The 55284-nt window shown below is 71.8% G+C and carries 50 protein-coding genes and 1 pseudogene (2 of these 51 running past the window's edge); 25 read left to right on the forward strand and 26 right to left on the reverse strand.

Annotated elements, in window-relative coordinates:
- A protein-coding gene (locus K8638_RS19795) for a hypothetical protein (RefSeq protein ID WP_223756120.1) crosses the window boundary here: on the forward strand, nt 1-409 show its 3' portion. Its footprint begins 545 nt before the window's first position; only the last 409 of its 954 coding nucleotides appear in the window; the start codon falls outside the window, past its left edge; the stop codon is at nt 407-409.
- On the forward strand, nt 406-1242 hold the full coding sequence (locus K8638_RS19800; RefSeq protein ID WP_223756121.1) for a hypothetical protein: 837 nt from the start codon (nt 406-408) through the stop codon (nt 1240-1242). The genes K8638_RS19795 and K8638_RS19800 overlap by 4 nt, the downstream gene beginning before the upstream one ends.
- Before the next feature lie 12 nt (nt 1243-1254).
- Here the strand turns inward: K8638_RS19800 and K8638_RS19805 are convergent, their stop codons facing one another.
- The 3 genes from K8638_RS19805 to K8638_RS19815 are packed head-to-tail and all read right to left on the reverse strand — an operon-like array spanning nt 1255 to nt 2851.
- Nucleotides 1255-1815 (reverse strand): hypothetical protein, encoded by a 561-nt coding sequence (locus tag K8638_RS19805; protein ID WP_223756122.1) that lies wholly within the window; start codon nt 1813-1815, stop codon nt 1255-1257.
- A 3-nt stretch (nt 1816-1818) separates the two neighbouring features.
- Nucleotides 1819-2580: a hypothetical protein gene (locus K8638_RS19810; RefSeq protein WP_223756123.1), complete on the reverse strand. Its 762-nt coding sequence runs from the start codon at nt 2578-2580 to the stop codon at nt 1819-1821.
- 46 nt (nt 2581-2626) lie between these two features.
- Nucleotides 2627-2851, reverse strand: a complete 225-nt coding sequence (locus tag K8638_RS19815; protein WP_223756124.1) for a hypothetical protein — start codon at nt 2849-2851, stop codon at nt 2627-2629.
- Between the two features lie 174 nt (nt 2852-3025).
- On the opposite strand from K8638_RS19815, the gene K8638_RS19820 reads away from it, so the two are divergent.
- A complete protein-coding gene (locus K8638_RS19820) occupies nt 3026-3670 on the forward strand; it encodes a hypothetical protein (RefSeq protein WP_223756125.1) in 645 nt (214 codons plus the stop codon).
- Nucleotides 3671-4604: 934 nt separating this feature from the next.
- On the opposite strand, the gene K8638_RS19825 is transcribed toward K8638_RS19820, so the two are convergent.
- The gene (locus tag K8638_RS19825; RefSeq protein ID WP_223756126.1) at nt 4605-4982 is read right to left on the reverse strand and encodes a hypothetical protein; all 378 of its coding nucleotides are present in this window, start codon (nt 4980-4982) and stop codon (nt 4605-4607) included.
- A 77-nt stretch (nt 4983-5059) separates the two neighbouring features.
- Complete coding sequence (locus tag K8638_RS44905) at nt 5060-6823, reverse strand: ABC transporter ATP-binding protein (RefSeq protein WP_370644044.1); 1764 nt, start codon at nt 6821-6823, stop codon at nt 5060-5062.
- Nucleotides 6824-6984: 161 nt separating this feature from the next.
- Here K8638_RS44905 and K8638_RS19840 point away from each other — a divergent pair, with 161 nt between their 5' ends.
- The 4 genes from K8638_RS19840 to K8638_RS19855 all read left to right on the forward strand — a co-directional run bounded on the left by K8638_RS19840 (nt 6985) and on the right by K8638_RS19855 (nt 12610).
- Nucleotides 6985-7425 (forward strand): hypothetical protein, encoded by a 441-nt coding sequence (locus tag K8638_RS19840; protein ID WP_223756127.1) that lies wholly within the window; start codon nt 6985-6987, stop codon nt 7423-7425.
- 98 nt (nt 7426-7523) lie between these two features.
- Complete coding sequence (gene dnaJ / locus K8638_RS19845; RefSeq protein WP_223756128.1) at nt 7524-8651, forward strand: molecular chaperone DnaJ; 1128 nt, start codon at nt 7524-7526, stop codon at nt 8649-8651.
- Between the two features lie 171 nt (nt 8652-8822).
- A complete protein-coding gene (locus K8638_RS19850) occupies nt 8823-11003 on the forward strand; it encodes a penicillin-binding protein activator (protein ID WP_223756129.1) in 2181 nt (726 codons plus the stop codon).
- On the forward strand, nt 11000-12610 hold the full coding sequence (locus K8638_RS19855; RefSeq protein WP_223756130.1) for a WD40 repeat domain-containing protein: 1611 nt from the start codon (nt 11000-11002) through the stop codon (nt 12608-12610). Before K8638_RS19850 ends, K8638_RS19855 begins: the two co-directional genes overlap by 4 nt.
- Here K8638_RS19855 and K8638_RS19860 read toward each other — a convergent pair.
- Entirely contained in the window at nt 12604-13296 is a 693-nt protein-coding gene (locus tag K8638_RS19860; protein ID WP_223756131.1) for an NAD-binding oxidoreductase, read from the reverse strand. The two genes, K8638_RS19855 and K8638_RS19860, sit on opposite strands and share 7 nt — an antisense overlap.
- Before the next feature lie 59 nt (nt 13297-13355).
- Between K8638_RS19860 and K8638_RS19865 the strand changes: the two genes are divergently transcribed.
- A complete protein-coding gene (locus tag K8638_RS19865) occupies nt 13356-14126 on the forward strand; it encodes a transglycosylase domain-containing protein (RefSeq protein ID WP_223756132.1) in 771 nt (256 codons plus the stop codon).
- Between the two features lie 15 nt (nt 14127-14141).
- On the opposite strand, the gene K8638_RS19870 is transcribed toward K8638_RS19865, so the two are convergent.
- The 4 genes from K8638_RS19870 to K8638_RS19885 all read right to left on the reverse strand — a co-directional run bounded on the left by K8638_RS19870 (nt 14142) and on the right by K8638_RS19885 (nt 20725).
- Nucleotides 14142-15965 (reverse strand): serine/threonine-protein kinase, encoded by a 1824-nt coding sequence (locus K8638_RS19870; protein WP_223756133.1) that lies wholly within the window; start codon nt 15963-15965, stop codon nt 14142-14144.
- 135 nt (nt 15966-16100) lie between these two features.
- Nucleotides 16101-17768 (reverse strand): hypothetical protein, encoded by a 1668-nt coding sequence (locus K8638_RS44585; RefSeq protein WP_255662810.1) that lies wholly within the window; start codon nt 17766-17768, stop codon nt 16101-16103.
- A 14-nt stretch (nt 17769-17782) separates the two neighbouring features.
- Nucleotides 17783-18724, reverse strand: a complete 942-nt coding sequence (locus K8638_RS19880; protein WP_223756134.1) for a hypothetical protein — start codon at nt 18722-18724, stop codon at nt 17783-17785.
- A gap of 210 nt (nt 18725-18934) precedes the next feature.
- Nucleotides 18935-20725 (reverse strand): CpaF family protein, encoded by a 1791-nt coding sequence (locus K8638_RS19885; protein ID WP_223756135.1) that lies wholly within the window; start codon nt 20723-20725, stop codon nt 18935-18937.
- A 285-nt stretch (nt 20726-21010) separates the two neighbouring features.
- Between K8638_RS19885 and ung the strand changes: the two genes are divergently transcribed.
- Nucleotides 21011-21688: a uracil-DNA glycosylase gene (gene ung / locus K8638_RS19890; RefSeq protein ID WP_223756136.1), complete on the forward strand. Its 678-nt coding sequence runs from the start codon at nt 21011-21013 to the stop codon at nt 21686-21688.
- A gap of 15 nt (nt 21689-21703) precedes the next feature.
- Here ung and K8638_RS19895 read toward each other — a convergent pair whose 3' ends face one another.
- Nucleotides 21704-22249: a hypothetical protein gene (locus K8638_RS19895; protein WP_223756137.1), complete on the reverse strand. Its 546-nt coding sequence runs from the start codon at nt 22247-22249 to the stop codon at nt 21704-21706.
- A 219-nt stretch (nt 22250-22468) separates the two neighbouring features.
- Here K8638_RS19895 and K8638_RS19900 point away from each other — a divergent pair, with 219 nt between their 5' ends.
- The 5 genes from K8638_RS19900 (at nt 22469) to K8638_RS19920 (ending at nt 26363) form a co-directional block, all read left to right on the forward strand.
- A complete protein-coding gene (locus K8638_RS19900; RefSeq protein ID WP_223756138.1) occupies nt 22469-22972 on the forward strand; it encodes an RNA polymerase sigma factor in 504 nt (167 codons plus the stop codon).
- Nucleotides 22959-23495 carry a hypothetical protein gene (locus K8638_RS19905; protein WP_223756139.1) on the forward strand — a complete coding sequence of 179 codons (537 nt, stop codon included), beginning with the start codon at nt 22959-22961 and terminating at the stop codon, nt 23493-23495. The genes K8638_RS19900 and K8638_RS19905 overlap by 14 nt, the downstream gene beginning before the upstream one ends.
- Nucleotides 23496-23677: 182 nt before the next feature.
- Entirely contained in the window at nt 23678-24625 is a 948-nt protein-coding gene (locus K8638_RS19910) for a hypothetical protein (RefSeq protein WP_223756140.1), read from the forward strand.
- A 274-nt stretch (nt 24626-24899) separates the two neighbouring features.
- Nucleotides 24900-25703, forward strand: a complete 804-nt coding sequence (locus K8638_RS19915) for an acyl-CoA thioesterase II (protein WP_223756141.1) — start codon at nt 24900-24902, stop codon at nt 25701-25703.
- A gap of 498 nt (nt 25704-26201) precedes the next feature.
- On the forward strand, nt 26202-26363 hold the full coding sequence (locus tag K8638_RS19920; RefSeq protein WP_223756277.1) for a hypothetical protein: 162 nt from the start codon (nt 26202-26204) through the stop codon (nt 26361-26363).
- Between the two features lie 20 nt (nt 26364-26383).
- On the opposite strand, the pseudogene K8638_RS45245 reads toward K8638_RS19920, so the two are convergent.
- Nucleotides 26384-26509: pseudogene (locus tag K8638_RS45245) on the reverse strand (TetR family transcriptional regulator); the annotation flags it as partial.
- Between the two features lie 907 nt (nt 26510-27416).
- Here K8638_RS45245 and K8638_RS19930 point away from each other — a divergent pair.
- Nucleotides 27417-28688: a hypothetical protein gene (locus tag K8638_RS19930; protein ID WP_223756142.1), complete on the forward strand. Its 1272-nt coding sequence runs from the start codon at nt 27417-27419 to the stop codon at nt 28686-28688.
- A gap of 54 nt (nt 28689-28742) precedes the next feature.
- Here the strand turns inward: K8638_RS19930 and K8638_RS19935 are convergent, their stop codons facing one another.
- The 3 genes from K8638_RS19935 to K8638_RS19945 form a co-directional block, all read right to left on the reverse strand.
- Entirely contained in the window at nt 28743-29522 is a 780-nt protein-coding gene (locus tag K8638_RS19935) for an endonuclease/exonuclease/phosphatase family protein (protein WP_370644045.1), read from the reverse strand.
- Between the two features lie 43 nt (nt 29523-29565).
- A complete protein-coding gene (locus K8638_RS19940) occupies nt 29566-29934 on the reverse strand; it encodes a response regulator (protein WP_223756144.1) in 369 nt (122 codons plus the stop codon).
- Between the two features lie 80 nt (nt 29935-30014).
- Nucleotides 30015-30209, reverse strand: coding sequence for a hypothetical protein (locus K8638_RS19945; RefSeq protein ID WP_370644046.1), 195 nt, complete (start codon nt 30207-30209; stop codon nt 30015-30017).
- Nucleotides 30210-30562: 353 nt separating this feature from the next.
- Here K8638_RS19945 and K8638_RS19950 point away from each other — a divergent pair, with 353 nt between their 5' ends.
- Complete coding sequence (locus K8638_RS19950; RefSeq protein ID WP_223756145.1) at nt 30563-31348, forward strand: tetratricopeptide repeat protein; 786 nt, start codon at nt 30563-30565, stop codon at nt 31346-31348.
- A gap of 244 nt (nt 31349-31592) precedes the next feature.
- Nucleotides 31593-34367: a DNA gyrase subunit A gene (gyrA, locus tag K8638_RS19955; RefSeq protein WP_223756146.1), complete on the forward strand. Its 2775-nt coding sequence runs from the start codon at nt 31593-31595 to the stop codon at nt 34365-34367.
- A gap of 256 nt (nt 34368-34623) precedes the next feature.
- Here the strand turns inward: gyrA and K8638_RS19960 are convergent, their stop codons facing one another.
- The 3 genes from K8638_RS19960 to K8638_RS19970 all read right to left on the reverse strand — a co-directional run bounded on the left by K8638_RS19960 (nt 34624) and on the right by K8638_RS19970 (nt 36792).
- On the reverse strand, nt 34624-35043 hold the full coding sequence (locus K8638_RS19960; protein WP_223756147.1) for a hypothetical protein: 420 nt from the start codon (nt 35041-35043) through the stop codon (nt 34624-34626).
- Nucleotides 35044-35300: 257 nt separating this feature from the next.
- A complete protein-coding gene (locus K8638_RS19965) occupies nt 35301-36137 on the reverse strand; it encodes a PfkB family carbohydrate kinase (RefSeq protein WP_223756148.1) in 837 nt (278 codons plus the stop codon).
- A 10-nt stretch (nt 36138-36147) separates the two neighbouring features.
- Nucleotides 36148-36792 (reverse strand): nuclear transport factor 2 family protein, encoded by a 645-nt coding sequence (locus tag K8638_RS19970; RefSeq protein WP_223756149.1) that lies wholly within the window; start codon nt 36790-36792, stop codon nt 36148-36150.
- A 150-nt stretch (nt 36793-36942) separates the two neighbouring features.
- Here K8638_RS19970 and K8638_RS19975 point away from each other — a divergent pair, with 150 nt between their 5' ends.
- The 7 genes from K8638_RS19975 to K8638_RS20005 all read left to right on the forward strand — a co-directional run bounded on the left by K8638_RS19975 (nt 36943) and on the right by K8638_RS20005 (nt 45249).
- On the forward strand, nt 36943-37926 hold the full coding sequence (locus tag K8638_RS19975; protein WP_223756150.1) for an iron ABC transporter substrate-binding protein: 984 nt from the start codon (nt 36943-36945) through the stop codon (nt 37924-37926).
- Between the two features lie 7 nt (nt 37927-37933).
- On the forward strand, nt 37934-39499 hold the full coding sequence (locus tag K8638_RS19980; RefSeq protein ID WP_223756151.1) for an iron ABC transporter permease: 1566 nt from the start codon (nt 37934-37936) through the stop codon (nt 39497-39499).
- Nucleotides 39500-39591: 92 nt separating this feature from the next.
- Nucleotides 39592-40647, forward strand: a complete 1056-nt coding sequence (locus tag K8638_RS19985) for an ABC transporter ATP-binding protein (protein WP_223756152.1) — start codon at nt 39592-39594, stop codon at nt 40645-40647.
- Nucleotides 40648-40736: 89 nt separating this feature from the next.
- On the forward strand, nt 40737-41042 hold the full coding sequence (locus tag K8638_RS19990; protein ID WP_223756153.1) for a YkvA family protein: 306 nt from the start codon (nt 40737-40739) through the stop codon (nt 41040-41042).
- A 79-nt stretch (nt 41043-41121) separates the two neighbouring features.
- Complete coding sequence (locus K8638_RS19995; RefSeq protein WP_223756154.1) at nt 41122-41949, forward strand: SDR family oxidoreductase; 828 nt, start codon at nt 41122-41124, stop codon at nt 41947-41949.
- A gap of 118 nt (nt 41950-42067) precedes the next feature.
- Nucleotides 42068-42709: a peptidoglycan-binding domain-containing protein gene (locus tag K8638_RS20000; RefSeq protein ID WP_223756155.1), complete on the forward strand. Its 642-nt coding sequence runs from the start codon at nt 42068-42070 to the stop codon at nt 42707-42709.
- Nucleotides 42710-42741: 32 nt separating this feature from the next.
- Nucleotides 42742-45249, forward strand: coding sequence for a hypothetical protein (locus tag K8638_RS20005; protein ID WP_223756156.1), 2508 nt, complete (start codon nt 42742-42744; stop codon nt 45247-45249).
- Nucleotides 45250-45280: 31 nt separating this feature from the next.
- Here K8638_RS20005 and K8638_RS20010 read toward each other — a convergent pair whose 3' ends face one another.
- The 5 genes from K8638_RS20010 to K8638_RS20030 all read right to left on the reverse strand — a co-directional run bounded on the left by K8638_RS20010 (nt 45281) and on the right by K8638_RS20030 (nt 52191).
- Entirely contained in the window at nt 45281-46426 is a 1146-nt protein-coding gene (locus K8638_RS20010; protein ID WP_223756157.1) for a discoidin domain-containing protein, read from the reverse strand.
- Nucleotides 46427-46624: 198 nt separating this feature from the next.
- Complete coding sequence (locus tag K8638_RS20015) at nt 46625-47767, reverse strand: discoidin domain-containing protein (protein ID WP_223756158.1); 1143 nt, start codon at nt 47765-47767, stop codon at nt 46625-46627.
- A gap of 71 nt (nt 47768-47838) precedes the next feature.
- A complete protein-coding gene (locus K8638_RS20020) occupies nt 47839-48957 on the reverse strand; it encodes a hypothetical protein (RefSeq protein WP_223756159.1) in 1119 nt (372 codons plus the stop codon).
- Nucleotides 48958-49066: 109 nt separating this feature from the next.
- Nucleotides 49067-51688 (reverse strand): VIT domain-containing protein, encoded by a 2622-nt coding sequence (locus K8638_RS20025; RefSeq protein ID WP_223756160.1) that lies wholly within the window; start codon nt 51686-51688, stop codon nt 49067-49069.
- Nucleotides 51685-52191 carry a MerR family transcriptional regulator gene (locus K8638_RS20030; RefSeq protein WP_223756161.1) on the reverse strand — a complete coding sequence of 169 codons (507 nt, stop codon included), beginning with the start codon at nt 52189-52191 and terminating at the stop codon, nt 51685-51687. The genes K8638_RS20025 and K8638_RS20030 overlap by 4 nt, the downstream gene beginning before the upstream one ends.
- Before the next feature lie 205 nt (nt 52192-52396).
- Here K8638_RS20030 and K8638_RS20035 point away from each other — a divergent pair, with 205 nt between their 5' ends.
- The gene (locus K8638_RS20035; RefSeq protein WP_225937431.1) at nt 52397-52870 is read left to right on the forward strand and encodes a DUF2721 domain-containing protein; all 474 of its coding nucleotides are present in this window, start codon (nt 52397-52399) and stop codon (nt 52868-52870) included.
- Between the two features lie 9 nt (nt 52871-52879).
- Here K8638_RS20035 and K8638_RS20040 read toward each other — a convergent pair whose 3' ends face one another.
- The 3 genes in view from K8638_RS20040 to K8638_RS20050 are tightly spaced (at most 1 nt apart) and all read right to left on the reverse strand, a layout consistent with a single transcriptional unit that may run on beyond the window.
- Entirely contained in the window at nt 52880-53719 is an 840-nt protein-coding gene (locus K8638_RS20040) for a slipin family protein (RefSeq protein ID WP_223756163.1), read from the reverse strand.
- Entirely contained in the window at nt 53716-55077 is a 1362-nt protein-coding gene (locus K8638_RS20045; RefSeq protein WP_223756164.1) for a nodulation protein NfeD, read from the reverse strand. The genes K8638_RS20040 and K8638_RS20045 overlap by 4 nt, the downstream gene beginning before the upstream one ends.
- Nucleotide 55078: 1 nt before the next feature.
- On the reverse strand, nt 55079-55284 hold the 3' portion of the coding sequence (locus K8638_RS20050) for a glycosyltransferase (protein ID WP_223756165.1). The gene runs 1108 nt beyond the window's last position; 206 of the gene's 1314 nt are visible here — the last part of the coding sequence; the start codon falls outside the window, past its right edge; the stop codon is at nt 55079-55081.

A 55284-nucleotide genomic window follows, 5' to 3' on the forward strand; every position in this document is an offset into this window, starting at 1 on the left:
CTGTGCCGCCGGGCGCGCGTCGGGGGACACGTGCCCCGGCCGCTTCGGGCTGCTGCTGGATGACTGGGGGCTGTCGGGCGTGGAGGAGGGGCGCGCGTGTCCGCTCAGCATCGACAGCGGGGCGCCGTGCGCCAACCGGGACTACTCCCTGTGGACGGAGCGCATCTTCCGCGCGAATGGAGGAGGCGGGGGCGCGGGCTCCGCGCTCGCGGCGGTGGTGGGCGCGGCCTCCGTGAATGAGGACCAGTTCTTCATGAGCTTCCGGGGCGAGGAGGACGACTACGAGGAGAACATCGGCCCCACGCACGCGGGAGGACAGTCACGCTGGGAGGTGACGCCCTTCAACGCGCCGAACAGTCCCTCCTATGCCGCCCCCCGGAGCAACCACTTCCTGGGAGTGCCCCGGTGAGGCACGCCGCGCTCGCGGTGTGCGCGGTGGGCCTGCTCGGCGCGGCGCCCGGGGCTCCGGGCACGGCGGAGTCCCGCGCCGCGTCTCCGGGCTCCGCTGCCCCGGCGGTGGCGGGCTCCCGGGCCGCGGCGACGGGCGGTCCGGCCGCTCCGGCCGCGAGCGCGGCCCCAGCGCCACGAGAGGAGGCCGAGCCGCCGCGCTTCGCCTGGCCCCGGCTGCGCGTCATCGAACACGTCGAGGCGAACGAAATCGTCGAGGCCGGTGGCGTCCCGGTGGCCCTGCGCGCGGTGCGCGTGAAGGAGCGGCTGCCCGAGCTGGTGCAGCGCTTCGCGGACGCGTTCCGGGACGGTGGGCTCTACGTCCCGCCAGGGAAGGAGCAGTCCCAGTTCGCGAGCGGCGCTGTCATGCTGACCGGCGTGGATGCTCGCCGGCGGGTGACGTACACGGCCATCATGCAGCCGCAGGACGACGGCACCACCACGCTCTACCTCGGTGAGGCCAACCACGCTCTGCGCCGCGAGCCCCTCGCCACGGGAGACTTCGCGCCCCTGCCGCCCGGCGCGAGCCAGGTGCTGCGCGTGGGCGGGGAGAGCGCACGGACGCTGGCCTTCCACGTGCCCCTGTCCGGAGCCGACGTGGACGCCTTCTACGCGCGTGCGCTCGCACAGCACGGCTGGCGCCGCGCGGAAGAAGAGCCGGGCTTCTTCACCCGCTCCGGAGAGGAGCTCCGAGTGGTGCACGAGCCGGGCGCGGGCGGGCTTCGCGCGGTGGTGCTCGTGTACCGCACGGGGCGGAGCGCCCCGGGAGTGCCTCCACCCGCCGGTAGACCCTGAGGTGTACCGGCCTCAGGCGCGCAGCTTCTCGCGCAGCGTCTTGGCGCGGCCCTGCATGTCGGGGTCCATGCTGGTCAGCTCCACGGACTTCAGGCGCTGGTCCAGGCTCTGCGGCACCTTCGTCTTCAGCTTGCCCTCGTCGGCCAGCACCTCCAGCTTCGCCAGCGCCTTGTCGACGATTCGCTCGCGCGGGTGGTCCAGCAGGCTGTCGAGGAAGTACGCGTCCTCGGGCAGCTCCGGATACTTCTCCAGGTAGTCCACCACGGCCTTCACCCAGTCGGCGCGAGTCTCGGACTCCGTCACCTTCTGCATGGCCTGCTTCTGGGCCTTGCGCTTGCCCTCCGGGTCGAACGTCTTCGCCAGCCCCTCGGGCAGCTCGCCGCCGGTGAAGAGCGCGTCCGCGGCGGCCTTGTACTTCTGGTAGCTCGCGCTGCGCTCAATCTTCTGCTGCGCCGGGTCGTCCTGGCGGGAGTGGTACTTGCTGCCCTTGCCGCGCTGCGCGTCGATTTCGCGCCACGTCTTGCTGCGCTTCCCGGAGAAGCCGCCGCCGTTGTCGTCCCTGTCCTTGGCCATCCTTCATCTCCCCTTGCGCGCGCTCCAGAGCGCCGCGAGTCCGCGACGGACGAGACGCCGCACCACCTCCAGCTCCTCGGAGGACAGGGGCTGCTCCTCGTCCTGCTCCGCCTCGTAGAGCGCCTCGTCCGCGTAGTCCCGCAGCGGTTGGGGCACCGGTGGAGCGTCCGTGTCCGCCTCCAGCGCCGCCGGACTCACGGGGGTGAGTCCCGGCGGCCACCCCAGCTCCAGCATCGCGAAGAGCTCGAAGAGCAGGTGGCGGGCGACGCCGTATCCTTCGTCCGTGAGCCCCGCCGCGTCAAGCGCGCCCAGCAGCGCGTCCTGGCGGTTCTCGAAGGAATGGGTGAGGCGCGTGCGCGCCTTCTCGTCGTCCTCCAGATAACGCCAGGCGGCCTCCACGAATTCGGCGGAGGGCTCATTCGGGTGGAAGGGCGCGGGCGGCGTGGGCTTCACCTTCTTCGGCCGGGGCGGGCGGGGCCCGTCATCCAGCCGCACCGGCTTGCCCTCCTCGACCAGGTCCCAGAGGCCCAGCAGGTTCTGGTACAGGCGCCGGGCGATGTCGGGCGAGGGGAAGCGGGGCTCGTCCTCGAAGAGGGTGGGGATGAGGGCGGAGTAGGGCGTGCCCTCGGCCTGGGCGGCCTGCATGCGGGCGAGCACCTGGGCGCTGTTCAGGGCACTGCCGGCCAGGTCCAGCAGTCCGTCGAGCGTCTGCGCGCCCTCGAACTGGCGTTGGAAGTCGGCACCTCTGTCACGGGAGCGGCTCATGTTGGACCGGACGCTAACCCCAGCGGGCGAGCGGGCGCACGCGGCTTCAGTGTTCGTGGGGCCACTCGCCCATCAGCTCGTCCTGGTGCTCCTTCGGGTTGGAGGGCCACGCGTAGTCCTCGGGCACGTGGCCACCGCCGTGCGCGGCGTACCCGTCCCAGCTCACCTGGCCTCGCAGGAAGGCCTCCGTGTCCTCCTCCGTCACCTCCCGGCGGTTGGCGGGGACGGTGAAGGGCGCTTCGATGGGAGTGTCGGGGATGATGATGGCCATGAGCGGACCTCCTGGGGGAGCCCCGGCGCGGACGGGGTGTCCGCTGCCGCACGTGCTACGTCCCGTCCCTCAAGCTAGGAAGGCGCGCCAGGGTCGAGGAGCGTGTGGAGCCGGGCAGCCGAGGGGCCGGCCGTCTTCCGTTTCCGGCCGGGCGCTCCTAGTCTCGGTTCTCACATGGCAGACAGCTCCGTGGAGACGTTGAAGTCGGCGGTACAGGCGCTCTACCGGGTCCACGCGGTGGAGGGGCCGCTGGGGGAGAACGGGCTGCGCACGGTGTGGCACCTGTGCCCGGACGGCGCGGAGCTGCTGTCGCTGGTGGACGCGGACGGGCGCGTGCAGCGGCAGGAACTGACGCTGCTGGAGGACCACTACATCTGGGCCAGCGGGCAGGGCGTGCGCACCGGGAGCCTGGAGCGCGGCCCCAGCGGCAAGGCCTCCCCCGCGGTGGTGGTGAAGGCGGACCCGCAGCTCGTGCCGCAGCGGCTGCTGCGCGCCGCGATGGCCATGGGCACGTACACGGGGCAGGATCGCTACATTCTCCACATGCAGCGCGTGCTCGCGCTGGCACGCGAGGGGCTCGAGATGGCAGAGGGAGTCACCCACACCCAGGGCGCGCAGCGCCCGTCGGAGCCGACACTTCCGGCGCTGGTGCCCGAGGAGGCCCCGGCTCCGGAGGTTCAGCTCGCGTTCGGCCAGCCGCTTCCGAACGAGGTGCCGCCGCCGGTGGTGCGCGAGTCGGAGGGCAAGGTGATGCTCGCCGTGCTCGGCGTGGGGCTGGTGGTGGGGCTGGTCATCCTGACGCTCATCCTGCTGGGCTGAGGCGGGAGGGCCCCCTGGCCCGCGGGGATGGCCACCGGTGGGCGCTCGATGACGGCCTGCATGGGGTACGCGTCCAGCACCAGCAGGACGGCCACGGCCACGGCGGGCACCAGCCGGGCGGACCACCCCAGCGCAGAGTGCCTGTCCCCGGTGGGACGCCGCGCCAGCGACAGGAAGCCGAGCACCGCCAGCACGCCGGTGCAGCCCCAGCGCAGCAGGCGGAGCCGCTCGCTCACCACGAGCCCCTCCGCCATCAGCGCCAGGCGGCCCGGCTCCGGGGCGCGCTCCAGCCCCGTCAGCAGCTCGAACAGGTGCCGGGCCTCCAGCACGCCCACGAGCGCGACGGAGGCGAGCGACGCGCAGACGCCGCTGGCCAGCAGCAGGCCGCGCGCGCGGCGGGGACCGGCCGCGGTCTCCGGGTGGCTCGGGTCGAAGCGGGCCAGCGCGAGCCCCAGGGCCAGCCCCAACAGCAGCGCCACGCTGGTCCACGCGCCGAGCAGCCGCGGCGCCATGGCCTGTCCGGTGTGGATGGCCCGCGCGAGGCCCTCCTCCACCGTGTCCCGCTGGGGGAGGGTGGCCAGGGCCCGGTCCGCGAGCACGTCCGTGCCCAGGAGGCCCAGCATCCACGGCAGCGTGGCCATGCCCAGCATGACGGCCAGCGGCACCCGCCGCTCCATGCCCGTGCTGGCCAGCGCCAGCGACAGCAGCGGCAGCTCCACGAGCAGGGCCAGGGCCACCACCGCCGCGAATGGCCCCGCGGCCTCCACGGTGCGCGCCAGCTCGACAGAGCCGTGCATCAGTGGCGCAAGTGTGAAGCACCACAGCAACACCGTGACAGGCACGGCCGACGCCACGGAGAGCCCGGGCGCGAGACGGAGCCGGAGGGGAACGAGCATTTCAGGAGAGAGTAGTCTCTCCGGGTAAGTCTGTGAATTCAGACCGGGGGACGACCGACCAGCCAGTAGACGACGCTGGAGAGGGCCCCCACGACAGGCGACACGAGCACACCCATCAGGTAGAGCCTCGGGCACCCGCCCTCGGCGCAGCCGATGCGGCCGTAGGCGAGGGCGCCGCCGAGCAGCAGGGGCACGTGCATTCCGATGAGGAAGACGCCGACGCCGCGCAGCACGAGGCCCCGGTACCAGGTGCGGGTCCAGAGGCGGAAGACGATGGGGAGGAGCACCAGCGTGACGGTGGCCGCCGCGGCCAGCGTCACCTGCCGGGCCGACACCGCCACACACGCCAGGGCGGCGAGCAGCAGCGCCGGCACGAGCAGCAGGGCGTTGAGGGACAGGGGCTCCCGGTGACGCATGGGACGGGGAGGACGGTGTCAGAGCGGGGACGGGGAGGCAAGGACGGAAAGGGGAGGCCCGCCACCCGCGGGGCGCCTCACGCGGCGACGGCGCCCTCGCCCAGGAGCTGGGTGTACCGCCCGCGCAGCGCGAGCAGCTCCGCGTGTGTTCCGGCCTCCACCACCCGGCCGCCCTCCACCACGGCAATCAGGTCCGCGTCGCGCACGGTGGACAGCCGGTGGGCAATCACCAGCACCGTGCGCCCCTTCATCAGCGCCGCCAGGCCCGCGCCCACCGCCGCCTCGCTCGCCGCGTCCAGCGCGCTCGTGGGCTCGTCCAGCAGCAGCAGCGACGGCCTGCACAGGAAGGCCCGCGCCAGCACCAGCCGCTGCCGCTGTCCGCCGGACAGCCGGCCGCCGCGCTCTCCCACCGGCTCATCCAGCCCGCCCGGCAGCGAGCGCACGAAGTCCTCCGCGTGCGCCAGCCGCAGCGCCTCCCACAGCTCCTCGTCCGTCGCCTCCGGCCTGCCCAGCCGCAGGTTGTGCCGCACCGTCCCGGAGAACAGCACCGGCTCCTGCGGCACCCACGCCACCTGTCCACGCACGCTCGAGGGCTTCAGCCCCGCCAGCGGCGCGCCGTCCCACAGCACCCGTCCCCCGGACGCGGGCAGGAAGCCCAGCAGCACGGAGAACAGCGTCGTCTTCCCCGCGCCCGACGGCCCCACCAGCGCCACGCGCGCGCCCGCGGGCACCACCAGGTCCACCCCGCGCAGCGCCTCGCGCCCGTCCGAGTACGTGGCGCGCACGCCCTCCAGCACCAGCGCCTTCGACAGCGGCCCCGCCGCGTCACCCACGTCCGGCGGCGCCGGCTCGTCCGCGAGCGCGAACAGCCGCTCCGCCGCCACCAGCCCCATCATCACCTGGGACAGCGTGCCGCTCAGCGACTTCACCGGCTGGTACAGGAGCAGCGCCGCGGCCATGAAGGACAACAGCCGCCCCGCCAGCGCCGGGTCCGCCGCCACCGCGCGCGCGCCCCACGCCACCGCCATGGCCACCCCGGCGATGCCCAGCCACTCCACCGTGGGGCTCACCGCGCCGCGCAGGAAGAGCGAGCGGCGCATCTCCCCCAGGTACCGCTCCGCCTCCGCGTCGAACGTCTCCAGCGCGCGCGCCTGTCCGCCATAGGCCTGCACCACCGGCAGGTTCTGGAGCTGCTCGGCGGTGAGCGCCGTCAGAGACCCCAGCCGCTGCTGCGAGCGCGCGGCCACCTTCTTCAGCGAGCGGGCGAAGCGGTTGATGGGCAGCACGGTCACCGGCACCACGATGAACGTGAAGAGGAAAAGCCTTCCATCGATGAGGAAGCAGGTGACCAGCAGCGCGACAATCTGCAGCCCATCCCGGATGTACGAGGTGAGTGCCTGCGTCACGGCGAACTCCACCATCGGCACTTCCGACGTGAAGCGCGTCAGCAGCTCTCCCGAGTGGCGCCGCTCGAAGAACGCGGGCGGCTGGCCGAGCAGCCGTCCGTAGAGGAAGCCCCGCAGGTCCGCCATCACCCGCTGGCCCAGCCGCTGCATCAGCCCGCCCTGGAGGAACTGGGCCGTGGCCTTCACCAGCGCAATCAGCACCACCAGCAGCGGCAGCCTCTCGAGCAACGCGTCACCCGGCAGCGCCACGCCCGCCACGGTGATGGGGTCGCCCGTGAGCACCGCGCGCAGGAGCGGGCCGACGACCCACGCATAGGCGGAGGTGGCCGCCGCGGCGACCAGGGACGCGCTCACTCCCGCCACGAGCAACGGGCGGTACGGGCGCAGGTAGCCGAGGAGCCGGCGGTAGACGTGGGGAGAAGGTCGGGGAGCCACTGTTCGGCGGCGGACTCTGTCACCGAGTCGCCGCGACGTCCAAGGCCAGAGGCACGCGCCCCGCCGCCGTGCCCTGCCGCCTGCCCAGCCACCGGCCGCCCGCGGCAGGCAGGCCAGTTCCGTTGCTCCATTCCGCCCCTGCGGACAGCTTCATGGGAGCCATGGAACCGAATAACGAAAAAGAGGCCCTGTTCAATCCGGGCTGCGAGCCGGTGATTGAGGACGAGGAGCGCCGGCGGCTCTTGTGGCTCATGGCCGAGTACTTCCGGACCATCGGGTACACGGACATCAAGGCCCGCCTCCCCGGCTTCATGCCACCGCCCATCCTCTCGGGCACCATCGAGGACCACCGGCCCGACTTCACGTGCCGCCAGTCCGACTCGGCCCGCACGCCCATCATCCTGGAAATCGTCACCCCGCACATGGTGGACGACCCCACGGCGGAGAACCGCTGGAGCCTGCTGGCCAGCGCCGCGAAGCTCTACAACGCGGAGCTGCACTTCGTCGTACCGAAGTGGGCCGCCAATGGACCGGTGGACCCGGGGCTCAAGCGCCGGCTGGCTCGCATGGAGCTGACGGCCAACCGCGTGTGGACTGTCTGAGCAACACCCCTGGATTGCTGGTGCGTTTCGCTGCGTTATAGTGGCTCAAGGTTCCACGCGTCAGCGAAAAGCACAGTAATTTCCAGGGGTTGTGACGAATGCCAGCGGCAGGCGGTCAGAAGCGCGACTACTACGAGGTCCTGGGCGTCCAGAAGAGCGTCTCCGCACAGGAGCTCAAGAGCGCGTTTCGCAAGGTGGCGCTCCAGTACCACCCGGACCGCAATCCGGGGAGCAAGGAGGCCGAGGACAAGTTCAAGGAGGCCTCGGAAGCCTATGAAGTGCTGAGCGACCCGGAGCGCCGCGCGAAGTACGACCGCTTCGGCCACGCGGGCAATCCGTTCGAGGGCTTCGGCGGCGCCGGCGGCGGGTTCCAGGGCGTCAACATCAACGACATCTTCGGCGAGATTTTCGGCGACATCTTCGGCGGAGCCCGGGGTGGACGGCGGACGAGCTCGCGTGGCGCGGACCTGCGCTACAACCTCGAAATCACCTTCGAGGAGGCGGCCTTCGGCTGCCGGCCCAAGGTGACGATTCCGCGGCCGAAGAAGTGCGAGACGTGCACCGGCACCGGCAGCAAGAGCGGCGCGGGCCCGCGGCCGTGCTCCACGTGCGGCGGCGCCGGCGAGGTGCGCTACACGCAGGGCTTCTTCGCCGTGTCCCGCCCGTGTGGTGACTGCGGCGGCACCGGCGCGGTGGTGCCGGACCCGTGCACCCGCTGCAAGGGCAGCGGCAAGGTGCCCTCCGAGGAGGTCATCGAGGTGGCCATCCCCGGCGGCGTGGACAACGGCACCCGCGTGCGCCTGGGCGGCATGGGCGAGCCGGGAGACCGCGGCGGCCCGCCGGGAGACCTCTACGTCACCGTCATCGTCAAGGAGCACCCGCTCTTCCAGCGCGAGGAGTACGAGGTCTTCTGCGAGGTGCCCATCTCCTTCACCCAGGCGGCGCTGGGCGCGAAAATCGACGTCCCCACGCTGGACGGGAAGGTGAAGATGACCATCCCCTCCGGCACCCAGTCCGGCAAGGTGTTCCGCCTGAAGGGCAAGGGCATCCCCCACCTGCACAGCCAGCAGCGCGGCGACCAGCACGTGCGCGTGGTGGTGGAGACGCCCACGGAGCTGACCGCGAAGCAGCGCGAGCTGCTGGAGAAGTTCGCGGAGGCCGCCGGCGAGGAGTCGCACCCGCAGTCCAAGAGCTTCTTCGCCAAGGTGAAGGAGCTGTTCGGCTGAGAACGCCCGCGGGCGCCGGGCCACGCCCATGCGGCCCCGGGGCCGCGCGAGCGTGAAGCAGCCGACGCCCGCACGGCGGGCGGGCACGGGCACGGGCACTGCAAAAGGGGAGGGGTTTCCCTGTGGAATCTTCCCCCCGCTCCGTTGTCGACGGAGACGCACCCCGCTGCTATGCACCGCCCTGCCATGGACGTCCTTCCCATCCTGCGCCGCTCGCTCGTCGTCGCGCTGGCCGTGTCGTTGACGGCCTGCCCCCGCCCCACCCGCACTCCGCCGGGAGGTGGCACCACCGGTGAAGACGTCCCCACGGGAGACCCGTTCCCCACGCGCCCCACCGTGGAGGCGAAGAAGGACGCGGCCGCGGACGCGGCCCTCGCCCAGACGGTGCGGACGGCCCGGGCCGAGCCGGACAAGAAGAAGGCGGCCGAGGCCTTCCTCGCGGTGCGCAAGGCGTACCCCGCCACCACCGCGGGCCAGGACGCGCTCTACCAGGCCGGCGTCCTCTTCTTCGAGTCGAAGGACTTCGTCAACGCGCGCAAGTCCTTCAACGAGCTGCTCTTCGAGAACCCCCTGCACCCCCAGGCCGAGGAGGCCAAGCACAAGCTGGCCCTCTCCGCCATGGAGGTGGGCGCCTACCGCGACGCGTACCAGACGCTGTCCAGCCTGGCGGAGCGCGCGGAGGGCGCCGAGCGCACGCGGCTCCAGGCCGAGGCCGCGCGTGCCGCCGAGGGCGCGGGCCTGTACGGCCAGGCGCTGACGCTGGCGGTGGAGGATGCCGGCCGGGCGCAGGGCGCCGAGGCCCAGGCCGCCGCGGTGGCCCGCGTGGAGGAGCTGGTGGAGGGCCGCGCGGACTTCGTGGACATCGCCCGCGTGGCGGAGGGGCTGTCCCCGGCCAACCCGGCGTGGCCCGTCATCACCTTCAAGCTGGCGCGCGTCTACTACCACCTGCGGGACTGGTCGCGGCTGGAGGAGACGCTGAACCGCTTCCTCGCCGAGGCGCCCGGCCACGCGTTCGCCCCGCAGGCCCGTGAGCTGCTGGCGCGGGCCACGCGCCGGGTGGAGGCGAAGCCGCGCACCGTCGGCGTGCTGCTGCCCATGACGGGCCGCTACCAGCCCATTGGCGAGGCCGTGCTGCGCGGCATCCAGCTGGGGCTGGAGGGCAGCAACATCGAGCTGGTGGTGAAGGACACGCAGGGTGACGTCAACAAGACGGGCCAGGCCATGGAGCAGCTCGCCTTCGACGACGGCGCCATCGCCGTGCTGGGGCCCCTGCTGGCGGACGACACGAAGCGCGCGGCGCTGGTGGCGGAGGAGCTCCAGGTCCCGCTGCTGACCATGGCCCGTCAGGAGGGCATCACGGACATGGGGCCGTACGTCTTCCGCAACATGCTCACCAACTCCGCGCAGGCGACCGCCATCGCCGACTACGCGATGAACGTGAAGGGCTACAAGCGCTTCGCGCTGCTCTACCCGAACATCCCCTACGGCGTGGAGCTGGCGGACACCTTCTGGGACGAGGTCGTGTCTCGCGGCGGCGTCGTCCGCGGCGCGGAGCGCTACGCGCACGACCAGACGACCTTCACCAACGAGGCCAAGAAGCTGGTGGGCCGCTACTACCTGGAGGACCGCGGCGACTACGTGGGTGGCGTGCGGGACATCCAGGGGGAGAACCTGGACGCGTACCGCCGCCGCAAGGCGCTGGAGAAGGTGAAGGCCGGCGTGGAGCCCATCGTCGACTTCGACGCCATCTTCATGCCGGACGACTGGCGCCGCGTCAGCCTCGTGGCCCCGGCGCTGGCGGTGGAGGACATCGTCACCAACGCGTGTGACCCGCGGGATTTGGAGCGCATCCGCAAGACGACGGGGAAGAAGGAGCTGAAGACGGTGACGCTCTTCGGCGCCAACCAGTGGAGCAGCCCGAAGGGGCGCTCGGGGCTGCCGGAGCTGGTGGAGCGCGGCGGCAAGTTCGTCACCTGCTCGGTGTACGTGGACGGCTTCTTCGTGGACTCGCAGCGGCCGGCCACGCGCCGCTTCGTGAAGGACTACCGCGAGGCATACAAGCAGGAGACGGGGAAGGACCCGGGCCTGCTGGAGGCCATCGGCTACGACTCGGGACGCATGCTGCGCCAGCTCATCGACCAGAAGCAGGGCGCGCCGCGCACCCGCGCGGAGATGCGTGAGGCGCTGGCCAACCTGAAGGACTTCGACGGCGCCACCGGCCGCACCTCGTTCAACGAGAAGCGCGAGGCGGTGAAGCCGCTGTTCCTCCTGTCCATCGACAACAAGGGCATCACCGAAATCAACGTGGAGAAGGAGAAGGCGGCGTCCGCGCGGGGAGGCTCGGGCACATGAGGCCGGGCCGGAACGCGGTGGCGCTGCTGGCCGGCGGGCTGCTGGCGCTGGGGGGCTGCGCGCACGCGCCTCCGAAGCTGGCGCCGGACGTGGAGGCCCGGCTGGCCCGGACGCAGGGCGGCTACCTCACCGGGACGGTGGCGGGCGTGGAGGTGGAGGCCGTGCTCAACCGGCGCGACTTCATCTGGGGGCTGGCCTTCGCGCCCCGCGGCGGGCGCGTGGCGTACTCGCGCCTGGGCTCCAAGCAGTACTTCCTGTCCATCTGGTCGCTGGGGCCTCCGCCGGTGCTGCTGGCGGACCCGGCCATCAACCCCTACGAGTTCGACGTGGAGGGCGTGGCCTTCTCGCCGGACGGGGGCCTGGTGGCCACCGCGGGCAAGGACGGCGTGGTGCGCCTGTTCGACGCGGCCACCGGTGCGCTCCGGGGCGAGCGCCGCACCGAGGAGCCGCTGGGCACGGTGGCCTTCCACCCGGACGGGAAGTGGCTGGTGGCGGGGAGCGACAAGGGCTTGATGACGGTGCTGGCGGTGCCGGGGCTGGAGTACGCCTCGGAGGAGCGCGGGCACGAGGGGCCGGTGAGCGCGCTGGCCTTCGCGCCGGACGGGACGCTGTACTCGGGCGGCTGGGACAAGCACGTGCGCGCGTGGCGCACGGGCGTGGAGGCGCTGCGGCCGGGCCAGGCGCGCGTGCGCTTCGAGCGGCGCGGTGACTCCGTGGTGCTGGGCGGCGTGGTGAATGGCAGGGCCCCGGTGATGCTGTCGTTGGACGCGCGCACGCCCGCCATCGTCCTCACCAGCGCGGCGGCCACGGCCGCGGGCATCGACGTGCCCTTCCTCAAGGAGACGCTCAACATACCGGGCGCGCTGGGCACCACCGTGGCGCGGCTGGCGCGGGGCCAGACGCTGAACTTCAAGTCGCTGCGGCTGGAGGGCGTGGACATCGCGGTGTGCGACGCGTGCGTGCCCCAGGGCCTCCAGGGCGTGCTGGGCACTCCCTTCATCGAGCGGGTGGAGGTGGCCTTCGACGAAGTCACGCAGGAGGCCGTGCTGACGCTGAAGGGCGGGCCGCCGGAGGGCGCGCGGACGGTGGACGCGCTGGTGCTGGCGCCGCGCTCGGACTTCACCTTCCCGGCCTACGTCAGCGACGTCACCGTGGACGCGCGCGGGCAGCGGCTGGGCGTGGCCCTGTCCGAGCAGAAACCCGAGCGCAACCGCGAGGTGTACGAGCGCGAGCGCAAGGGCGTGGAGGAGCCCCGGGGGCCCTTCAACGCGGGCGCGCTGGTGGACGCGCGGTCCGGCCAGGTGCTCCAGAAGTGGCCGCTGCACCAGGGCGTGGTGTCCACCGCGGCCATCTCCCCGGACGGGCGCTCGCTGGCCAGCGGTGGCTGGGACAAGCGGGTGTACCTCTTCACGGAAGGGGAGGACGCCGCGCGGGGCGAGCGCGAGTTCGACTGGTCCGTGCGCCGGGTGCGCTTCAGCCCGGACGGGCGCCAGGTGGGCGTGGCCGCGTGGACGCCGCAGGAGGTCAGCAGCAGCGGCGACAGCGACCCGGCCGCGGTGCTGCTCGGCGTGCGCTACGTGGAGCCCTCCGTCGTCGCCCCTCAGTAGTTGAGGAAGATGGAGTCCTTCGACACGCCGCGGGCCTGGAGCGTGGCCTTCACGCCCTGCACCATCTGCGACTGGCCGCAGAGGAAGGCCACCGCGCCCTCCACGGGCTCCTCGCCCAGGTGGGCCTGCACGTAGCCGGTGAGGCCCTGCCAGCCGCTGGCGCCGGGCTGGCTGCAGGTGCGCACCACGCGCACGCCGCCGGCCTCCCACTCGTGCAGCTCGTCCCAGTACGCGAAGGCGCCCGGCGTGCGCGCGCCGAAGTACAGCGTCACCCGGCCATAGGCGTCGCGCTCGTGGCGGATGCTGGCGATGAGGGAGCGGATGGGGGAGATGCCGGAGCCGGTGGCGAACAGCAGCACGTCACGGCCCCGCGCGTGCTCGAGCGGGAAGCCCCGGCCCTCGGGAGGCGTCACCTCCACCCGCGCGCCGGGGGGCAGGCGGATGAGGGCGTCGGCCAGCGTGGCGCCGGCCTTGAGGAGGAACTCCCAGTGCGTCCCCTGGGGGGCGGGCGGGGAGGCGATGGCGAACATGCCCTCCGGCGCTCCAGGCAGGCGCAGGCGGACGTACTGCCCGGGGTGTGCATGGGTCCCCACCAGGGGGGTGCCCTGGATGTCGAGGACGAGGTCGGTGAGGCCATCCGCGGCGGGTGCGGTGGTGGAGACGGTGGCCGGGTGCCAGTCGGGCATGGTGAGTTCGATTTTAACCCGGAGCGCCGGGTGCGTGCCTCCCCTGGTAGCCTGGGGGGGTGAAGAGTCTGCTCTGGATAATCTTGTTCCTGCTGGGCCTGGCCGGCGTGGTCATCCCGCTGACGTATCTCTATACGGCCAGCAGGCTGCCGCCCCTGGAGAGCGAGTTCGACGTCGAGAAACAGCTCAAGCACAGCATCGAGGGCGAGCGGATGAGCCTTCGGGCGGGGCAGTACGAGAAGAACCCCCGCCCCATCACCTTCACGCGGCCGGACTTCTCGCGGCTGCCGAAGGACCTGGTGGCGCTCTACATCCGGCACCTGGGCTGCCCCCGCTACTTCCAGACACCGCGCGAGGACGGGCCGGCATGGGCCTGGCGTCTGTTCGCGGGGGTGACGGCGGGGGCGATGCCTCCGGGGGACGGCGGCTGCGAGCGCCTCCTCTCCATGCGCATCGCCAGCGCGCTCAACATCCAGGGCGACCTGCCGCAGTCGGTGGCCGCGCACCGGCTGCACTCCTTCATGCAGAAGGACCAGCTCATCGCGTACGACCTGGCCATCATCTACTTCGAGCGCGGCATCGTCGGCGTGGAGGACGCGGCCTTCACCCTCTTCGGGCGCGAGCTGGGGGAGCTGCAGCTGTCGGAGCTGGCGGAGCTCCAGCTGGCCCTGCCGCCGTTCGGCTACTACGACGACCTCAAGGTGTGCCGGAACCCGACGGTCATCCGGCAGAACCGCGACATGCTGCTGGAGGACCTGGCGGGCTGGAAGCTGGTGAGCGAGGACCGCGCGCGCAACGCCATCGCCCAGCCGGTGTTCTGCACGAAGTGAGCGCCGGCCGCGCGGCTAGCGCTTGAGATAGGTGCGCTCCAGGTAGTCGAGCCCGGCGGAGATTTTCTGCCGCTGGGCGGCGTCCGCCCCGTTCGCCTGGTCGCGGTACCTGTCCAGCATCTTGTACGCCGTCTCCACCTGGGCTTCCTGAATCTTCCCCGCGAGCGAGCGGGTGGAAATCTGGCTCTCCAGGTCGTCGATGCGCCGCTGCAGGTCGTTCGTGCGGGGCGCGCTCCCGGAGGCGAGACGCGGCTCCTTGGGCTCCGGGGCCACGGCGTCGGCGCTCCGGGCGCGGGCCCTGGAACGGGAGGCCTGGGGCGCGGCCACGGGGGCGGACTCACGGGCCGCGAGCTGCTCCCCGGGCGTCGTCTCGCCCGTGGGCGCGGGCGCCGCGTCAGCCAAGGCGGTGGGCGCGGCGCTCGGGGCTGCCGCGGGGCTCCCGGCGACGATGGCGCCGGGCGGGGTGGGCGTGCCCGCCGTCGCACCCGGAGCCGCGGTGCCCACGGCGGCGGGAGGTGGCTCCGGCGCCTTCAGCACCGCTCCCGCGGGGACGGGCTTCGGGGCCTCTTCTCCCGTGCCACGGATGACGATGGCCGTGCCCGCGCCCAGCAGCAGCACGGCGGCGCCGATGGCCGCGGCCACGGGCACGCGCCTGCTCCCCGTCCTGGACACACCGGCGGCGCGCAGCTCCTGCGACGTCAGCTCCGGCGGCACGGGCACGGGCGTGGTGGGCCGGCGCGAGTCCACGTCGTCCTTCGCGCGCGGCTTCTCCACGGGCGCGGGCGCGCTGGGGTTGGAGCGCGTGGCCCGCAGGGTGCGGCGCAGCTTGTGGAGCTGCTGGCGCAGCGCGTCCGCGGAGTTGGGGCGCGTCTCCGGGTCCTTGGTGAGCATCTGCAGGATGAACGCGTCCAGCGCGGGCGGCAGCTCGGGGACGAACTCCGAGGGCCTCGGCGGGCGCGCCTCCACGTGCTTCATCAACAGGTCCACCGGAGAGCTGCCCACGAAGGGCAGCCGGCCCGTCACCGCCTCGAAGGCGACGACGCCCAGCGCGTAGAGGTCGGTCATCGGACCCACCTCCTGGCCACGGGCCTGCTCGGGCGCCATGTACTCCGGCGTGCCCACCACCATGTCCGTGCGCGTCTGCGCGCTGCGGCCGGTGGGCGTCTGCGCGCGCTTGGCGAGGCCGAAGTCCAGCACCTTCACGTAGCGCGAGCCGTCCGGCTGGCGCACGAGGAAGATGTTGCTCGGCTTGAGGTCGCGGTGCACCACGCCCGCGCCATGCGCGGCGGCCAGCGCGGCGAGCACCTCGTCGAGCAGGGAGAGCACCTCGGGCACCGGCAGCCGCTGCTTCTCCGCCAGCACCGCGTCGAGCGCCTGGCCCTCCAGGTACTCCATGACGATGTACTGCCGGCCGTCGGGCACCTGCCCGAAGCCGAAGATGTCGATGATGCCCCGGTGGCGGATGGCGTTGACGGCGCGCGCCTCGGCCAGCAGCCGCTCCACCTGCTCGGTGGAGTGGGCCAGCTCCGGGCGCAGCACCTTCACCGCCACGCGCTTGCCGATGAGGGGCTGGATGCCCTCGTACACCAGCCCCATGCCACCCACGCCAATGCGCGAGCGCAGCTCGTACTCACCGAGCCTCAGGCCGATGAGCGGGTCTCTCGTCCCGGCATCCGCGGCCGGTGCTTCAGAGGATGCATACACCACGACCTTGGGCTCCTCCCTCGCGCCGCCCGGCACGTGGAATGAAGACAGCACCACCGTCCCGTCGCGTGGGCACACGGCGGTGTCGGGAGGAACGGAAAGACCGCAGGTCTCGCAGATCAGCTCGGATGCCATCTCAACCGGGGGCAGCGTAGCAGGAGGACGTGGGTGAGGCGATGTGCTCCGGTCCGGAGTACCAGGCGAGCGGTCAAGCTCCGCACGCCTTCTCCTCCCGACGGGCCCCCCCGCGTCGGGCAGCGGACGGCGGACCTACGGGTTGGGCTGACAGTCGACCACGTTCTGCTGCACGCCGGTGTCTCCGCGGTTGACGGGGCTCGCTCCGCCCGCGCCACCGTTGCCCAGGGTGAAGGTGACGTCACCCGCCAGCGCGACGCCCGCGTCCGCGCCGCACCACACGCCCACCGACGGGCCTCCGCCGCCACCGCCACCCGCGCCGCCCCTGCCGCCGTCGCCGCCCCGGCCTCCGGCGCCACCCCGGCCTCCGGAGGTGTTGTAGGTGAGCGGGGTCGGCGGTGGCGACACCTGGGTGTTCACGGCGCCTCCCGCCCCTCCGGCGCCTCCTTCGCCACCCCGGCCACCCGCGCCCCCCGCCCCTCCGCTGCCACCCGGGCCACCGCCCAGCGTGCGCAGTTGCGTGCCTTCACCCACCGACACCTGGGAGTCGACCAGGAGCATCGCGATGGAGGCGCCGCCGCCACCACCCCCCTGTCCGGCCGCGCCGCCGCAGCCACCGGCACCGCCGCCGCCACCGCCGCCACTGCCACCGGGGGTGAACAGCACGAGCCCGTCGCTGCAGCCTCCGCCGCTGCCTCCTCCTCCGCCTCCCTCACCGGGGACGCCCGCATCGCCATTCCCACCCTGCTGGTCGGGCCGCCACGTGCCACCCGTCAGGTCCAGGACTCCCACGCCGCCGCCCTTCGCGCCGGCCGTGCCCTCGCCTCCGAAGGCGCCCGGTTGCCCGCCGCCGCCCGCGCGGCCATAGCAGTTGCAGAAGTCGGAGTCCGGCGGGCAGTCCAGCTTGACGGCGTCAGGGCCTCCATCCCCGCCTCCCGCGTCGGGCTTGCCGGGACGGCCCGCGAGGCCGGCGGTGCGGTTCACACCGCCCGCGCCGTTGCCTCCGGAGCGGTCGCTTCCCGAGCAGATGTTCGTCCCCGCCGGACCGGCGTTGCCGGTGTTGCTGCCATCGGCGCTGGTGCCGCTGCCTCCGTCCGGACCGTCCTGGCCCGGGCTCCCGGAGCCGCCGTCGGCGCCCGGCGCGCCGAGGCCCGCCTCCAGCACGGCGTGGCGCAATTCCACGCCGGAGGACCCCAGCACCCGCAGCGCAATCGAGGGCTCACCGGGCTCCACCCCGCTCGCGGAGTGGACGGCCACGTACTCCAGCACGATGCCCGCGTCCGGCAGGTCGCGCACGGTCAACCCCACGGTGCCGCCGTCCAGCCGGGCCAGCTCCGCGCCGGTGCGTCCCCAGCCACCGGCGCGGCCGGTGTAGCCGCCGTGCAGCGACGCGGGCACGTCCAGCACCAGCCCGGCCTCGTCGTAGGTGCCGCCCGCGAGGTACAGCCGCACCGGCTGGCCGCCACCCGCCCTGCGCAGCAGCTCCAGCGCATGGCCCAGCGTGCGCAGCGGCGCCTCGCGCGTGCCCGTGCCCGTCACGTCGTTCCCCGCCGGGTCGATGAACAGGCCCGCGTCGGCCTGGCCGTCCACGCCGTCGCAGTCGGTGTCGGCGAAGGCGTCGTCCGGCAGGTCCACGCCGGGGACGGGCTCGCAGCCCGCGTCCGTCCCGCCCATGCCCTCGGGCTCGCAGCGCTGCTCCTCGCGGCAGCGCCGCTCCGCATCGTCGAAGTCGTAGCACCCGCCCGCGGCGAGCACCGCCGCGAGCGCGGCGCCGGTGGCGCCAAGGGTCCAGGTCTTCCGCATGGTTCTCCTCGAATTCACGGCCACGTCCCGGACAGTCCCACCATGCCCCCGCCGGGGACCACGGCGGCCGAGGGCTGCACCTTCGGAGGCGCGTCACCGGGCAGCAGGTACATCACCGCGCCCGTGACGAGCCCCACCCCGGCCAGCCCGAAGGCCACCCGGCTCAGCGTCTGCGCGCGGCGGCCGGACGAGGCCACGTCGTCCGGGTCGCTGATGGGCACGTCGGTGCCGCCCTTGTCCAGCTCGTCGTACTTGTCGCCCGCCTGCAGGTAGAAGAGGGTCCCCACGCCAGCCAGCGCCACGCCACCCGCGGCGGGCAGCCACGCCCAGCGGCGCAGCGGATGGGCCTCGGGCGCGGGCGGCTGTTCCACCGGGGTGACGACCTGCGGGGGCGTCGTGGCCGTGGGCGGGGGCCTGGGCGGCGGGGTGACGCCGGGCGGGGGCACGTCCTTCATGGGCGGCATGGGCGGAGGGCCGCGCAGGGCCGTCCGCGTGCGGGGCACCACCACCTCCAGCGACTGGGTGAGCGCGTCCAGGAGCTGGTCCTCGCGCACGCCGGGGATGAGGTGCTCGGTGATGAGCGAGCCGTCCCTGGCCAGATACATGCGGGCGCCGGTGCGGTAGCCGCTGAGGAACTGGCCCAGCTCCGCCACCAGGACGACCTCCGCCTTCCCCGCCGCGCCGAGCGACTGGATGCAGCTGGGCTCCGTGCGGTTGCAGCGCAGGAGCGCGCGCCGCTTGGAGGCGGGCAGCTTCCGGGTGACGTCCTCCACGCGGATGACCACCATCCCCCGGGACTCGAGCTGCGTGGCCACGTGCTCCTGGGCGAACTCGATGACGTGCGAGGGAGCGCCCGCGGCGTCAGGAGGAGCGACCAGCACGGTGATGGGCGCCTGGGATGAGGCGGCGGGCGCCGGGGTGGCCAGGATGAGCGCGGCGAGCAGGGAGGTCCACACGCAATCACTTTCCCCCTGACACGCGCTCCTCGCAAGGATGGGAATCAACGCAATGCTCTGGGGATGGACGCGCGCTCCATTCATGGCCACGGTGGGAGAACACCCCACCGGCCAGGGCGCGAACCTCGCGTCGGGCAGCCATCACTCCCGGAGTGGGGCGGGTGCTCCCGGCTCCAGGCCGGGTGAGCGGGGAGGCCCGGGGCCGGGTCCTCAGCGACGCGGCCGCTCCGGCGCCGGGCGGATCTGCGTCTTTTCCGAACCGCCATTCATCTCCGAGGCGCTGTCCGCGTCCGCGTCGTCGTCCTCCGCGGGGGGGCGGGGCGGAGTGGAGGGAGGAGGCCGGCGCGGAGTCAGGGCCGGGCGGGAGCCGGTGGCCACGTTGGCGTTGGAGAGCGGGGCCCGGGCCGGAGCGGAGGGCGGGGGCCTGCGCGGCGGAGGGCGCGCGGCGCCGGCCTCCGTGAGCAACTCCGCGTCCACCTCCACGTTGGACTCGGGCGGGGGCCCGGCGTGGGTGTCCTCGGGAGGACCGGCGAAGGGGGGGCGCTTGGGAGGAGGCGTCTTGTCGTCGTCGCCCATGCTCGGAGGCGCGGGCGGGCGCGCGGCGGCCGGGGGCCGGGTTCCGGCGGGAGGCGTGGCCGCGCCGGACCTCGCGGGCGGCTCGGATGGACGCAGGCGCGCGGCGGGCGGAGGGCTGGGGGCGGTGGCGGGCACCTGCACCTGCGCGGGAGCGGAGGCCTTGCCGGCCCTGGCGTCGCGCGCGTCCTGCAGGAGCTTCTGCTCGAACGCGGCCCACTCCTGCTTGAAGTGGGAGGGGTCCGGCCGTCCCTCCTCGCGGTGCTTCAGCGAGGGGGCCCAGCGCACGGAGTACGCCGCTCCGGCGAGGAAGGTGGGGGGCGGCGGCAGGCCATAGGTGGCCGGGTCGAAGAAGGACTCGTCCAGGTCCGGGAAGCCGTACGCGCGGGCCTTGGCGACGAAGTTGGGGATGATGCCGGTGGGCGCGTGGTAGCCGAGGATGTGGCCGTCATCGTCCTTGGCCACGGGCGTGAAGACGAAGATGTCCTGCGTGCGGTAGTCGCCCTTCTCGTTGAGGGGGAGCACCTCGGAGAGGGCAATCGTCTTGCGGCTGCCGTCGTGGAGGCGCTCGCAGCAGATGATGAAGTTGATGGCGCTGGCCACCTGCGCGCGGATGGCCACCATGGGCAGCTCCACGCCGGACATGAGGCACAGCGACTCGATGCGGCGCAGCGTGTCCGTGGGCGTGTTGGCGTGCGTGGTGGCCAGCGAGCCGCCGTGGCCGGTGTTCATCGCCTGCATGAGGTGGAAGGCCTCGCCGCCGCGCACCTCGCCCACGACGATGCGGTCCGGGCGCAGACGCAGGGCCGAGTGCAGCAAGTCCCCCATGTCCACGCCGCCCTTGCCGAACTTGTCGGGGGGCCGGCTCTCGAAGGAGACGACGTGCGTCTGGTTGAGCTGGAGCTCGGCCGAGTCCTCGATGGTGAGGATGCGCTCCTCGTCGGGGATGAGGGACGAGACGATGTTGAGCAGCGTCGTCTTGCCGGAGCCCGTGCCGCCGGACACCAGCATGTTGAGCTTGGTGGCGATGCCCGCCTCGATGAGCCGTGCCATCTGCGGCGTCAGCGAGCCGAACTTCAGGAGCGACTGGACGGTCAGCTTCTCCCGGAAGAACTTGCGGATGGAGATGGTGGTGCCCCGGCGGGCGATGGGCGGCAGCACCACGTGGATGCGGCTTCCATCCGGCAGGCGCGCGTCCAGGCGGGGGCGCTCCTCGCTGAGGACGCGGCCGACGAACTGGGCCATGTTGCGAGCGGCGCCGAGCAGCCCCTCCTCCGTGAAGGAGGCGTCGGTGCGCGTGAGCAGGCCCTTGCGCTCAATCCAGATGTCGGACGGGCCGTTGATCATGATCTCCGTCACCGACTCGTCGTCCAGGTAGGGCAGGACGGGCTTGAGGAAGGCGCGGAGTGACTCGGTGTACATCGTCATGGCGCCGCAAAGGCTAGCGCGCCCGGCGCTCCGGTCCCAACATCCAGACCGGCCCGCCTGCCTGCTTCCAGTGTCACTGTTGACTGACACGACCCGCCACGGCGGCTTCCGGAGGCACCCGGACGCTCCGTCCATGTCAGACGCGGAGCGCATACTGCGAGACCTCACACGGCCCGCGCCCCCCGGGAGGGTGTCCCGGCGGAAAGCAGTGGGCCTACGCGGCAGGTAGGTGCTTCAATGCCCCTGCCCGTGGATAGGCATCAGGCAGGAGAGGGAGGGAGACTCATGCTGGCGGACAGGCTGCCCGAGGACTGGAAGAAGGAGCTGCGCGCGGCGCTCGCGTCGCCGTCGTTCCTGGAGCTGGAGCGCTTCGTCGAGGAGGAGCGGAAGCGGGCCACCGTCTTCCCGTCGGAGGAGGACCTCTTCTCCGCGTTCCGGTTGACGCCGTACCAGGACGTGAAGGTGCTGCTGCTGGGGCAGGACCCGTACCACGGGCCGGGGCAGGCGCACGGGCTGGCGTTCTCGGTGAAGCCCGGCGTGCCGCCGCCGCCCTCGCTGGTGAACATCTTCAAGGAGCTGGAGAGCGACGTGAAGGTGCCGCGCCCGAAGGACGGCTCGCTGATTCCGTGGGCGAAGCAGGGCGTGCTGCTGCTCAACGCGGTGCTGACGGTGCGGCAGGGGGAGCCCAACAGCCACGCGGGGCACGGCTGGGAGGACTTCACGGACGCGGTCATCCGCGCGGTGAGCGCGAAGCAGGAGCCGGTGGTGTTCCTGCTGTGGGGCCGCTACGCGCAGAAGAAGAAGAAGCTCATCGATGCGAAGCGGCACGTGGTGCTGGAGGGCACGCACCCCTCGCCGCTGTCGGCCAGCAACGGCTTCTTCGGCAGCCGCCCGTTCAGCAAGGTCAACGAGGCGCTGGAGGCGAAGGGGCGCGAGCCCGTGGACTGGCGCCTGTCCGCGTGACGCGGGCGGCGGGGCTCACCGTGCAGGTCCGAGCACGGGCGGTGGGGTGGACGCGGAGGCGGTGACGCCGGGAGACAGCGAGCGCACCGCGGCCAGGTACGTGTCCCCGCGCTTCTCCGCGAACAGGTCCGCCACCAGCGTCACGCCCGCCTGGATGACCAGGCCGATGCCCACCGCGTACAGGGCCTCCCGGTGGCGGAATGCGTACGTCATGGCGATGCCCGCCGCGAGCAGGCCCAGCTCGATGAGCTTGTAGAGGGCGAAGTTCCTCATGACGACGCCCATGCGCGCCAGCTCCGCGGACTGGAACGCGGCGGGTGCCTGGGCGAGCTGCGCGGTGAGCGCCGCCACCTGCACGTCCGTGCGCAGGTACACCGAGCCACCCACCACCAGGTGGATGAGCGCCACCGCCACCAGCGGGAAGGCCATGGCGCGGTAGCTGGAGCCGGTGCGCCACAGCCACACCGACGCCGCCAGCGCCACCACCCCGGCGAGGACGAACAGCAAGCTCTCCGCCTTCTCCTCCGCGAAGTACCTCAGCAATTGCGCCTGCATGCTCATGGACTGCCCTCCCGTCGCGGGCGGACCCGCCGGTGTCTCAAGTTTTTGACCCTTGGTCATTTATTAAATGTCCCCTGGTCAGTTGTCAAATCGCGGGGGCGTGTCACGCTTTTCGCGGCGTGGCCTATGGAGGGGGAGGGCGGCGACGCCGGCAGGGCAGCGGCTGACGAGGCAGGCACGGACGTGGACTCCGCGGCACGGCAGGCATTGCAGGGGTGGATGGCGAGGCTCGCCGACGGCGACCGGAGCGCGTTTGCTCCGGCGTTCGGGGTGCTGCACCCGCTGCTCGTGCGCTTCTGCGCGAGGCTGCTGCCGGACGGCGTGGACGCGGAGGACGCGGCCCAGGCGGCGCTGCTGAAGGTGTTCACCCGGGCGGCGGACTTCGATGCCTCGCGCGACGCGCTGCCCTGGGTGCTGTCGCTGGCGGCCTATGAGTGCCGCACATACCGCAAGGCGAGGCAACGGCGGCGCGAGGACGCGGCGCCGGACGAGGCGCTTGCCGACATGGGGGAGGGGCCGGAGGCGCGGCTGGCGGGTGCGCAGCTCGCCGCGGCGCTGAGGGACGTGCTGGAGGACTTGAGGCCGGAGGACGCGGCCACGCTGGCCGCCGCGATGGGGGAGGCGGAGCGCCCGGCGGTGCCTCCGGCCACCTTCCGCAAGCGGGTGGAGCGGGCCATGACGCGGCTGCGGGCCGCCTGGAGGACGAGACATGGAGTCGAGTGAGCTCGCCCGCCGCGCGAGGTGGGCGTACGAGAAGGGACGGCTGGCGCGGGCGTTGCCGCTCGGTGGCTACGGCGTGGTGCTGGTGCTGTGCGCGGTGGTGCTGCGCTCGAGCGTGGGCTCGGGGACGCTGGCCCTGGGGGCGGTCTTCACGGCACTGCTGGTGGGCTACGGCTGGCGGGGTGGGGTGCTGGGGCGGGCGGTGGTGCCCGGCGTGCTGGGCGGGGTGATGCCGCTGCTGGTGCCTCCCCTGGTGGTGGCCTCCGGACACGTGTGCGCCTCGGGCTGCCGGGCGTTCTGCCTGCTGGCCTGCGTGGGCGGCGGCGTGCTGGCGGGCCTTCTCATCACCCGCGCGTCCTCGGCGTCCCCGGTGGACGAGCGCGGCCGCTTCGTGCTCGCGGCGGGCGTGCTCGCCACGTTGTGCGGCGCGCTCACCTGCGTCCTCTACGGCGTGTCTGGCGTCATCGGGCTGATGACGGGCCTGGCGCTCGCGTCCGCGCCCGGGCTGGTGCTGCGCCGGGCCTGAGAAACACCTGAACCACGACACGCGCTCCCCGCCGCTTCCGCTGGAGATGGTGGGACGCACGGACTGAACCGCGACACACGTCCCTCGCCGCTTCCCGCTGGAGGTGGCGGGACATGCGGCCTGAACCACGCCACACGCCCCTGGCCGCCTCTACTGGAGGTGGCGGGAGGCACGGGAGAGTCATGTCCACCGTCGCTTCGCTCGCGCTGCTCGTCTCGCTGTCCGCCGCGCCGGCCGCCCCCCAGGCGCCGCGCGTCTTTGCTCCGGATGTCGTGTCCAGCGCGCACGAGGAGTTCGGCGCCGCCTTCACGCCGGACGGCAACACCGTCTACTTCAACCGCGCGGACCCCACGCGCTTCACCTTCCAGCTCATCATGGTGAGCCACTTCCGGGGCGGACGGTGGACGAGGCCCGAGGTGGCGCCCTTCTCGGGACGCTGGCGGGACATCGACCCGGCGCTGTCTCCGGACGGGCGGCGGCTCTTCTTCGCCTCCAACCGGCCGCTGAAGGAGGGCGAGCCGGTGCGCAAGGACTTCGACGTCTGGATGGTGGAGCGCGAGGGGAACGGGTGGGGCGCGCCGCGCCATGTGCCGGAGGTGAGCACGGAGGAGTCGGAGACGAACACCTCCGTCACCGCGGACGGCACGCTTTACGTCACGCGCACGCCCACCGGTGGCAAACGAGCCATCCACCGCCACGCGTGGAAGGACGGCCGCTACGGGCCGGGCGAGAAACTGCCGGCGCCCGTCAATGACCCGGTGCACGGGGCGGGCAACCACTTCATCTCCCCGGACGAGCGCTATCTCCTCTTCAGCTCGGAGGACCGGCCTGGCAGCCTGGGCAGATACGACCTCTGGGTGTCCTTTCGCCAGGACGGCGGCTGGAGCACGCCACGCAACCTGGGCGCGGCGGTGAACCGGGGCGACGTGCTGACGCCGGTGGTGGTGCCCGCGCGCGGGGTGCTGGTGTTCGCGTCGCGGCTGCCCTTCCAGACGGAGCCACGCGCGAAGCCCTACACCACCGAGGAATTCGAGGTGCGTCTGCGCTCGCCGGGCAACGGTCAGGGAGACCTGTATGAGGTGGCTCTCTCCGCGGTGGGGCTGCCCACGGACACCGTGGCGCCACGCTGAGAGTCCGCCGTGAAGAGGCCTTCTCCGCGGTGGGGTTGCCCACGGACAAGGCAGCATCGCGCTGAGCGTGCACCGTGGCGGATTGTCTCCGCGTGGATGGCCATGGACGCGGTGGTGTCGCACCGAGCGCATCGTGACGTGGCTCCTTCGGTGGTGAGGTGACCCACGGACGCGGTGGTGTCTCACGGAGGGTGCGCGTGTGCGGCGCCGGGGAATGCCGTACCCGCAGTGGGGCCACCGGAGCCGTCCCCGGCTTGCTACGGTGCGTCACGACATGACCGCCGCCTTCCTTGCCGCCACCACGCCCGAGCCCCTCTCACCCGGCCGCTACCGCATCCGCTTCACCTCGCCCTGGTATCAGGGGAGGGGCGCTTTCGGAGGCGTGGTCGCGGGCGCGGCTCTGCGCGCGCTGGAGCATCACGTGGGAGCCGCCGGGCGGCCGGTGCGCTCGTTCACCGCGCACTTCTGTTCTCCGGCGGTGGAGGGGGAGGCGGAGGTGCTGACTCGCGTCGAGCGCGCGGGAAAGCTCGTCACCCATGCCACCGTGCGGGTGGAGAACGCGGCGGGCGTGGTGTGCGTGGCCAGCGCGACGTTTGGCGCGGCACGTGGCGGGACGCTGGAGTACTTCGACGTGCCGCGCCCGGAGGTGCCTCCACCGCACGAGGTGCCGGTGGTGCCGGGCGACGTGCCCATGCCGACCTTCTGCCAGTTCTTCGAGTACCGCTTCTGCATCGGCGCGGCGCCGTACTCGGGGGCGCCGGTGGCGGAGACGGGAGGCTGGATTCGCCCCAGGGACCCGGTGGTGCTGGACGCACCGTTGTGCGTGGGGCTGATGGATGCGTACCCGCCGTCGGTGCTGTCGCGCGTGGAGGGCTTCCAGGCGGCGGCGAGCGTGGACTTCCGGGTGGATTTCTTCCACGCGCTGCCGCGTCCGGGCCTGGGCGCGGACGCGCACTTCCTCCGCACGGGACGCTCGCGCCAGGCGGCGGGCGGCTACGCGGAGGACTACCAGCAGCTCTGGACGGAGGACGGAGTCCTGCTGGCGCAGTGCCGGCAGCTCTTCGCGCTGCTCGGCTGATTCATGCCGCGGTAGGAAGCACATGAGACCATGCGCCGCCCGGCGGTGCCTGGGCCATGGCGCTCCATCGAAGAGGGCACGGACGGGGTGGCCCTCGATGGATGCAATCGCGTCGCACGTACCAGGATGGGCGTTCCATCGCGCTCGCGGTCGCCCGAGAGCCAGGACGCTCGGCTCTCGAATCCCTCCATCGAGAAATCGGGCACCTGCCCCGCTGATGCCAGGCGGCGCGATTGCCAGATGACACAGCCACGCGATTGCGGTGCCGACAACCGCGTGGGGGCGCCACGTGAGTTGAGTCCTCGCCCCACTCTCGGGGGGCATGGCCCGGCGCCACTCTGTCGGAGACAGGCGCCTCGGGTGATGCGGCTCCGGTGGCCAACGCGACTCCGCCAGTCCTCTCGGCCTCGACGTGCTCCGCGACAGGCGCCGACGTGCTGGTGCCCATGGTCTCGGAGTCCTCCGTCCTCGCCGCCCTCGAAGAAGATGTGCCAGGGCATGAAGGCGAAGTGGAAGCACTCCGGTCTCCTCGTCGCGAACCAGGCCAGCTGCCGCCAGAAGTCCTCGAAGTCCTCGCGGAAGCCTCTGCCCTCCCGCGAGCTCGGCTCCACCTCGAAGACGATGCGCGCGATGCGGCACAGCTCGCTGTCGGCCCACTGACGCACCCGGTGGGCGAAGGCGCCCTTGCTGCCGTAGCGCCGGTAGAAGCTGCCCACCGACAGGCCCGCCGCCCTCGCCATCTCCTCGGCCCGCGCGTTGCCGTAGCCCCGCAGCGCCAGCACCGCCGCCGAGTCCCGCATGCTCATGAGGTACAGCTGCTCCGCCGTCCATATCCCCTTCCCCTCCCGCCCTTGGGGCGACGCTCCGCTGAAAGGAGCGCTCCTCCCGCGGCATGGTGTCTACCTCAGGGGGCTGACATGCCAGGGAGGCAAAGACCTGCGAGCAGTGAGGACCGGACAGGTCAGTTGGAACGGACGCTCCGTTCCGGCCACGGGCGGCTCGGAGGCTGCCCTTGAGCAGTGGGGCCACGTGGAACGGACCCTCCATTTCGGCCCGGCGGCTTTGGGGACGGACATTGCGGAGATGCGGGGCCCCATTGGGGCGAGGGGCTGGCGGGCCACGTGGAACGGACGCTCCGTTCCGGCCACGGGCGGCCGGGGCGGCTGACATCTTACATGGCAGGAGACAAAGCCCATGAGCGGCGCCGACCTGGCAGGCCATGCGGAACGGACGCTCCATTCCGGCCCCGGCGGCTTTGGGGGCGGACACCGCGGGAGACGAGGCTCGTGTGCGGTGATGACCCGGCTGGCCACCTGGAACGGAAGCTCCGTTCCAGGCACGGGCGGCCGGGAGCTGGGGGGGCGCGCCGGGGATGCAGGGCCCGCGGGCGGTGATGACCCGGCAGGCCACCTGGAACGGAAGCTCCGTTCCAGGCACAGGCGGCCGGGAACTGGGGGGCGTGCCGGGGGGGGCAGGGCCTACGGGCGGTGATGACCTGGCAGGCCCTTTGGAACGGAGGCTCCACTCCGGACATGGCGGCCCGGAGGGTCATAGCGGGAAGTCGTGGCCCGGGAGACAGGGCCTGGGCTTCACGTGTCCTCGCGCTCCGGGCACTCCGAACATGCCCGAGGTACCGTTCCCACTACCGCGTGGCCGGTGTGGCCCCGCGGCAGGACTCATCCATGTCCTGAATCAGCCGCCGGCGAGGTGGAGATGAAGGACGAAGCCGTGGACCCGGAGCATGCCTCGCTGCTCGTGGCCATCGGCCGTGCGCTCGGAAGCGATGGGCCGTACCTGGAGGTCGAGGGCGAGCCTGGAGACGCTCTCCACCTCGGGACGCGGAGCCTGCTGCCCGTGGGGACCCGTCGCGTGGTGCTGGGCGGCGCGGTGGACCCGGCGACCGGGCGCGTGGCGTGGGTCGAGCAACTGACGGGCGAGCCCGACGGCGACGGCCATGTGCCGGTGAGCATCGACCTCCACTTCGCCTGGGAGGGACGGCGCCAGGGCCAGGTCGAGGTGCCCACGTACAACCCCTACTTCGGCTGCGACGTGGGCTTCATGGGCTGGTACGGCGGCGCGCTGGTCGTCATCTACCGCGAGAAGCACCGGACGCTCGCGGTGCGGCTGTCGCCTCCCGCCACGGCGCTGGAGGTGGCGGTGCTCGGGGACACGTGGGCCCTGGACGAGGACACGGTGTACTTCGTCTCCCACCATCCCGGGCTCATCGAGGGGCGGCTGCTGCCCTCCCTGGCCAGGGCGTTGCCCCTGCCCATTCCCCGCCCACCCGGGGCGGTGCAGTTCTGGCGGCATGCCCCGGGGACCCTGGCGCTGGCCCCGTATCTCCCCTTCGGCCGGGGCGACACCCGGGACTCGTACCGGGCCAGGCTGGAGGCCGCGCGTGGGTCGGCGCGCCTCGTTCCCCTGCCACCGCGGGGGGCTCGCGCGCTGCCGGGGCCGCCGGAGCGGCTGTGGAAGCGACTGGAGGAACTGCTCGCGGAGACCGCGCCGCCGCTCCTGGGCGTGGACGTGCTGGTGGGGGCCGTGGCCGCGCCCTTCTGGCGCGACGAGACGCCGCTCGCGACGGGCTACACCAGCGGGAGTCAGGCGCGCTGGAGCAGTCCCAGGTACCTGCCGGTGTACTGGTACCGGCTCCTGCGGGAGGACGGCCGCGCGGCGGAGGCCGAGGCGTGGCTGCACTGGCTGGAGCGGGTGGCGCGGATGGACGGCGTGGACCCGGCGCCGTGGACGCGGGACGCGCCGCCGGAGGAAGTCACTGCCTGGACGGCGCTCCGCTACCTGCGCACGCGCGCCAGGGTGCTGGCGAGGACGTGCCGCACGGGCCGGCTTCCGGAGCGGGAGTCCTGCCACCTGTTCTCCGGCCCGCGCAGGACCCGGGAGCTGGAGGAGGACGCATTTCAGCCTCCCGGCTTCCGAGAGGTGCTGCGCCAGTTGGTGGCGCGCGGGCCGAGGTCGCTGTCCGACTGAGCGGTGGCACGGTGCCGGCGGCTCGTCGCGCCGCTCGGCCGAGCCACCCTCCCGTCAGCCCTGGGACTGCCCGGGCCCCGCCCAATCCAGCTCGGCCATGACGGGGAAGTGGTCCGACAGGAACGCGTCCACCCGCGCGTAGCGCGTGAAGCGCAGCTCCGGTGACGCGAGAATCCAGTCCAGCCGCTCGCGAGGCCAGCTCACGGTGTACGTGGGCTCGCCGCTCCCGAGCGCATGGGCGTGGAGCCCGGCGGACTCGCACAGCCGCTCCACCGTGCGGTCGGGAGTGCCCTCGCGGGAGTTGAGGTCGCCCATCACCACGCGAGCCCGCGCGGGACGCTGGCCCAGCGCATGCGCCAGCCGCCGCACCTGCCGCAGCCGCCGTTCCGGGGAGAACGGGTCCAGGTGCACGGACACCATGTCGATGCTCATGCCCTGCCAGTGAATGGACGCGGCGACGTAGCCCTTGTCCACGGCGCGGTCCGCCTCGAAGGAGCGGGCCTCCGGCGCATGCAGTGGCAGGCGTGACAGCAGCGCCGTGCCCTGCGCGAAGAGTCCGGGCACCCGCAGGTGCGGGCCATGCAGGACGTGTCCGTAGCCCGCCTTCTTGGCGACGTGGGCCACCTGGTCCACCCCGCCGCTGAACAGGCACTGGCGGTCCACCTCCTGCAGCGCCACCACGTCCGCCGCCTCGCGGGCGAGCAGCGCGGCAATCCCATCCAGCGTCCGCCGCAGGCCCCACGGCGTCCGCAGGAAGGGCATGGGCACCCGCCAGGGAGCGCCGTGCGCGACGTTGAGCGTGAGGACCCGGAGTGGCACGGGGACAGCGAACACGGACGCCGGCCCGGGGCCAACCGTTTTCGCCCGTGCGCGCCCGTCAGGCCGCGGCGGAGCCGAGCTGCTTGACGAGCAGCCGCACCAGCTCGACGGGCTGGATGGGCTTGGGCAGCAGCTCCGCGCCGTAGCGGATGGCGACGGGGAGGATGTCGTCCAGCTCGTCGTGCCCGGTGAGGAAGATGAAGGGCACGTGGCAGTTCTGCAGCTCGCGCATGGCCGTCAGCACGTCCGCGCCCGTCATCTCCGGCATGTTGTAGTCGCAGAGGATGGCGGAGATGTCGGCGACGCTCATCTTGAACGCCTCCGCCGGGGTCTGCACCGTCACCACTCCGTAGCCCGCGGTCTGGAGGATGTCCCGCACCACGGTGAGCACGAAGGAGTCGTCATCGATGACCAGGACGTTGTGCATCGTGGGGGGTCTCCGAGGGGCAAACACACCCATCCTAGCCGAGCCCCCTTCCGATGACGCAACGCCCCAGGACACGTGCCTCAACGGGACGTGCCGGGTCGTGACGGCCCCGTGACCGAGGGGGCGGCGGAGGGGATGAGCACCAGGTCCTCCTGCGGGGGGATGAGGTACTCGGCGCCCGTCTCGGTGACGACGGCCATCTCCTCCACGGAGATGAGGCGCATCAGGTCCGGCGCACCGTCCTTCCCCGCGAAGAAGCCGTCGAAGGCGAACATCTGCCCCGGGCGGACCGCGCGCGCGGCCTGCCCCCTGGCCGGCTCGCCCCTCTGGGTCGAGCTGCGCGGTGAGCGCGGCGGCCTTTCGGAGGATGTCCACCTCCTCGGGCAGCTTCACGGAGAGCCACTCGGAGACGAGGTCCTCGGAGGACACCCGCTTCCTGCGGAGCGCGAGTACGGGCCGTGCGCGCGTCATGCGGCGGGAGTCCTTTCGGGGAGGAGGCGCCCATCTTCCCCGAGGCCGTCCCCCGGGAGCACCGTCCCGGTGTGAAGTCGTGTCAGGCCCGTGTGAAGAAGTCCGGGCGGACGGGGACATGCAAGCGCGGGGGCCGTGGCTCGTTTAAGGTGGAGACATGGCCAAGAGCTCCTCCCGGAAGTCCCCCGCGAAGGCGAAGAAGCCCGCGGGCCGTGCCGCCCCCGCGAAGGCGAAGAAGCCCTCCGCCCCGGTGAAGCCGCCCGCGCCGCGCAAGGTCGTGGCGGAGGCCGTCGCTCCGGACTCGAAGCAGCCGCGTCCTCCCGTCCTGGAGGCCGAGCCCGTGCTGGAGCCCGAGCCCGGCGCCGCGCCCGAGTCCCGGAAGGCCCTGCCCGCCGGAGAGCCCGCGGGCCGCGTCCTGCCCTTCGAAATCGACCCGAAGCGCCTGGAGGAGGGGCTGCGCAAGCTCCAGGGCGAGGTGGTGCACTGGGCCAACAAGGGCCGCTACACCCGGGTGCGCTTCAAGTTCCGCGGCAAGCAGTTGCTGCCGGACCTGCCGCTGGCCGCCGTCGCCGCCGCGGAGGGGCTCACGTTCTACTGGGGCGGAATCCTCCGGGCGCTCATCGCCAACGTGGTGGGCGGCAGTGTGTTCCAGGTGGAGCTGGTCAACGACGCGGAGAAGCGGGTGCAGGCCGGCAAGGAGGCGCTCCTGTCGGGTGACGTGGACCAGGCGCTGGCCCTCTTCCGCGAGGCCGTGTCCATGGACCGCGACCTGGCCTCCGCGCACCTCAACGTGGGTGTCGCCCTCAAGCTCAAGGGAGACCGCGAGGGCGCGCTGGCGGCCTTCGAGAAGGCGAAGGAGAAGGACCCGGAAGGGGCCATCGGCACCGAGGCCGAGCGGCTGGCCGCCCCCTTGCGCCCCCAGGGCTCGGCGCGCTCCGCCTGAGCCTCCGGAAGGTTCTTCCGGGGGCCTCATTTTTCGTGCCGGAAGCGGGCTGAAACGGGCGTCTTCAAGCGTTCAGAATGGGGCGCTGGAACGCCCCGAACAGACCCCCTTCCCGACCATTCGGGCATCCAGTCCGTCACCCCCTCGTTTCCCCTGTTGACGCTGGGAAATCCAGGGGTTACGAACGCTCACCCACAGGACGGCGGCCCCCATCGAGGGCTCCTCCGAGACACTTCCAGAGCACATGGCTGACGACACTACCGACAAGCCGGCAACGCCCCCCGCGCCTCCGCCTCCTGGCAGCGCCGGGGAGCTCATCCCCGTGAACATCGAAGACGAGATGCGCCGCTCGTATCTCGACTACTCGATGTCCGTCATCATCGGGCGCGCGCTGCCCGATGTGCGTGACGGCGTGAAGCCCGTGCATCGCCGCATCCTCTACGCGATGAACGACCTGGGGAACACCCACAACCGCGCCTACAAGAAGAGCGCCCGCGTGGTGGGCGACGTCATCGGTAAGTACCACCCGCACGGTGACGCGTCGGTGTACGACGCCATGGTGCGCCTGGCCCAGGAATGGAGCCTGCGCTACCTGCTGGTGGACGGGCAGGGCAACTTCGGCTCGGTGGACGGCGACTCGCCCGCGGCCATGCGTTACACGGAAGTGCGCATGGACCGGCTGGCGGAGGACCTGCTGGCGGACATCGACAAGGAGACCGTCGACTTCGGTCCCAACTACGACGACTCGCTCGAAGAGCCGCTCGTCCTTCCCGCCAAGTTCCCCAACCTCCTGGTCAACGGCAGCAGCGGCATCGCGGTGGGCATGACCACCAACATCCCGCCGCACAACATGACCGAGGTGGTCAACGGCACGCTGCACCTCATCGACAACCCGGACTGCACCGTCCGGGATTTGATGGAGTTCATCCAGGGGCCGGACTTCCCCACCGCCGCCATCATCACCGGCCGCGAGGGCATCGTCCGGGCCTACGAGACGGGCCGCGGACAAATCACCATCCGCGCGCGCTCGGAAATCGAGACCTCCAAGCGTGGAGACCGTGAGGCCATCATCTTCACGGAGATTCCGTACCAGGTGAACAAGGCGCGGCTCATCGAGAAGATCGCCGACCTGGTGCGCGAGAAGAAGCTGGAGGGCATCAGCGACATCCGTGACGAGAGCGACCGCCAGGGCATGCGCATCGTCATCGAGCTGAAGCGTGACGCGATTGCACAGGTGGTGCTCAACAACCTGTACGCGATGACGCCGCTGGAGACGACGTTCGGCGCCGTCATGCTGGCCATCGACGGCGGCCAGCCGCGCACGCTGAACCTGAAGGAGCTGCTGGACCGCTTCATCGCGCACCGACGCGACGTGGTGACGCGCCGCAGCCGCTACGAGCTGCGCAAGGCGCTGGCGCGCATGCACATCGTCGAGGGCCTGTTGGTGGCGCAGGACCTCATCGACCTGGTGGTCAGCCTCATCCGTGCGTCCAAGGACCCGGACGAGGCGCGCTGGGGCCTGATGCACATCCTGTCCCCCGCGCTGTACGAGCACGAGCGCTTCGGCAACCTGCAGCGCATCGACTACGCGGCGGCGAAGGCGCAGATGGAGATGCTCGTCTCGCGCGCGCGCAACGAGGAGCCGTCCTACGCGGGCCTGGCGCACAAGTACGAGGGCGCGGGCTTCAGCCAGGAGCAGGCGCAGAACATCCTCGAGATGCGCCTGCAGCGCCTCACCGGCCTGCAGCGCGAGGAGCTGTTCCGCGAGCTCATCGACCTCATCCGCGACATCGCGCGGCTGCAGGACATCCTCGCCAACGAGCGCAGCCTGCTCAACGTCATCAAGACGGAGCTGGTGGAGATTCGCGAGCGCTACGGCGACAAGCGCCGCACGGAAATCACCGGCGCGGTGGACGAGATTACCAGCGAGGACCTCATCGCCGAGGAGACGATGGTGGTCACGCTGTCGCACACGGGCTACGTGAAGCGCTCGCCGCTGAGCGAGTACCGGGCGCAGAAGCGCGGTGGGCGTGGCAAGACGGGGGCGGCGACGAAGGAGGACGATTTCGTCAGCAAGCTCTTCGTGGCCAGCACCCACGCGTACCTGATGCCGATTACCACCAAGGGCAAGCTGTACTCGCTCAAGGTGCACCAGATTCCGCAGGGCAGCCGCACGTCGCGCGGCAAGGCCATGGTGAACCTGGTGCAGTTCGGCGAGGGCGAGCGGCTGGCGCAGGTGCTGGTGACGCGGGACTTCCCGGAGAACCGGTACGTCTTCTTCGTGACGAAGAAGGGCGTGGTGAAGCGCACGGACCTGAGCGCGTTCGCCAACGTGCGCTCCAGCGGCATCATCGCGCTGGGCATCGACGACGGGGACGAGCTGGTGTCGGTGATGATTACCGACGGCAGCAAGGACATCCTGCTGTCGACGGCCACGGGCATGAGCATCCGCTTCCCGGAGGCGGAGGTGCGCTCCATGGGCCGCCAGGCCTACGGCGTGAAGGGAATCACGCTGGAGGACGGCGACGAGGTGGTGGGCGCGGACGTGGTGGAGCCGGGCACCACCCTCCTCACGGTGACGGAGAACGGCTACGGCAAGCGCACCGAGGAGGCCGAGTACCGGCAGCAGGGCCGCGGCGGCAAGGGCATCATCGACATCAAGACCACCGAGCGGAATGGCCGCGTGGTGGGCATCCTTCAGGTGAAGGACTCGGATGAGGTGATGCTCGTCACCAACGGCGGCATGCTCATCCGCATGCGGGTGAAGGAAATCTCCGTCATCGGCCGCAACACGCAGGGCGTGCGGCTGATTGCCCTGGAGAACGGCGAGGAGAAGGTCATGGCCATCTCCAAGCTGCCCGAGGGCGAGGCGTCCGAGGACGAGGAGACGGTGTCCCCGGTCGAGGCGGCGGCTCCGGCCGAGAGCGCGGGCGAGTCTTCCGGGGGCGAGGCGTCCGCGGAGGAGCCCGCGCCCGAGAGCAACGGCGCCACCGGCCCCGAGTCCCCTGAAGAGGGCTGATTCGGCGTGACAGGGCCTGTGTGAAAAACGCCTCCTCCGAATCGCGGGGGAGGCGTTTTTCTTTGAGGGAGGGCATCGCGCCGGGGGCGGCACGAACAGCCAGCACGGCCGCACGCCGTCTGGCGTCACGCGACGTCAGCCGGGACGCGCCGCGGGCCGAAGCGCTCGAGACGGGCGCGCCAGGAACTCGGACATGAAGGGGGGCCCGCTGCGGGCACCCTGCGCCGCCGTCCCGTCCGGGAGCGGCGCGGGTGGATTAGAGCTGGACCGTGAGGTGCAGTCCGTTGGCGTCGCCCACCTGCAGTGCGTAGCTGATTCCGGCGGTGGGGGTTGGCTTGACGTGCAGGTTCGTGAACTGGGTCCCGTTCTCCGTCATCACCGCGTGCGCGTGGAGGTAGTTCCGGGGGTTGCCGGGCGCGACGTTGATGACGCCCGGCGGAAGGCTTGGAGGCGTGACGTAATCCACGGGCCACTCGTACGACACGTGGAGCGGGTCGGTGGCGTTTTGTCGTGCGTTGTTGGCCTGGGTGTCCAGCGCCGTGAAGAACGCGTGTCCGACTCCGATTTGCAGGCGGCCGCTCGCGAAGTCAGCGAGGAAGGTCGCCCGGCTGGTGGGCATCGCGTGGGTGTTCGTCATGGTCTGCGAGCCGTCGCCGTTCTGGGCGACTGCCGTCACTACCGTCCTTTGCAGCACCTTGCCCGGGTCACCGGGCCCGGGTTTCGCCCTGCCGGAGCTCCTCGCTCCGAGCGATGACGGCGCTCGATGTGACGCCGGGACGGGATACATCGCGCTGGGACCCAGGGTCCGGAGCGCGTTCATGTGGGGGAGTGCCATGTCTTCCTCCGGTCTCCAGGGATGACGAGCGAAGGGCCCCCGCCGTGAATCGCCAGCCGCGCGCCAGCGCACGCGTTCCCAGCCTTATGGAAGGGGCCTCAGCGCGGCGTCACGGGAAGTCCGGACACGTCCAGCTTCGGCACTCCCACCTGCGTCACCGCCTGGGCCCCGAACCCGTTGGCCAGCTCCGCGCACCGGGCCAGCGGCAGCCCGCGCAGCAGCCCCAGCGCGAAGCCCGCGAGGAAGCAGTCCCCCGCGCCCGTGGGGTCCACCTCTTCCACGGGAAGGGCCGGCACGTCGAAGCGCTCGTCCGGGGTGAGCACCGTGCACCCCTTTGCCCCCCGAGTGACGACGAGGCACGTCCGCCTCCGCACGTGCTCGACGTCCATGACGCGGGCCTCGTCCTCGCTGGCCTTCAGCACGTGGATGCGCTCCAGGAGCGCGGCATACGGTGTCTCCTCGAGCGGCAGGTTGAGCACCCGGCCGTCGTCATCCAGCGCCCGGAGCAGTCCCTGCGCATCCGCCACCACGTGCCGGGCCCGCTCGGAGATGCGGACGAGCGTCTCCGGGAGCAGCTCGCCCATCACCCCGCAGGCCAGCGCCACTCGCGCATCCACGGTGATGTCGTCGGGGCGGATGGGCTCCGCGCGGGCGCTGACCCGCAGCACGCGCTCGCCCGTGCCCAGCTCCGCGGTGAATTGCGTGGTGCGAGTCCCCGGGACGATGCGCGGTGGATGCCGGACGTGGTCCGCGTAGCGGAAGTCCTCGCCCGCGACGGCGGCCACCCCGTAGTCCACGCCCACGGCGTCGAGCACCGCGGAGATGTACGCCGACGAGCCCCCGAGCGCATGCGTCTCCCGCCCGGGGCCGAGCTTCAGCAGGTCATGGCAGTAGTTGCCCACGACGAGCACGTCACGCGAGGGCGCGGGGCTCATGGCGCTCCTTCTACTCCTTCCGCGCGAAGTCCTTCGGCACCGGCGTGCCGGCGGTCTTCTCGTCGGTCCATGCGATGTTCAGCACCCACCAGCGCTGGCCGTCGAAGACGAGCTGCAGGCTGTTGACGCCCCGGGCCGTCACCGGCCCGTCGGAGGACTCACGAATCTCGTAGGCGCTCAGCACGTTGACCAGGTCTCCGTAGCCGGCGACCTGCCGGTGCGTCTCCTTCTCGTAGAACGCGTGCGTCTTGAAGAAGTCCTCGCCCCAGGTGGCGTAGTCGTTGGGGGTGATGGGAGCGATTCCGGGGCCCGCCGCGCCGGGCTTCGCGCGCCGGACGGGGACCATCTGCGCGCCCGGGTAGAACAGGGAGCGGAAGCGCTGCCAGTCACGCGCCCGGCCCGCGGGGCCGCTGATGACGTCGTAGAGCGCGGCGGTGAGGGCGGGGATGGAGCCCACGTCCTCGGGCCGGGCCGCGGGGTGCGCCTGGAGCGCGGCCTGGGTGCGCTCGCCCGCGGTCTTCATCGAGCTGGGCGGCGCGTTCGTCTTCGCGGCCTGTGCCCGCGGTGGTTGCTGGGGCTTCTGGGGTGGTTGTGCCACGGCGGCGGGAGCGGCGAGCAGGACGGCGGCACAGGCGGCGAGGAGCGGGCGAAGCATGGCGTGTCTCCGCGAGGATGGGGGACTGCGGCCGCGGAGGCTATCCCGCCCGGCGCCGGCCCGCGCTGGCACGTTGCGAAACGACATCCCGTGACAGTCCCTGGCGCAACCGGTGGAAGCCGGGCGGCCGGTCCGTTAGGTTCCGCCGCCATGACGCGTCTGCTCTCTCTGTTCCTGTCCCTGACCCTGTCCTCCACCGCGCTGGCGGCGGAGACGCTCACCGTCTACTCGGGCCGCAACGAGAAGCTGGTGGGTCCCCTCTTCAAGAAGTTCACGGAGAAGACCGGCATCCAGGTGAAGGTGCGCTACGGCGAGACGCCGCAGCTCGCGGCCACGCTGCTGGAGGAGGGCGCGAAGACGCCCGCCGACGTGTTCTTCGCGCAGGACGCGGGAGGTCTCGGGGCCCTGGCCAACGCGGGCCGGCTGCAGGCGCTGCCCAAGGAGCTGCTGGACAAGGTGGACGTGCGCTTCCGCTCGCCGCAGGGGCTGTGGGTGGGCACCAGCGGCCGTGCGCGCGTGGTGGCCTACAACACGAAGAAGGTGAAGGCGGAGGAGCTGCCGAAGAGCATCCTCGGCTTCACGGACCCGAAGTGGAAGGGCCGCCTCGGCTGGGCGCCGACCAATGCCTCGTTCCAGGCCTTCGTCACCGCGCTGCGGCTGCTGAAGGGCGAGGAGGCCGCCACGCAGTGGCTCAAGGGCATCAAGGCCAACAACCCGCGCGTCTACAAGAACAACGCGGCCATCATCGAGGCGCTGGCGCGTGGTGAAATCGACGCGGGCTTCGTGAACCACTACTACCTGTTCGCCGCGAAGAAGGACAAGGGCGAGATTCCCGTGGCCAACCACTTCGTCGAGGCGGGGGACCCGGGCGCGCTCGTGAATGTGGCGGGCGTGGGCATCCTCAAGGAGTCGAAGAAGGCGGACGCGGCGCGCAAGCTGGTCGCGTACCTGCTGGAGCCCGAGGCCCAGGCGTACTTCTCCCAGGAGACGTACGAGTTCCCCCTGGTGTCCGGCGTGAAGCCGAGCGCCGCGCTGCCGGAGCTGGTGAAGGTGGGCTCGCCGCAGCTGGACCTGTCGAAGCTGGATGATTTGCGCGGCACGGTGAAGCTGCTCCAGGACACGGGCGTCCTCTGAGGCACGGATGAAACGTCGTGCCCCGGGGTGGTTGCTGGCGTCGGGTGGGCTCATGGCCGCGCTCGCGCTGCTTCCGGCGGTGTACCTGGGCGTGCGCGCGTCGGAGGCGGACGCGGACGCCTGGGGAATGCTGCTGAGAGACAGGACGTGGGGCCTGCTGTGGCGCACGCTGGGGCTCGCGGCGGCGGTGACGGGCTGCGCGGCGGCGCTGGCGCTGCCGCTGGCGTGGCTCACCACGCGCTCGGACTTGCCGGGGCGGCGCGTCTGGGCGGTGCTGTTGTGCGTGCCACTGGCGCTGCCGACCTTCGTCAGCGGCTACGTGCTGCTGGCGGCGTTCGGCACGGGCGGCGCGCTGGAGGAGCCCCTGACGCGGTGGGGGTTGCCGGTGCCTCCGGTGTATGGCTTCCCGGGCGCGCTGCTGGCGCTGACGGTGTCCACGTATCCGTACTTCCTCCTCGCGCTGCGAGCGGGCCTGCAGGCGCAGGACCCGGCGTGGCTGGAGGGCGCGCGGAGCCTGGGCCTCACGCCGGCGCGGGCCTTCTGGCGGGTGACGGTGCCGCTGTTGCGCCCGGCGTTCGCCTCCGGGGCGCTGCTGGTGGGGCTGTACGTGCTGTCGGACTTCGGAGCGGTGGCGCTGCTCCAGTACGACGCCTTCTCACGCGCCATCTACGTGCAGTACGAGGGCGCGTTCGACCGCACCTACGCGGCGCTGCTGGGCCTGGCGCTGGTGGTGGTGACGGTGGGAGTGCTGGTGCTGGAGGTGCGGCTGCGCGGGCGGGCGGGGTACTTCCGCAGCGCGAAGGGCGCGGCGCGGGCCGCGGCGCCGGTGCGGCTGGGACGCTGGCGCGTGCCGGCGCTGCTGCTGTGTGGCGCGGTGGTGGCGCTGGGCGTGGGGCTTCCGGTGGGGGTGCTCCTCTACTGGGGCGTGCAGGGGCTGTCGGGCGCGGAGGGGCCGGTGCTGGGGCCGGCGTTGAACTCCGTGCTGGCGTCGGCGCTGGGCGCGTCGGCGGCGGTGCTGGGGGCCCTGCCGCTGGCCTTCCTCGCGGTGCGCTACCCGGGCCGGCTCACGGTGGCGATGGAGCGCGCGGCCTACGGGGGCTATGCGCTGCCGCCCATCGTCCTGGCGCTGTCGCTCGTCTTCCTGGGCGTGCAGGCGCTGCCGTTCCTGTACGGCACGCTGGCCATGCTGGTGCTGGCCTACCTGGTGCGCTTCCTGCCGCAGGCGGTGGGGACGGTGCGCTCGACGCTGCTCCAGCTCAACCCGCACCTGCCGGAGGCCGCGGCGTCGCTGGGGCAGGCTCCGTCCGGGGTGTTCCGCCGAGTCACCGTGCCGCTGCTGCGGCCGGGGCTGCTGGCGGGCGCGGCGCTCGTCTTCCTCACGGCGATGAAGGAATTGCCGGCCACGCTGCTGCTGGCGCCCATCGGCTTCGACACGCTGGCCACGCGCGTGTGGAGCGCCACGGCGGAGGGCCGCTTCGCGGAGGCGGCATTGCCCGCGCTCGTCCTCCTGGCCGTGTCCGGGCTGGGCGTGGGGCTGCTGGTGTCGCAGGAGGGCGGCTCGGCGCCGAGCTGAGCCGCGCCTCGCGGATGCGCGGGAGTGGAAGCTCCACGACGTGGAGGGCTTCCCGCCGCGCCGGAACGCGGTAGGGTGCGCCGCGCTCCACCATGCCCCTGCTCACGCTCGACACCGTCTCCCTGCGCTACACCTCCACGGGTACTCCCGCGGTGGACGGACTCTCGCTGGCGGTGGAGCCGGGCGAGGTGGTGGCACTGCTGGGCCCCTCCGGCTGCGGCAAGACGACGACGCTGCGGATGGTGGCCGGCTTCGAGCGCCCCGACGCGGGCTCCGTGACGCTGGAAGGCCGCGTGCTGGTGGGCCCGGGCACCTTCGTGCCGCCCGAGCAGCGCAGCGTGGGCATGGTCTTCCAGGACTACGCCCTCTTCCCGCACCTGTCCGTGGTGGACAACGTGGCCTTCGGCCTCGGTGCGCTGTCCCGGGCCGAGGCGCAGGCGCGGGCCCGCTCCATGCTGAAGCTGTTCGGCCTGGAGGGCTTCGAGTCGCGCATGCCGCACGCGCTCTCCGGCGGGCAGCAGCAGCGGGTGGCGCTGGCGCGGGCGCTGGCTCCGGGCCCGAGGGTGCTGCTGCTGGACGAGCCCTTCTCCAGCCTGGACAGCGCGCTGCGCGCCTCCACGCGGGTGGAGGTGCGGCGGGTGCTCAAGTCGCTGGGCGCCACGGTGATGCTCGTCACGCACGACCAGACCGAGGCCATGGCCTTCGCGGACAGGCTGGTGGTGATGCGCGCCGGCAAGGTGGAGCAGGTGGGCACGCCCGAGGCCGTCTACTCCACGCCGCGCACCGCCTTCGTGGCGTACTTCCTGGGCGGCACCAACCTCCTGCCGGGCGTGGGCTTCGGGAACGGGGCGAGGACGGTGCTCGGCATCCTCCCGGTGGCCGGGCAGGCGAAGGGCAACGTGCTGCTGTCGCTTCGCCCGGAGTCCCTGCGGCTGGTGCCGGACACGGACTCGGTGGCGGTGGGCGGCGCCCTGCGCGCGGAGGTGCTGGCGCGCGAGTTCCAGGGCCCCAGCGCCGAGTACACCGTGGCGTGCGGCGGCCTGGAACTGACGGTGCGGGGCGCGCCGGAGCTGGCGCTGGGCCCGGGCGCCCGGGCGCGGCTGGAGGTGGTGGGCCGCGCGGTGGTGCTGGAAGACAGTCCGGAGTGAGCCCGGCTGCCCTTCGAGCGGGCAACCGTCATACGCTGGGTGTGGGCCGGGGCCGCAATCACCCGGGGCCCTCGCACGTAGAGGTGGGTATGAACATCGCAGGCCTTCGTGGAATGGGGACCCGCTTCTTCAGCTACGTGCGAGATTCGCGCGTGCCGCTCTGGCGGAAGCTCGCCGGGGTGATGGCGGTGGTCTACTTCCTGTCGCCCGTGGACGCGCTCCCGGACGTCCTGCCCATCCTCGGCTGGCTGGATGACATCGGCGTGCTGTCCGCCGCGGCGTTCTTCATGGTGCGCGAGGTGCAACGTCACCGGCCGGGAGTGGGCACGGACGGCATGCCGCTCGACGAGGAGGGCCGCTCGCGCCTTCCTTCCAGCGTGCGCAAGTCCGTCTGAGCCGCAACGATTCCCGCGGCTTGTCGTGACGGGTGCGCTCATGGTTTGTGCTCCGCAGGGGGGATTGCGGAGCAAACACATGGTCGCAGTCCAGGGAAGGGTCGTACTCATCACCGGTGCCTCGTCGGGTATCGGCAGGGCCTGCGCGGAGCTGCTGAGCGCGCGCGGGCACATCGTCTACGGAACCAGCCGTCAGCCTGGAGCCGAAGCGCCGCCGGGCTGGCGGCTCTTGGAGATGGACGTCACCCGCGACGACTCCGTGCAGCGCGCGGTGGACGTGGTGCTGGCGCGCGAGGGGCGCATCGACGTCGTGGTGAACAACGCCGGCTACGCGCTGGCGGGCGCGCTGGAGGACATCTCGGTCGAGGAGGCGCACCGGCAGCTCGACACCAACCTGGTGGGCGTGCTGCGCGTGTGCAAGGCGGTGCTGCCGTCCATGCGGGAGCGGAGCTCGGGGCTGCTCGTCCACATCAGCTCGCTGGGCGGTGTGGTGGGGCTGCCCTTCCAGGGGCTCTACAGCGCCAGCAAGTTCGCGCTGGAGGGGCTCACGGAGAGCCTCCGCCTGGAGGTGGCGCCCTTCGGCATCCAGGCCACGCTGGTGCAGCCGGGTGACGTGCGCACGCGCCTCACGGAGAACCGGGTGAAGGCGCAGCGGTCCGGTCCGGGCTCCGCCTACCAGGCGCCGTTCGAGACGGCGCTGCGCACCATCGAGGCCGAGGAGCGGGCCGGTGTGCCTCCGGAGGAGGTGGCGCGCACGGTGCTGGAGTTGATGGAGGGCGGGCCCGTGCGCGTGCGCTATTCGGTGGGCAAGCTGGCGCAGCGCGCGGCCGTGCTCGCCAAGTGGGTGCTGCCGTCGCGCACGTTCGAGCAGATGGTCATGTCCCTCTACGGCCTGTCTCGGAGCTGACGCGCTCGCGCACGGGCACACCGCGAGGTGAGCCCGGGTGGTCTTCTCTCTCGTCAGGGGTGGATGGTAGGAAGAGTCCACCCTTCGGCGATTGCTGGAGGGAGAGGGGGAGGCGGAAATGCCTCGGCATACGGTGAGGCAGGGCGAATGCCTGATGGGCATCGCCCTTCGTCATGGCTTCCAGGACTGGAAGCGCATCTACGAGCATCCGGAGAACGAGGCGCTGCGCCGCAGGCGGCCCCATCCTCACATCCTGCATCCGGGAGATGTCGTCTTCATCCCGGAGCGTGGGGTGAAGGAGCTGGGCGCATCCACCGGGAGGACCCATGTCTTCAAGGTGAAGCAGCCTTTGCGCGAGCTGTGCCTCACGCTGAAGGATGCGTCCGGCAAGCCGCTCGCGAATGAGCCCTACACGCTGGAGGTGGGCTCGGACTTCATCGAAGGGGCCACCGATGGAGAGGGACTGCTCCTGGAGCAGCTTCCCCTGAGGGCGGACTCCGCGCGGCTCACGGTGGGGGAGCGCAGCTATGAGCTGCGGCTCGCCACGCTCAACCCCGTGGAGGACACCGAGGACCAGGGCATCTCCGGTGTCCAGGCCCGCCTGCGCAACCTGGGATTCGAGCCGGGGCCCGCCGACGGCGTCTTGAACGAGCGGACGCGCCAGGCGCTGTGTGCCTTCGAGGCCATCCATGGGCTGCCCGTCACCGGAGAGCCCGCGGGCCGGACGCTGGAAAAACTCAAGCAGGTCCACGGCTGTTAGCCGTCGCACACCGTATTCACGCGAGGTCACCGTTGGCCGCCACCGCTTCCACTTCCACGCAGGGGCCGTCCGAGCCGGCTGCGTCACCTCCTCCGGTCGAAATCGCGGCGCCACCGAGCACTCCCTTCGTGGTGCAGGAGTCGCGCTGTCTGAAGGAGCCCTGCCTCGTCTGCGTGCTGCGGAAGACGGTGGAGGACACCGCCGCCACGAAGGACGTGAAGTTCGCCACGGCGCCCCTGCAGCTCAACATCGTCGGGGTGCGCTCGGAAGACTCGCTGAGCAACCGCTTCGACGACCTGATGGTGGTCTTCTTCCAGCTCCTGCCGCCCGAGTCCGGGCCGGCGTTCACCAAGGCCCTCGAAGCGGAGCTCCTGGAGGACATGAAGGGCCGCCTCCCGGAGCTGAAGAAGACGCCGCAGGGCGGCTTCCGCTACGTGGCCTGCAGCCAGCAGGGGCTGTGGGTGGTGGGGCTGTTCACCCTGTCGACCGACCCCGGCTTCGAGGACTCGCCCGAGGCGCTGGAGGAGCAGAAGGCGAAGTACGAGGAGCAGCTGAAGACGGCGGACGAGACGGTGAAGAAACTGTCGCAGCAGGAGGCCGCGCTCACCCGGGAGCACGAGAAGGCGAAGTCGGCGCGGGCGGCCCTGCTGGCGAAGCGGAAGAAGAGCGCGCCGCCGCCGAAGCCGGAGCTGCCGGGCGCGCTGGAGGGCATCGAGGCGCCGACGATGGATGCCACGTCCCTGCGTACGTACATCCAGAGCGTCAAGAAGCGCCTGGATGAGCTGGCGGCCGCGAGGAAGGTCCAGGAGACCCACCCGGGCCTCATCCAGGACAAGCAGAAAGCGCTCGATGCGAAGACGTACGAGAACGAGGTGAAGAAGGGCAACATGCCCACCTTCCAGCGCCACAAGGGCTGGGTGGAGCAGGGCCGCGCCATCGTCCCCGTGGGACACCATGCCGGCGCGTACCGGTTCTACCTGCACAAGGCCGGCGGCAACGGGGAGACCTTCCCTCGGGCGACCGTGGCGCTGACCGTGCCCTTTATCGAAAAGGGCATGCGCATCTACTCGGTGAAGTACCTCTGTACGGCGACCCACAAGAAGCTGGGGACGGACTTCGTCAAGGAGGACGGGAAGAAGAACGCCTTCTACCTGCCGAGGGAGCTCCGCCAGCTCTGGCCCGACGCTGGAGCGGTGCAGCGGTACGCGCCCGGCGTCGCCACCCTGGAGCTGGTGGACAAGGAGCCACCCGAGGGGCAGAAGTCCCTGCCCGCGGGCACTCCGCCGCGAGAGGTGTTCCTCGTGGAGGACGGGGGCAAGAAGAGGACCCTGCTCGCGCTGGAGGCGCGCGTCGTCGTTACCGACGCCGTCAACGGCACCAACATCCATCGAGCCCACAACGTGTCGCTGTCGGACGACCGGACGAAGCTGGATGGGTACGCGGCCCGCCCCGACGCGGAGGTCAACGCCTGGTCCGAGGGGTGCCAGACGTTCACCGACTTCTTCGAGTTCAACGCATTCATCCGCCTGAGCGCCATCAGTAAGCGGTGGAGGTGTGCCAGCAAGAACCCGATGTGCATTGGCGCGGACGCCTGCATGCGGCTGGTGGCAGGGCCGGGACGCACCGTCGAGAAGGAAGCCGACATGCAGCGCGGGGAGAAGGAACTGCTGGCCCGGTTCAAGGAGCCGTACATCCACCGTGCCATGGCCGTGGACTGCCGGAAGGATGCGGAGGGGCCCGGCGCGAAGCTCGAGAAGTTGCGGAAGGACCGGGACGCCCTCGTGCTGACTTCCGAGGAGCAGGCGCAGTTCGATGCGCTGGAGGCCCGCAAGGCCCAAACGGCCACCGCGCAGGCCCGCGCCGCCAATCCCAAGGCACAGCCGCTGAGCAAGAAGGAAGAGGGAGTGCTCTCGTCGCTGGCCTCGAAGCGGGAGAAGTCCCTGACTCCCGAGACGGTCGCGGAGATTCAGAAGCTCGATGCGAGCATCCAGGAGGTGACGGCCCAGCGCCAGGCCCTGGTGGACTGTGCGTTGGATGCGGAGAACGAGGTCCGGCTGTTCGAACTGCCCACCGAACTCGCCAGGGCTACATCCCAGGTGAATGAGGCCCAGTCGGATGTGAATAGCCTCCAGGCCAGGCTCGACGCGGTGCCGGAGAAGGGCAAGAAGCCGCTGAGCCCGAAGGCGCGCGAGAGGCTCGAGTCCCGCCTGAAAGAGAAGAAGGAAGACCTGGAAGAGGCTCAGGCGAGGAAGCAGGCCCTGGAGGAGGAACAGGCGGAGCGCGAGAAGACCCGGGGACTCGACGAGGCCACCCTCCGGCGCAGGCGGGAGTTCCTGCGGGAGCGCGCGCAGTTCTTCCGGGCGGACTTCCTCCGGAACTGCGACCTGTATGGGACCTGCAAGGTGGACTTCGACTACACCCTCGTCGAGATGGCCGGGCCACGGCTGGAGGAGCTGAAGCGCCAGTTCAAGGACGACGCCAACAAGCCCTGGCCAGGCGGGTTCGTCATGGGCCAGGAGCCGGTGGCCCAGGGCGGATGAGCCGGGGCTCCAGGGCGCGGCTTCACGGGGCTCAGAGGGCGGGCAGCGAGCGCTCGCAGTTCTCGCCCGTGAGGCCTGAGGTCTTCAGCTCGACCTTCGTCACCTGGAACGCGGCGTTCAGGGTGAGGACCGGGAAGACGAAGGCGTATTCGACGCGGGGGTTCGCCCCAGGGAGTTCGCGGCGGAGCGCATAGGGCCCGCCGATGAGCCGGTACCCCTTGCCCTCGAGCGACTGCACGGTGACGAACCGCTCGAAGAACTGGGCGGACACGGCCTTGCCGAACTGGGTGAGCGCGTCCTGGGTGGGCTCGGCCTTGTGCTCGCGGAAGTCGGCGTGCAGGGCCTCACGGGCCCAGCCGGGCAGGTCCGGAAGGTTCATGTCGAAGAAGGAGTCCAGCCGCGCATCCGGAGCCAGGGGAAGTCGCTCGGGATGTTGGGTCCTCTCGGGCCCGTAATCGAGCAGCAGCTGCGAAATCTCCCGCAGCGGAGAGGTGAGGGGGGAGGGGAGCTCCACCAGCTCCTCGTGCTCCTCGTCCACGATGTGGAAGAGCGGTGTCCACTCGGACAGCGCCAGGTCCGCGTACCGGGGGCGGTGCACGTCCGTGGGCAGCGCTTCCATGGACAGCCGGAAGGCCTGGACCGAGTCGGGAGCCAGGGAGAGCAGGAGCCGGGGACTGAGGTTGACCGGGTCTTTGGCCACGCTGGCGCAGCGCCGCGGTTGGCCCCGGCGGCTGACGACCTCCAGGCGGTAGTAGAGCGCATCGGTTCGGAGCGACCTGGGCTTTTCGCCCAACTCGAAAGCGTCGAACCAGAGCCGGTCGGGGATGGCGTTGTCGCGGAAGGTGGTGAGCGACTTCGCATAGCCCGGCCTCAGGAGGATGCCGTAGAGCCGTACCCGCTCGCCCATGCGCACCAGGAGCCAGGCGTCCTCGGTTCCCGGAGCGCCCTCCACCCAGGCGGTGGCCGGGTTGCCGTCGAACGCGTTCCTCGCGTCGTAGCGGCCCGGCGTCCGGGACTTCAGCGTGGAGGAGGCGCTGACCCACGCCTTGATGCCCGCGCTGAAGGTCACCTCCTGCTCCGGAGGGGGAGTGGCTCCCGCCGCGGCGCAGGCCCACAGCAGCCCGGCCAGTGTCGCGGCGCTCAGGCCCCCCCGCCCGGCGGAGCGTGTGCTCGGCATGGAAGCAATGGAGGGCATGCTGGAGCGGGCCATACCTGGGAACCTACGGCCTGCGCCGGTGCGTATTCAAACGGCCACGGCCTGTATCGGGCTCACACCAGGAGGGCCGGGACCGCTCGCGGCCTGGGTTCGCCATGGGCCAGGAGCCGGTGGCCCAGGGCGGCTGAGCCGGGACTCCAGGGCGCGGCTTCACGGGGCTCAGAGGGCGGGCAGCGAGCGCTCGCAGTTCTCTCCCGTGAGGCCCGAGGTCATCAGCTCGATCTTCGTCACCTGGAACGCGGCGTTCAGGGTGAGGACCGGGAAGACGAAGGCGTATTCGACACGGGGTTTCACTCCGGGGACCTCGCGGCGGAGTGCGTAGGGCCCGCCGATGAGCCGGTGCCCCTTGCCCTCGAGCGACTGCACGGTGATGAACCGCTCGAAGAAATGGGCGGACACGGCCTTGCCGAACTGGGTGAACGCGTCCTGGGTGGGCTCGGCCTCGTGCTCGCGGAAATCGGCGTGCAGGGCCTCACGAGCCCAGTCCGGAAGGTCCGGAAGCTTCATCTCGAAGAAGGAGTCCAGCCGCGCAGCTGGAGCCAGGGGAAGTCGCTCGGGATGTTGGGTCCTCTCGGGCCCGTAATCGAGCAGCAGCGCCGCAATCTCCCGCAGCGGCGAGGTGAGAGGAGAGGGGAGCTTCACCAGTTCCTCGTGCTCCTCGTCCACGATGTGGAAGAGCGGAGTCCACTCCGACAGCGCCAGGTCCGTGTACCGGGGGCGGTGCACGTCCGTGGGCAGCGCTTCCAGTGACAGCCGGAGGGCGTGGACCGAGCCAGGGGCCAGGGAGAGCAGGAGCCGGGGGCTGAGGTTGACCGGGTCTTTCGCCACACTGGCGCAGCGCGGCGGCTGGCCCCGGCGGCTGACGACCTCCAGGCGGTAGTAGAGCTCGTCGATGAGGAGCCACCTGGGCTCCTCACCCACTTCCTTGATGTCGAGCGAGAGCCGGCCGGGGATGGTATTTTCGCGGAAGGTCTTGAGCGACTTCGCATAGCCCGGTCGCAGGACGATGCCATAGAGCTGTATCCGCTGGTCCAGAAGCACCGAGAGCCAGGCGTCTTCGGTTCCTGGAGCGCCCTCCACCCAGGCGGTGGCCGGGTCGCCATCGAACGCGTTCTTCGCGTCGTAGCGGCCCGGCGTCCGGGACTTCAGCGTGGAGGAGGCGCTGACCCACGCCGTCAAGTACTCGCCGAAGTTCACCTCTGGCTTCGGGGCGGAAGCGGCTCCCGCGGCGCAGGCCCACAGCAGCCCGGCCAGTGTCGCGGCGCTCAGGCCCCCCTGCCCGGCGGAGCGTGTGCTCGGCATGGAAGCAATGGAGGGCATGCTGGAGCGGGCCATGCCAGGGAACCTACGGCCTGCCCCGACGCGTATTCAAACTAGAACCTGCCCAGCACCGCCACGCCCATGCCGTCGCGCCCGAGGAGGGCGGGCGTCAGCGTCGCCTGCGGTGCCTCCGGCGCATCGAAGTTGCGCGTGAGGTACGTGGTGAGGGCCAGCCCGCCGACGACGCCGACGGCGCTTCCCACGAGGATGCTGTCTCCCGCGTCGTCACCCGCGGCCACGTACGTGGCGGCCGCCCCCAGCAGCCCGCCGATGATTCCGCCCGCGTCGATGATGAGCATCCGGCCGCGGGACACGGTGAAGGTGTTGGACAGCACCCCGAGCACGACGATGCCCGCGGCGGTGGCCCCCAGCTCGACGGCGAAGAACGTCTGCGTGTCGTCACTGTCCGACGTGGCGAGCAGCAACGCCGTCACCGCGCCCGTCCACAGTCCTCCCGAGTTGGCCATGGACACCTGGCCCGCCGTGGGCCGCGCGACGAGGGCCAGCGCGATGCCCACGCCGGTGAAACCCGCCCCGCCGAGCATCGCCGCCCCGATGGCCTCGTCCCCCTCCAGGTCCAACGCGAGCAGCGAGGCGATGCCGAACCAGAAGCCCCACACCGTGCCGGAGTTGATGGCCGCGGCCTGCCCGGACGTCACTCCATGCTCCTTCGCGAGCAGCAGCACGCTGGCGGCGCCGGCCCCCGCGCCCAGCACCGACGCGCCCGCGAAGGCCTGGCCGCTGCACTCGGCGATGGCGCACAGGAGGACGCCCTGGGCCGCGCCGTGCAGCGTCTGCACCACGGTCATCGCCGCGAGCGCGCTGTCGGACCGGCCCTCGGGGCCGAGCTCGCTCGCGGCCGCCGCGGCCAGCCGGCCTCCCGGGATGAGCCGCGTCCGGGCGAGCCGCAGCAGCTCCGTGGCGTACGGGTGCTGGGGACACGCGGCCAGCACGCGCTCGAAGGACTCCAGCGCCTCCCGGTCCCTGCCCTCCACGAGCGCATGGAAGCCCTCCGTGTAGTCGCTCTCCGCGCTGGCGGGACAGGCCTCGGGCGTGGGCACCAGGGGCGGAGCGGTGACGGTGGCCGGCTCCCGGGGCGCCTTCGGGGGCGGCTCGGTGGGTGTGGCCTGGGCGGCGGCGAGGGTGAGCAGCAGCAGGGTGGCGAGGCTCATGTCACACGCACTGTAGGCGAGGACCCCGGCCCTCTCACGATGTTCGCGTGAGGGAGCCGGGGTCCGGAGGCGCTGGACGGCCCTCGCGAGGGCCGTCCCACCCGGGGCTTCAGCGCGAGGCCAGGGCGTCCACGTGCTCGCGCAGGGCGACCTCGTTGCCCATGCGCCCGCTGAGCCCGGCCAGCGGCTTCGCGGCCTGCTCGATGCGGCCGCGGGTGCGCGGGCCCGCCGCCACCAGCCACGCCACGCCCAGCGCCAGCTCCGCCACCCGCGGCTCGCCCGTGAGGCTGGCGGCGAGCGACAGCAGCGCCTCCACCGCCTTCTTCACCTGCGCGCCGTGCAGCGGGTGGCTGCTGGTGACGCCCTCGCGCAGCAGCTCCAGCAGCGCGAGCGCCGTGGCGCGCGCCTGGCGCACCGGCTCCGGACCCGCGCCGCTGCCGTCCCACAGGCCGTTGGCGAGCTGCCGTCCCAGCAGCGCCTCCACGCCCGAGCCGCCGCGGTCACGCCTCCGCCCGAGCGCGTCGGACTCCGCCTCCCTGTCGGCCAGCGGCTCCGGCGCGGCGTAGGACAGGCTCTCCTCCGCGGCGAACACCGCGTCGTCCTCGTCCGCCAGACTCTCCATCGGGGCCACGCTCTGGGATTCGAGCCGCTCCGAGGTGCTGCCGCCGAAGAGGCCCGAGAAGAGGCCCCCCTTCTTCTTCGCGGGGGCCGCCTTGGCCATCTCCTTCATGGGCGCCGGTGCCGCTGGCGCGGGCGGAGGCGCGAAGGCCCCGCCAGAGGCCATCGGCGCCGCGGCCATGGGCGCGGGGACCGGCATGCCCTGGGGCATGGGCGCCCCGGGCCGTGCCGCCGACTTCCTGAGGACCTGTCGCCCGCGCGGCATGGCGCCGCCCTCCGCCTCCTCCTGCTTCGCCGTGCCGAACATGTCCCAGCCGGCCGGCGCATTCACGGGGACGACGCGCGTCTCGGGCTGGCCCGACGCCCGCCGCTCCGCCGTGCGCTCCTCCACCACCACGAAGGAGGTGTAGCGGGTGACAATCTGGTGCGCGACGGCCAGCTCCACGATGCGCTTCTTCATGGACTCGGCGCGGCGGCCGGTGAGCTGGGCCGCCTCCCAGCCGCGGATGCGCTCCGCCGCCCACAACTTCTCCACCGCCGGCCGGTCCGACACGGCGGGGAAGTCCACGCGCACGGTGAGCGCGAAGGGCTCGCGGCCCGACTTCCCGCGCAGCGTCACCTTGCCGGTGCCCGGCGTGGTGTAGCGGCCGAGGAGCGTCCAGGGCACGCCGTCCACCATGGGCGGCAGCTCGGACGGGGCCAGCTCCGTGCCCTCCACCCCGTCGAACGTCACCTCCAGCTCGGTGACTCGCGGCGCGAGCGCGCGGGAGAACTGCGCCACCACCTTGTCGTCGATGCGCTCGCCCGGGTGGATGAACTCCACCGCGCCGCCCGTCTGCTTCGCCATGTCGCGCAGCAGCGTGTCGCTCACGTTGGTGCCGATGCCGAACGAGTACAGGCGCGCCGTCTTCCGCTCGGCCAGCACGGCCTTGAGGATTTCGTCCTCGTTGCCCACCTGCCCGTCCGTCAGCAGCACTACCACGCCGTCCGGCGCGGCCCGCACCGCGGCCTGCATGGGCTGGAGCAGCTCCGTGCCGCCGTCCGCCCGGAGCGCGGCCACCCACCGGTCCGCCTCCTCCAGCGTGCGCTGCGTGAAGGGCACCGGCTGGGGCTGGAAGCTCCGGTAGCTGCTCTCGAAGGCGATGACGTTGAACCTGTCGCCCTCGCGCAGGTGGCGCAGGCACAGCCGCAGCGCGGCCTGGGCCTGGGGCAGGCTCTCACCCTCCATGGAGCCGGACACGTCCACCACGAACACCACCTCCTGCTTCGGAGGCGCGGAGGCCATGGCCAGCAGGTCCGGAATCACCGTGAGGGCGAAGGTGCCCGGGCCCGTGTCGTCCTTGCGGTGCGTGACGAGCGGCGTGAAGACGGCGCTCGTGTCCGGGCTGCGCAGGCTGAGCACCAGGTCGCGGTCCAGCGACACCTCTCCGCGCGAGAAGCCCACGCGCATCCGCGTGCCGCTCTCGCGGTTGACGGTGATGGCGTGCGACGGGCTCTCCACCACCACCTCGCGGCCCAGGTCCACCAGCAGGTCCATGCGCAGGCCGTAGTGCACGTCACCGATGGGAGGCGTAATCCGGTCCGCGTCCGGCACGCGGGCCGTCGGGTCCACGCCGCCGTGGCCGGTGCGGTCCCCCGAGGGCTTGCCAGGGATGTAGCGGGGCGCCACCAGCGTGGGCAGCATCCACCGCACGCAGCCCTCCTCGGCGGTGACGGCCTGGAGGAACTCCACCTCCACCACGGTTTCCTCGCCGGGCAGGAGGTTGCCCACCTGCGCGGTGAAGACGTTGGGGCGCTCCTGGTCCAGCAGCGCCGCGCCGTGGCCGGCGGTGATGGCGTCGTCGTAGGTGCGGAAGGCCTCCTCGCGCTCCTTCACCACGCCCTCCACGCGGCGGCCGGCGCACGTCATGGAGAAGGCGGAGAGGGTGCCGTCCGACGGCAGCGGGAAGGTATAGACGGCCTCTACCGGGCGCGACTCCGTGTTGCGGTAGCGCTGGCGCACGCGCACCCGCGCATGTCCGCCCAGCAGCTCACCCGTCACCTCGACGCCCTGGAGGGGAACCTGCGCGCCCTCGCGCGTGTACAGCCCTGCCTGCTCCGTCTCCGTCTTCATGGCTTCTCCCTTTCCTGGAACTCATCAACGAGGGCGCGCACGCGTTCCGCGAGCGCCCGAACCTTCGCGTCGGCCCCCTCCGACACGTGCAGCTCCAGCCCAGGGGCCAGCTCCCAGCGCTGATAGCGTGCCATCACCTCGGGCCGCGAGGACACCACCGGGGGCGCCGGTACACGCACCTCACTCTTGATGACGGGCGTGGGTGGCTCGTACGCCGGCGGAGTCGGGGTGGCGTCGGACTCGGCCAGCTTGCGCAGCTCGTCCATGGACAGGCGCTGCAGCTCCACCTGGATGGCGTCCAGGGGCAGGAACCGCGCCTGGAGCACGCGGATGGCCTTGAGCCGGACCAGGTGCTCCTCGCCGTATACGGTGTCCGGCCCCCGGAAGGGCGGCGCGGGGAGCAGCCCGCGCTGGACGTAGTAGCGCACCGTGCGCGGCGAGACGCCCGCCTCCTCGGCCAGCTCCGACAGCTTCCACTCGGTCTGTGTTTTCGGCGGCCTCATGACCTGGACAGTATGACTCGACAGCTTGAGTGTCAAGTCGTCAGTGTCTATTTGCCGGTGACACTGGCAGGTGTCACGTCACGGGGCGCGGAGGTGGGGTCTCGACAGCCCCACTGTCGGAATGAGGGCACTGTCGGGAAGGGGAGGCGGCAGCTCCGTGGAAGACGTGTTGCGCCGCCAGGAGAGGGGTGGAACAGAGGAGGGCATGAACGGCGGCGTGGAAGGCTTGGACCTCTCGTCCATCCGGCTCATCGGCACGGCGGTGACGCCAGCGGTGATGGTGTCCGGTTGCGGCATCCTGGCGACGGGGCTGGACAACCAGATTGCGCGGATGACGGCGCGCATGCGGGACATGATGCGCGAGTGGCGCGCGCTGCCGGAGGGGCACCCGCGGCGCCCGATTCTGCGCGAGGAGGTGGCCATCCTGGACCGGCGGCATGTCCTGCTCGCGCGGGCCATCGGCTTCATCTACGCGGCGCTGTTGTCGTTCGTGGTGACGTCGATGCTGTACCTCACCAAGCGCCACACGAACATCCCCGAGGCCCTGCCGGTGGTGTCCTTCTCCCTGGGCGTGGCGCTGCTGGGGGGCATGGCGCTGCTCGCGCTGGCGTCGCTGCGGCTGAGCCGCCGGGCCATCGCGCTGGAGCGGCGAGAGCTGGAGGAGTCGCCGCCTCCCTGAGCGCCCGTCTCAGCTCAGGCCACCGGCGGGAGGCCCTTCCTCCTCGGTGGCGTACCCGTCGCCGGGACGTTCCTCTCCACCCGCGCCGGCGGGCCTCCGGTGCATGCCCACCATGCGCAGCAGGTCCAGGGGAATGGGGAGGATGGTGTGGTTGCCGCCGCCGGTGATTTCCACCAGCGTCTGCAGGTAGCGCAGCTGCAGGGTGGACGGGTTGCGGCTGAGCACGTCGGCGGCCATGGCGAGCTTCTCGGCGGCCTGGTGCTCGCCCTCGGCGGCGATGACCTTGGCGCGGCGCTCGCGCTCGGCCTCGGCCTGCCGGGCGATGGCCCGCTGCATCTCCACCGGCAGGTCGATGTGCTTCACCTCCACGTTGGAGACCTTGATGCCCCACGGGTCCGTGTGCGCGTCGAGCACCTGCTGGATTTCGCGGTTGACGCGGTCTCTCTCGCTGAGGAGCTGGTCCAGCTCCACCTGGCCGAGGATGGCGCGCAGCGTGGTCTGCGCGAGCTGGCTGGTGGCGTAGAGGTAGTCCTCCACCTGGAGCACGGCCTTGTCGGCGTGGATGACGCGGAAGTAGACGACGGCGTTGACCTTCACGCTGACGTTGTCGCGGGTGATGACGTCCTGCGGGGGCACGTCGCGCGCCACGGTGCGCAGGTCGATGATGACCATGCGCTCCACGAAGGGGATGAGCCAGCGGAAGCCGGCGCGCTTGAGGCCCACGAAGCGCCCGAGCCGGAACACCACGCCGTTCTGGTACTCGGTGACGATGCGCACCCCGGACAGGAACAGCAGGAAGAGGATGGCGGCGGGGATGAGCACTCCCAGCAGCCCGGTCAGTTCGGTCATGTCTTCACCTCGTCGACGAAGAGGGTGAGCCCGTCCACGCGGCGCACCACCACATGGGCGCCGGGGCGGATGGGGGTGGGCGAGGTGGCGCGCCAGCGCTCCCCGTGGACGAACACCTCGCCATTCTCGGAGCCGACGGCGGCCAGCGCGGTGCCCTGCTCGCCCACGAGGCCCGCGTCGCCAGCCTGCTGCGGCAGCCGGCGCGTCTGCGCGCCGCGGTACGCCACGTAGGCGGCGGCGCCCGCCAGCACCACGGTGGTGGGCACCACCCACGTCCACGTCAGGTGGAAGGAGCGATCCACGAACCAGCCCGGGTCGAACCGGTCCACGAGGAAGATGCCGCCCAGCGCCAGCAGCACCACGCCCGCCGCGCCCAGCAGCCCGCTGGTGACGAACAGCTCCGCGACGATGAGGCCGGCGCCCACCAGCAGCAGCGCCAGCGCCCCGGCACGCACCGGCAGCGCCGAGGAGGCCACCAGCGCGAGCACCAGCGCGACGAGGCCGATGAGGCCGGGGACGAGGGCCCCCGGATGCGACAGCTCGGCCACCAGCCCCAGCGCGGCCACCATGAACAGCAGGTAGACGACGGACGGGTGCGCGAGCGCGTGGACGACGCGCTGGGAGAGGCTTGGCGCCAGGTCCACGACCCGGGCGTCCCGCGTGGCCAGCCGCACGGTGTCGCCGCCGGCGACCTCCACGCCGCGTCCATCCGCCCAGGCGAGGAAGTCCTCCTCGCTGGAGGCCACGTGCTCCACCACGCGCAGCTCGCGGGCCCGCTCCGCGGGGACGCTGGCGCTGTCGCGCACGGCGGACGCGGCCCACTTCTCGTTGCGGCCGCGCTGGCGGGCAATGCTCTCCACGAAGGCGACGGCGTCGTTCTCCACCTTGCGCGCCAGTTGCCTGCCTCCGGCCTCCTCCGGGTCCTGCCCGCCAATGCCGACGACGGGGTGCGCGGCGCCGATGTTGGTGCCGGGCGCCATGGCCGCGAGGTTGGAGGCCAGCGTGACGAAGACGCCCGCGCTGCCGGCGTGCGCGCCGGAGGGCCCCACCCAGACGAGCACCGGCACGCGCGAGGCGAGGAAGGCCCGGACGATGTCGCGAGTGGCCTCCAGCGAGCCGCCGGGCGTGTCCAGCCGCACCAGCAGCGCGCCGTGGCCCTCCGCCTCCGCGCGCTCCACGCAGTCCGCCAGGTAGTTGCCGGAGCCGGTGTCCACCACGCCGTCCATCTCGCAGCGGGCCACGGTGGCCAGCGAGCGCGCCGCTTCGCCGGGAGCACGAGGCGCCCCCGCGAGCAGCGCCACGGCGGCGACTCCGAGGAGCGCGGCCCCATGAATCCTCCATGACGCGCGTGCCCGCATGTCACCCCCCCGCCAGCCCCGCCGCCTGGACGAGGGAGACGGGGACGATGTCGCGCGGTGGAAGGGGCCGCGCGGTGGCCAGGTGGTCCAGCAGCCGCAGGTGGTCCAGCAGCAGCCGGGGCATGAGGAAGTTCTGGCGGACGTACTCGCGGCCCCGCTCACCGAGAAGGCGGGCCTCCTCCGGCTGGCGCAGCAGGCGGAGCAGGG

It is taken from the genome of Myxococcus sp. RHSTA-1-4, assembly GCF_020037125.1.
Classification (GTDB): Bacteria; Myxococcota; Myxococcia; order Myxococcales; family Myxococcaceae; genus Myxococcus.

What these genes read in the sequence shown, in the direction of transcription:
- K8638_RS19805 (WP_223756122.1), bottom strand. Translation starts at nt 1,815, where the DNA reads ATGGCCAAGGACAGGGACGACAACGGCGGCGGCTTCTCCGGGAAGCGC.
- K8638_RS19810 (WP_223756123.1), bottom strand. Translation starts at nt 2,580, where the DNA reads ATGAGCCGCTCCCGTGACAGAGGTGCCGACTTCCAACGCCAGTTCGAG.
- K8638_RS19815 (WP_223756124.1), bottom strand. Translation starts at nt 2,851, where the DNA reads ATGGCCATCATCATCCCCGACACTCCCATCGAAGCGCCCTTCACCGTC.
- K8638_RS19820 (WP_223756125.1), top strand. Translation starts at nt 3,026, where the DNA reads ATGGCAGACAGCTCCGTGGAGACGTTGAAGTCGGCGGTACAGGCGCTC.
- K8638_RS19825 (WP_223756126.1), bottom strand. Translation starts at nt 4,982, where the DNA reads ATGCGTCACCGGGAGCCCCTGTCCCTCAACGCCCTGCTGCTCGTGCCG.
- K8638_RS19840 (WP_223756127.1), top strand. Translation starts at nt 6,985, where the DNA reads ATGGAACCGAATAACGAAAAAGAGGCCCTGTTCAATCCGGGCTGCGAG.
- dnaJ (WP_223756128.1), top strand. Translation starts at nt 7,524, where the DNA reads ATGCCAGCGGCAGGCGGTCAGAAGCGCGACTACTACGAGGTCCTGGGC.
- K8638_RS19850 (WP_223756129.1), top strand. Translation starts at nt 8,823, where the DNA reads ATGCACCGCCCTGCCATGGACGTCCTTCCCATCCTGCGCCGCTCGCTC.
- K8638_RS19855 (WP_223756130.1), top strand. Translation starts at nt 11,000, where the DNA reads ATGAGGCCGGGCCGGAACGCGGTGGCGCTGCTGGCCGGCGGGCTGCTG.
- K8638_RS19860 (WP_223756131.1), bottom strand. Translation starts at nt 13,296, where the DNA reads ATGCCCGACTGGCACCCGGCCACCGTCTCCACCACCGCACCCGCCGCG.
- K8638_RS19870 (WP_223756133.1), bottom strand. Translation starts at nt 15,965, where the DNA reads ATGGCATCCGAGCTGATCTGCGAGACCTGCGGTCTTTCCGTTCCTCCC.
- K8638_RS44585 (WP_255662810.1), bottom strand. Translation starts at nt 17,768, where the DNA reads ATGCGGAAGACCTGGACCCTTGGCGCCACCGGCGCCGCGCTCGCGGCG.
- K8638_RS19885 (WP_223756135.1), bottom strand. Translation starts at nt 20,725, where the DNA reads ATGACGATGTACACCGAGTCACTCCGCGCCTTCCTCAAGCCCGTCCTG.
- ung (WP_223756136.1), top strand. Translation starts at nt 21,011, where the DNA reads ATGCTGGCGGACAGGCTGCCCGAGGACTGGAAGAAGGAGCTGCGCGCG.
- K8638_RS19895 (WP_223756137.1), bottom strand. Translation starts at nt 22,249, where the DNA reads ATGAGCATGCAGGCGCAATTGCTGAGGTACTTCGCGGAGGAGAAGGCG.
- K8638_RS19900 (WP_223756138.1), top strand. Translation starts at nt 22,469, where the DNA reads ATGGCGAGGCTCGCCGACGGCGACCGGAGCGCGTTTGCTCCGGCGTTC.
- K8638_RS19905 (WP_223756139.1), top strand. Translation starts at nt 22,959, where the DNA reads ATGGAGTCGAGTGAGCTCGCCCGCCGCGCGAGGTGGGCGTACGAGAAG.
- K8638_RS19910 (WP_223756140.1), top strand. Translation starts at nt 23,678, where the DNA reads ATGTCCACCGTCGCTTCGCTCGCGCTGCTCGTCTCGCTGTCCGCCGCG.
- K8638_RS19915 (WP_223756141.1), top strand. Translation starts at nt 24,900, where the DNA reads ATGACCGCCGCCTTCCTTGCCGCCACCACGCCCGAGCCCCTCTCACCC.
- K8638_RS19920 (WP_223756277.1), top strand. Translation starts at nt 26,202, where the DNA reads ATGAAGGCGAAGTGGAAGCACTCCGGTCTCCTCGTCGCGAACCAGGCC.
- K8638_RS19930 (WP_223756142.1), top strand. Translation starts at nt 27,417, where the DNA reads ATGAAGGACGAAGCCGTGGACCCGGAGCATGCCTCGCTGCTCGTGGCC.
- K8638_RS19940 (WP_223756144.1), bottom strand. Translation starts at nt 29,934, where the DNA reads ATGCACAACGTCCTGGTCATCGATGACGACTCCTTCGTGCTCACCGTG.
- K8638_RS19945 (WP_370644046.1), bottom strand. Translation starts at nt 30,209, where the DNA reads ATGTTCGCCTTCGACGGCTTCTTCGCGGGGAAGGACGGTGCGCCGGAC.
- K8638_RS19950 (WP_223756145.1), top strand. Translation starts at nt 30,563, where the DNA reads ATGGCCAAGAGCTCCTCCCGGAAGTCCCCCGCGAAGGCGAAGAAGCCC.
- gyrA (WP_223756146.1), top strand. Translation starts at nt 31,593, where the DNA reads ATGGCTGACGACACTACCGACAAGCCGGCAACGCCCCCCGCGCCTCCG.
- K8638_RS19965 (WP_223756148.1), bottom strand. Translation starts at nt 36,137, where the DNA reads ATGAGCCCCGCGCCCTCGCGTGACGTGCTCGTCGTGGGCAACTACTGC.
- K8638_RS19970 (WP_223756149.1), bottom strand. Translation starts at nt 36,792, where the DNA reads ATGCTTCGCCCGCTCCTCGCCGCCTGTGCCGCCGTCCTGCTCGCCGCT.
- K8638_RS19975 (WP_223756150.1), top strand. Translation starts at nt 36,943, where the DNA reads ATGACGCGTCTGCTCTCTCTGTTCCTGTCCCTGACCCTGTCCTCCACC.
- K8638_RS19980 (WP_223756151.1), top strand. Translation starts at nt 37,934, where the DNA reads ATGAAACGTCGTGCCCCGGGGTGGTTGCTGGCGTCGGGTGGGCTCATG.
- K8638_RS19985 (WP_223756152.1), top strand. Translation starts at nt 39,592, where the DNA reads ATGCCCCTGCTCACGCTCGACACCGTCTCCCTGCGCTACACCTCCACG.
- K8638_RS19990 (WP_223756153.1), top strand. Translation starts at nt 40,737, where the DNA reads ATGAACATCGCAGGCCTTCGTGGAATGGGGACCCGCTTCTTCAGCTAC.
- K8638_RS19995 (WP_223756154.1), top strand. Translation starts at nt 41,122, where the DNA reads ATGGTCGCAGTCCAGGGAAGGGTCGTACTCATCACCGGTGCCTCGTCG.
- K8638_RS20000 (WP_223756155.1), top strand. Translation starts at nt 42,068, where the DNA reads ATGCCTCGGCATACGGTGAGGCAGGGCGAATGCCTGATGGGCATCGCC.
- K8638_RS20010 (WP_223756157.1), bottom strand. Translation starts at nt 46,426, where the DNA reads ATGCCGAGCACACGCTCCGCCGGGCGGGGGGGCCTGAGCGCCGCGACA.
- K8638_RS20015 (WP_223756158.1), bottom strand. Translation starts at nt 47,767, where the DNA reads ATGCCGAGCACACGCTCCGCCGGGCAGGGGGGCCTGAGCGCCGCGACA.
- K8638_RS20020 (WP_223756159.1), bottom strand. Translation starts at nt 48,957, where the DNA reads ATGAGCCTCGCCACCCTGCTGCTGCTCACCCTCGCCGCCGCCCAGGCC.
- K8638_RS20025 (WP_223756160.1), bottom strand. Translation starts at nt 51,688, where the DNA reads ATGAAGACGGAGACGGAGCAGGCAGGGCTGTACACGCGCGAGGGCGCG.
- K8638_RS20030 (WP_223756161.1), bottom strand. Translation starts at nt 52,191, where the DNA reads ATGAGGCCGCCGAAAACACAGACCGAGTGGAAGCTGTCGGAGCTGGCC.
- K8638_RS20035 (WP_225937431.1), top strand. Translation starts at nt 52,397, where the DNA reads ATGAACGGCGGCGTGGAAGGCTTGGACCTCTCGTCCATCCGGCTCATC.
- K8638_RS20040 (WP_223756163.1), bottom strand. Translation starts at nt 53,719, where the DNA reads ATGACCGAACTGACCGGGCTGCTGGGAGTGCTCATCCCCGCCGCCATC.
- K8638_RS20045 (WP_223756164.1), bottom strand. Translation starts at nt 55,077, where the DNA reads ATGCGGGCACGCGCGTCATGGAGGATTCATGGGGCCGCGCTCCTCGGA.